Genomic DNA, 57,671 nt, shown 5'->3' on the forward strand with positions numbered 1-57,671 from the left:
AATGCTCACAGCCCCATATTCTATTATACCCTTCTGGATTTCAATAAAGTTCGATAATCAATTGTGAAGAAGGTGATAAATGAATTCTTACGCGTTTTGCAAATCATTTTACACAAACGGGATGTATTTTCAGAAAGACTGTGCTAACATACCCTTTGTTCGTTAAATAATTCTATGAAGTAAGGTGAATGAATGACAACCAGAGCACTAAAAAAAGGGTCGGTATTGTCCGAAGCCAAGGAACTGAATTTGTTCCATTTGACCTGGCCCATTTTCCTCGAATTGTTCCTGTTTATGCTAATGGGCAGCGTCGATACGTTCATGATCAGCTCTGTATCTGATAATGCGGTGTCGGGTGTAGGCGCGTCCAACCAAATTATTTCAATTGCTATCCTTGTACTGGAGGTTATCGGCAACGGCGCTGCTATCGTCGTAGCTCAATATATCGGTTCTAAAAAGCTTGTCGAAGCGGCCCAGGTTACGGGTACGGCCATTACCTTGAATTTGATGGTAGGTCTTTTGCTTAGCGTGATTTTTCTTGTGTTCGGTACTCATATGTTGCAATGGCTTAACGTCAAGGGAGATATTCTGGTTTATGCGGAATCCTATATGAGTATCGTCGGGGGTGCCATTTTCCTTCAGGCACTGATCAACGCGCTGGCGGCGACGATTCGTACACATGGTTTTACCAAGGAAACGATGTATGTATCCATGTTGATGAACGTGATTCACGTCATCGGTAACTATGTTTTGATTTTCGGACATTGGGGAATGCCTGCGCTCGGCGTAGAGGGGGCAGCTATTTCTACGGTAGGAAGCCGCTTTATTTGTCTCTTGATCTTCTTCTGGCTGATGTACCGCGTAACCGAGGTGCGGGTCGAGTGGAAATATTACGTCCAATTATCCAAAAAGTTTATCGCCAAAATTTTGCGTATTGGTGTACCATCCGCGCTGGAATCCATCATGTATCAGTCGTGTCAGCTCATTTTCACACTGTACGTGACCTATCTGGGCGCAGAAGCGATGGCAACCCGCCAATATGCCAATAACATTTCGAGCTATATTTACTTGTTCAGTATGGCGGTCGGCATGGGTACAGCCATCGTGGTCGGAAGGCTGGTCGGAGCCAGACAGAAGGATACCGCTTATAAACGTGTAATGAGTAGTGTAAAATGGGCGCTTCTAGTGACTGTGATTATTGATGTGATTATTATCTTTTTCCGCGTGCCCTTGCTCAGCCTGTTCACCGAAAACCCTGAGATTATTCGCTTGGGAGCGCAGGTGATTTTACTTAGCATTCTGTTGGAAACCGGTCGGACGACGAATATCGTTATTATTAACTCGTTGCGTGCTGCTGGAGATGCCAAGTTCCCGGTCTTTATAGGACTGATCTCCATGGTCTGCATGAGCTTGCCGCTCGGTTATCTGCTTGTGTTCAAGCTGGATATGGGACTCGCTGGTGTGTGGTTGGCGATTGCCGCAGATGAATGGACTCGTGCCTTCATTATGTATGCCCGCTGGAGAAGCCGTTTGTGGGAAAAGCATGCGTTGGTGGAGCACGATACACCAGATCAGCCAGCAGCCCCAGTTCCGGTACACTGATTCGAGGATCATTTATGATGATGTGGAGGCAGTTCAAGAGAGCATCTTGAACTGCCTCTTTTTGCTGCTCTGAGAGTAAATAGTAGTTGTATAAGCTGATCTAAAAAATGTACATGGAAAACGGAGTAGGCGGAATGGTGCTGTACAAGCGAAGCACCATCCGTCTGCGCAGTGGCACGATAGGTAACTTTTAAGTTCAGATTATATAATCATGGTATTCATAAATAGAAGTATGGTAAATTTACTAAAAAAAAGATATACTTTTGTTGCGCTAATGCAGTGCATGTTGTACATGAGGGACAAGGAGTGTATCCATGAAGAAACCGACGATTGAAGATGTTGCCCAGAAGGCGGGAGTGTCTAAAAGCACCGTCTCGCAATTTCTGAACAAACGATATAAATACATGAGCGACCAGACCAGAGACCGGATTGCCGAGGTCATTCGGGAATTAAATTATCAGCCCAACGGGCTGGCCCGCAGTTTAAAACAGAACCGGACGTTTATGGTGGGTGTCATTGTAGCCAACATAGATTATACGCTGTCGATCCAGTCGATTCGGGCTATTGAGGAGGAATTGCAGCGTTTTGGCATTCAGGTAATCATCTGTAACGCTGACGAAAACCCGGACAAGGAGAGCCAGTATATTGAGATGCTCAAGGCTCGTCAGGTGGACGGATTGATTATTTTTCCGACAGGCAAGCATGCGGATATTTACAACCAGCTCATTCGTGAAAAGTACCCGTTGGTGTTTTTGGATCGTCTGGTAGACGGTGTGAACACGCGCAGTCTGTTGCTGGATAACGAAATGGCGGTCAAGCTGGCGATTCAGGAGCTGGTGGCCCATAAGCATGAACGGATCGCGCTGATTACCCTGCCGCTGGGACTGAACCGGATTACTCCAAGGGTAGAGCGGTTGAGCGGGTACAAAAAGGCGCTGGAGGAGCGTGGCTTGCCCTTTCGGGAAGAGTACATGCGGAGTGTGTCGAAGGAGGATATCCAGCAGACGCTGGAGGAGCTATTTCAGTTGCCGGAGCCGCCGACTGCGCTGTTGGCCGGGAACGATATCGTGCTGGCAGAGGTACTGAAATATGTGAATGCCCGACGTAAACGCATTCCGGCCGAGCTGTCCATTATCGGAATTGACGATGCAGAGTTTGCCCATATTTACAATCCGCCGATTACGACCATTACGCAGCCGATTGCGGATATGGGAAAGCAGGCTGCAAAGACGCTGTTGTCCAGCATCGAGGAGGGCGGCGAATCGGTTCCGATCATTTACCGCTTTGTGCCTGATTTAAACCGGGGTGAATCTGTCAAAACGTTGTAGGTGAACTTCTAATATCACATCATACAAAATAACCCGTATTCCTGTCTGCGTTATAAGCCTGCATATACTTGCTCAGGCCGCGCATAAGTGAATACGGGTTATTTGAGTTATCTCTGAAGCTGCCTAACTCACCCTTGTTGAGCTTGTGGAACCAGCGATGAAGGAAAAGGCAGGGGTAAGAAACCTGCCTAATTCGTGCTGGCGCTGAGCAAAAAGGACTCCAGCTCGGATCGCGTAGGATAGCCGTCCATGTCTCCGGCTGACATGACAGCCAGTGCGCCGAGGGCGTTGCCGCGCTTGACCGCTTCAGCCAGGGGCAAGCCCTCCAGCAGTGCGCTGATGACGCCAGCGGCAAAGCCGTCGCCCGCCCCAACGGTATCGACGACATGCTCCACTCGGAAGCGTTTTACATATCCTTCTGCATCGGCGGATTTATAATACGCGCCTTCTGTCCCTAGCTTGATGATGACCAGCGAAGTACCACGGTCAAGGTAGAAGGAAGCGATATCCTCAGGTGAGGTGTAGCCTGTCAATATTTTACCTTCATGAATGCCTGGCAGAAGCCAGTCGCAGCCCTCAGATGCCTCGTTAATAGCCTCTACCATCGTTTGCGTATCAGGCCATAGCTTGGGTCTGAGGTTCGGATCGAAGGATACGGTTTTTCCTGCCTTTTTCATAAACTGCCGCGCATGTCGGGCGAAGTCACGACATTCGGGAGAAAGGGCGACAGAAATACCTGTAAAGTGCAGGTGGCGTGCCCCGGCAAAGTATGCCTCGTTAAAATCGGCGATGCTTAATGTGGAAGCGGCAGAGTGTCTGCGAAAATACTCGACCTCCGGATCTCCGCTGGTGACTTTGGATTTAATCAGCATCCCGGTAGAGTGGTCTTTGGTAAACATGACGTTCTGGGTGTCGATTCCCTCCTGACGCAGCGCCCCGGCAATGAATCTGCCGAATGCATCCTCGCCTAGTTTGGTCACGAGCCCCGCTCGTAGTCCCAAACGTGCCAAACCGGACGAAACATTCGTCTCCGCCCCGGCCAGCGCTTTGGTGAACGAACGCACCTCATCCAGAGAGCCTGCTTCATTGGCATAAAACATGGCCATCGGTTCTCCGAAGGTAACAGCATCCAATGTTGCGGTCATTCAAAATTCCTCCTTTGTTTAGTAAACTAAATCTGTAAGCGCATGCACTAACTGAATAAATTGAAATTATCACATAAATCGGTTTTTCACAATGAGGAAGTTAATATATTTGTTAAAAACTTTTTTGGATAAAGTAGATAAAAAAATATGGATTTGTTTATCAAACGGTAAAAAGAGTGTAAAAGTTCGTGCATATTAAGGGTTTTTCAAGGAATAGTGAAGAATTGGGTTGACACCCCCATAGATAATTATTACAATTCTAGCTAAGAAGTAGAGTTAGAAACCGCTTTTATAACAATCCCATTGATAAAAAAGTTTATCTAAACAGGAGGAATGTTTTTATGGAAATGCGTTATTCAACTCATCCCGAACATGCCAAGCATTTTACGACTGAAGAGCTGCGTCAGCACTATTTGATACAGGAGCTGTTTGTGCCTGAGGAAGTTAAGCTGGTTTATACGCATGAAGATCGTGTCATTATCGGGGGCATTTATCCCGTGAATAAATCCGTTGCGCTGGAAGGCAGCGATCAAATCAAGGCGGAAACCTTTTTGGAGCGCCGGGAACTGGGCATTTTTAATGTTGGCGGCAGCGGTACTGTAAAGGTAGACGGTGAAACGTACGAGTTGAACACGAAAGACTGTCTCTACGTAGGCAGAGGGGGCAAGGAGTTGATCTTTGAAAGCGATTCCAGCTCGAAACCTGCAAAATTTTACATTGTGTCGGCACTGGCTCATACCACGTATCCGACAGCGAAGCAGTCATTTGCCGATGTACCGTCTGAAAGTCTGGGCGCGCAGGAAACAGCCAACAACCGCACCTTGCGTCGCTTTATCCATGATGAAGGCATTCAGAGCTGTCAGCTGGTTATGGGGATGACGACACTGGAAAACGGCAGCGTATGGAACTCCATGCCGACACACGTTCATGACCGTCGTATGGAAGTGTATTTCTACTTTGAGCTGGATGAAAATTCCAGAATGTTCCACATGATGGGTGAGCCGAACGAGACGCGCCATCTGGTAATGAAGAATGATGAAGCGGTTATTTCGCCACCTTGGTCTATTCACTGTGGTGCGGCTACTGGCAGCTATACCTTCATTTGGGGCATGGCTGGCGAAAATAAAACGTACAAAGACATGGATCAGGTAGCCATGAGCGAGCTGCGTTAATCCGGCATATTGGAGCGGGGTACTTGCAAGCGGCTAATGGAACATAGCCATCCCATTCGTGGAAAGGATCATAAACATGACGAAAAAGAAAGTTTTGGAGCATATCACTTCGGTTGGGGTTGTCGCAGTCATTCGGGGAAACACAGCGGAGGAAGCGTACCAAATGTCCAAAGCCTGTATTGAAGGCGGTTTGGACAATATTGAGCTTACGTTTACCACGCCGGATGCGGATCAGGTGATTCGCAGATTGAGAGACGAATTTAAGGATCGGGCTGTTATTGGTGCGGGAACTGTACTGGAGCCGCTGACAGCGAGAATTGCTATTTTGGCTGGAGCAGAGTTCGTGGTGAGTCCTTCTTTTGAAGAAGAAACGGCGAAGCTGTGCAATTTATACGCGATTCCCTATATGCCCGGTTGCATGACGCTGAATGAAATTAAGGAAGCGATGAAGCTAGGCAGTGATATCGTGAAGTTGTTCCCTGGTAGTGCCATGGGTGCGGATTTTGTCAAGGCGATCAAAGGGCCAATGCCTCATGTGCAAATTATGCCAACGGGCGGCGTCGATCTGGATAACATGGAAACATGGCTGCGCAACGGAAGTGTCGCAGTGGGCATCGGGGGAAACCTGACAGCTCCGGCCAAGGATGGCCGCTACGATTTGATCACAGAGAACGCTGCGCGTTATGTAGCTAAATATAAGGAAGTTCGTGCAGCGTTGTAGGATTCATTAGAGGTATATATTTTAAATTAAATTATGATGGAGGCGTAAGTATGGGTCTGGATACTTTTTCATTGGATTTTTTCAGCCTAAAAGGTAAAACGGCAATTGTAACGGGTGGCAACAGCGGCTTGGGTCAGGGATATTCAGTAGCCTTGGCTAAAGCGGGCGCGGATCTGTTCATTGTAGCTAACAATGATGATTATGAAGAAACCAGACGTTTGCTGGAACCTACAGGTGTGAAGGTTGTCTTTCATCAGGCCGATCTGACGGAAAGAGAATCCATTACAAAGATTGTAGAAGAATGTGTCAAGGCATTCGGTAAAATTGATATTCTCGTAAACAACGCAGGTACGATTCGTCGTGCTCCTTTGCTGGAGTACAAAGATGAAGATTGGGACGCTGTCATGGAAATCAACCTGAATGCTGTCTATCATCTGAGTCAGGAAGTAGCAAAGGTGATGGTTGAGCAAAAAAGCGGGAAAATTATCAACGTCGCTTCCATGCTTGCTTTTCAGGGTGGAAAGTTCGTTCCGCCGTATACAGCAAGTAAGCACGCAGTGGCTGGCTTGACCAAGGCGTTTGCCAACGAGCTGGCGGTTCATAACGTTCAGATTAATGCGATTGCCCCTGGTTATATTGCTACGGCGAACACAGCTCCAATCCGTGCGGATGAGAGTCGCAATCAGGAAATCTTGTCGCGTATTCCTGCGGGACGCTGGGGAGATCCGTCCGATTTGATGGGGGTTGTTGTTTTCCTCGCAAGTCAGGGCTCCGACTATATGAACGGTCATATCTTGGCGGTGGATGGCGGCTGGCTGGTACGTTAAGCAGCACTGGATGCATCTAAGTCATGGACCGAAAGCTGCCTCAAAAGGAAAGCATCCTTTCGGGCAGCTTTTGTTTGTTTGGCTGTAGCTGTATCCGTCCTATGCATATGGCATAAATGCCACTATAATTTAATGAGATCAAAATTGCTCAGGCTCCAGCCGTACACTCGGTTGGAGCCTTTGAGCATAACACAGATAGATTGGAGAATGGAGAGATGAGTTCACAGCAACACCAACGAGCTTTGGTATACAAATCCTTGTGGCATGCCGGTCCTTGGGTGCTTGCCGCAGGGATCATTCTGGTAGGTGCCAATCTGCGCGCCTCGATTACCTCGGTAGGACCTCTTATCGGTTTGATTAAGGATTCTTTGCATATTTCGAATACACTGAGTGGCCTATTAACGACATTGCCGCTGCTGGCTTTTGCCCTGTTGTCGCCTTTTGTAGCCAAACTGTCGCGCCGCTTCGGGTCGCCTCTTATTATTTTTGCAGCCTTGCTGCTGTTGACCGCAGGTATTGTGGTGCGCTCAACGCTGGGGGTGACCGCATTATTTGCTGGGACAGCCATGCTGGGATTGGCTATTGCCGTGTGTAATGTTTTGCTGCCCAGTTTGATCAAAGAGGAGTTTCCTCGCAACAGCGGACTGATGACCGGCGTATATTCAGTATCCATGAATGTAGTCGCTGCAACAGCATCCGGTCTGAGTATACCGCTGGCTCTGAACGGAGGTCTGGGCTGGCGCGGTGCTTTGGGAATATGGGGGATTGTGGGTGTCGTAGGTATTTTACTCTGGGTGCCCCAGCTTCTTAAGGCGCGCAAAACGGCCAATAAAGCGGCAGTGTCTGCCCGAACCGTGAATGTGTATACATCGTCTTTGGCTTGGAAGGTGACACTGTTTATGGGGCTGCAATCTGCTCTGTTCTATGTTCCTGCCGCCTGGTTTCCCCAAATGATGGTTGGACAGGGAATGGATTCAGAGACTGCGGGATGGATGCTGTCCGTGCTGCAGTTTTCGCAAATGCCATTTACTTTTATTGTGCCTATTTGGGCAGCTCGGGTAAAGGATCAGCGGGTATTGGTTCTGATTATGGCTGCGCTGTATTTTATCGGTCTGGGTGGATTTCTGCTTGGGGCTACACAGTGGAGTGTGATTTGGGTGATTTGTATCGGTATAGCTGGTGGTTTTGCTTTCCCGTTGGTGATGATGTTCTTTAATTTGCGAACGCGGACACCGCAGCAGGCAGCAGAGCTGTCTGGTATGGCGCAATCCTTTGGTTATTTGCTAGCAGCGACAGGGCCGACGCTGTTCGGTTATTTACATGATGCAACACAAGGCTGGACCATTCCGCTGCTTCTACTCTTGTGTCTGAGCGTTTTGCTCATGTTTACAGGGCTGGGTGCAGCCAAGAAACGATATGTCGGAGGCGAGGTGGATGATCAGGCTGCAATTTGATACAGACGGTTATAGTGTAATCTGTAGTGCAGATCGTGTTATGTTGTTGGCTAAAGAGTTTGCGCTACTGCGCTTTCTATACGATAACCGGAATCAGGTGTTCACCCGGGAACAACTGCTGGATCGTGTGTGGCCGCTGGAATATCCGGTGGAGCGCACGGTGGATGATCATATCTACAGATTGCGTAAAAAGCTCAAGCCATGGAATGCTCTTCGTATTCATACGGTCCGGGGGTATGGCTACAGCTTGACCCTTACTGGCGTGCAACGACAGAATCATCCGTCCCTGCGCGATCAGGAGGTACAAGACGCTGTCCACGGACTGTTACGGAAATACCAATTGCTGGGACAGGGGAATTCCATCGTGGCGCTGGCTGCTCAGCAGGAGCAGATGGGGTTCGAACTGTCTCCTTTTTTATCAGATGTATACCCGGTTTGTGCAGGCCGATATATTGTGGTTTTTGGAACGGGAGGACTTTGCTCCTAAAGATCGACTGTACTGGATGTTACTGCTATATATAGGTACAGCAGGGGTAACGGATCAGAAGCTTGCTCTATGTGAGCGGGCGCTTTCCAGTGGATTACTATCCGCCGAGCAGGAGCGGGAATTGCGTATTCTCAACATCCTGGAGGCTTATGTGGAGAATGGACAACCTGAACGCGCACTGGAGAGACTTCCGCTGACTTTTGCAGTGATGGAGCGGGATGAGCTGGACAAATTCGTGATGCCTGTTGCGCTGATGGAGATGTACATGCATTTGACCGCCAACCGTATGGAGGAGGCTAGGGTACTATCCGTTCGATTGGAAGGGATGCTATCTGAGGCTCCGTATTTGCGGGAGCTGGGGCGTTATCGGATGATGCAGGGATTCATGCTATTGCTTACCGGGGGAGCGAACGAGGCCGAGCGGCTACTGGATGAGGGGCTGGATACGCTTGATATGGCTAAACAGGAGCTGCTTAAAATCAAGGCGGTCTGTCAAATCTGCGGTTTTTTGAAGCGTTATGGTGGCTTTCCTTCATTGGAAAAGAAATATACGGCTCAATATGAACGGCTTGATCGGGACAATGGCTTAACGTTACATGGTGCGACGCTGGGGCTTTGGTTGGAGCGAACCCTTTCTGCGATCTGATGTTTTTCGCTGTCTGACTTTCCTCTGATATAGGCCCGCTAGAATGTTCTTATTGCTACTAATGCAGAAAATGAGAGCAGGGTGAATAGAAATGAAGGAAAAGAAAGAATCAGAATCCACGCCTAGCATTTGGCGCAACGGCCGTTTTCGGCGGATGTTTGCGGCGCACATGGCTGCTTCCTTTGGCGATTGGTTTGATGCCATCGCTATTCAGGTGCTCGTCGCTTACCGCTGGGAAGCCGATCCCATGCTAATTGCGCTGATTCCGGTAGTGATGGCGCTACCGGGTCTGCTGCTAGGCTCTATCGCGGGCACGTTAGCCGACCGGGTGCATAAGGCCCGGCTGATGATGGGCTGCGATGCAGCTATTGCCTTGCTGACGCTGGCGATTCTCGCTGTTCCGGGCCCGGCGTGGCTGTTGCCTCTGCTGGGTTTGCGCGCGGCGGCTGGCGTATTCCAAATGCCCTCACAGCAAGGCTTGACCCGCACTGTAGTCGCCAGCGGCGACCTGTTCCAGGCGACCTCGCTGAATGGGCTGGTCAATCAGGCTTCCAAAGTGGCGGGGCCATTATTGGGCGCCATGACCTTGGCTGTGCTGTCGCCCCAAGCCTGCATTATCCTCAATGCGCTGCTGCGCCTATGCTCCGGCCTGGTGTTGTGGCCGCTACGCGGAATCGGCCCCGCCCTCGACAGCGTAGAGCAGCATGCGACTACTGCTGTGCTGCAAGGAAAGCCGGATTCGCCAAGCGAGGCTGAGGCTGATGAAGCCGAGCATCGGAAGGAACGCGTCGGCGCATCCCGTTTTTTCAGTCAATGGCGCGAGGGCTGGGCGTTCCTATGGCGCAGCCGAATGCTTTTGCATACGCTTGTGTTCGGACTTTTCGGCATGATCGCCATCCTTATGATTGACTATCAGTTCCCGACGCTGTTGCGTATGCTCGCTCCGGGTAACGAATCTCTACTCGGCTGGCTGGTTTCAGCCATAGGCGCTGGTGCCGTCGCTTGTATGCTTGTGCTTAATCGCTTGAATCGCATAAGCGCAGGCTGGGGGCTCGGTGGAGGTTATGTACTGGTTGGTGGAGCTATTGCTGCTTTAGGCTGGGCGCAACCGGGGACAGGATTACCCGTGCTGCTTATGATTGGGGCCATGCTGGGCGTGGGAAACGGCCTGTATATCATCACCCAGAATTACATATTGCAAGCCGGAACTCCAGCAGATATGGTGGGGCGCGTCTTCGGTATCCAAAGTACCGTGACCGGAGCGATCATGATCGTCTCACCGCTTATTGGGGGTGTCATGATTCGTATGGTCGGACCAGGCACTACCTTTGTCTGGATTGGAGTGACGATTGGGGCTTTGGGTTTAGTCGGACTCATGCTTCAATCCGTCATTTGGCGCGAGTCACCTGCTGATTTCAACAATTCTGCTGTGAAAAATGCCGACCCTGCACAGTAGGAGCTGGCTTCCGAATTTCGTGACGGAATATATCCGCATTGCCATTAATGAACAGGGGAATATGGGAAAAGGCTACGGAACCGAAGCGCTTGTGCTTATGCTTGATTATGGATTTGGTATCTGTAATCTGCATCGAATCGAGCGAAAAATAGGCTTTCAACGTGAAGGCGTGCAACGGGATGCTTTATTTTATAATCATCAATACCATGACTCGATTCCGATGAGTATGCTGTCCTCTGAGAACCGTGTGTCCTCTATGTAGAAAAAGCAAAAAACTGATTCAAAGCATTTACAGGGGTTTAATAAAAAGGTATAATAAAGACATATATGTGTGAACTAACGTAGGTTACTGAACAACAACATAAAATGAAAATGATTACTGGAGGAGCCTGTCACCAAGGCTCCTCTTTGTCTTTTTTAAGGGGATCTGTATTTACGGGTTCCTTTTTTGTTGTGTTCAGGGAACGTCAGACACATATTTTGCGCAAAGTTTTAGCATTTTATCAATATTAGATGTCTGAAATTTGATTAAGGGAGGTATATGAGCTATGCAATTTATATTGTATCTTTTGCTGATTCTGCTGTTTACTAAAGTGGCTGGTGATCTGTCGGTAAGGCTCGGTCAGCCTTCGGTGCTGGGGAAGCTGATTGCTGGTATTGTACTGGGTCCGGCGGTATTGGGATGGGTTCAGGACAATACACTTATTCATGATATGTCTGAAATCGGAGTGCTGCTGCTGATGTTCATTGCCGGGCTGGAGACGGACCTGGATCAGCTTCGCCGTAACTGGAAGCCTGCGGTAGCCGTAGCAGTCGGGGGAATTATTTTGCCGCTGCTTTGCGGTTTTGCAGTCGGAGAAGCCTTTGGATTTTCGGTGCATGAAGGATGGTTTCTTGGAGTTATCCTGAGCGCTACTTCCGTCAGCATTACGGTACAGGTGCTAAAGGATATGAACAAGCTTAACACCCGGGAAGGCTCGACGATTTTGGGCGCAGCGGTGCTGGATGATGTGCTTGTTGTGGTGCTGCTGGCAGTGCTGATGAGTATATTTGGGGTAGGAGGGGGAACCTCTCTGGGGCTTCTTGTCGGCAAAAAGCTTCTTTTCTTTGTCGTCGCTATATTCGGAGGTTGGTTTGTGGTTCCCTGGATTATGAAAATACTTTCTCCGCTCAAGGTGACAGAGGCCACCATTACCGCTGCTTTGATCGTTTGCTTCGGGTTTGCGTATTTTGCAGATATATTGGGTATGGCTGGCATTATCGGAGCCTTCGCTGCCGGGATTGCCATTTCGCAAACGAGCTTTAAGCATGTCGTGGAAGAAAAAGTGGAGCCTATTGCTTATTCCATCTTTGTCCCTGTGTTTTTTGTCAGCATTGGATTAAATGTTTCCTTCGAGGGAGTAGGGCAGCAGATCGGCTTTGTCGTTGCATTGACGCTGGTTGCAATGGTGACGAAGTTGATCGGTGGCGGGATCGGGGCGCGTCTGACCGGCTTTAATAACCGTTCTTCGCTCGCGATTGGCTCCGGTATGATATCTCGCGGCGAAGTCGCGCTCATTATCGCAGCTACTGGGCTGCAAACGGGTCTGCTGGCACAGCAATATTTTACATCCGTCATCATTGCTGTCATTTTGACAACTTTGGCTTCACCTCCGATTCTCAAGCTGTGCTTTAGCGATAAGAAATCTCCCGGCCATGAGCAGAAGAAGGAAGCCGAGGCCTGATAATATTGAGAGAATCATTAAGTCATACCTAAAAGACCCTTCGGGTTCATATCCCACAGTATGCATGGAAAGTCCGGTTTGTGGCAAAACCGAATGTTCCGTGACATATGGGAAATGACCGAAGGGTCTTTTTTATACAAATATGTTCGGATTAGGTGCAGGGATTAGGACTCCGATACCACGGTGAAGCGTTGGTTCAGATGCTGTGGTTTCTCGATTTCGTCAATTACAGCTACCGCATAATCTTCATAGCTGACATAGCTTGCGCCTTTGGAATTAACTTGCAGCACATCTTTGCCAATTTGATAAGAGCCTGTGCGTTTGCCAAGAGCAAATTCAGCCGAAGGACTAATGAAAGTCCAGTTCAGATCGCTGGTTTCATGCAAAATTTCCAGGTTCTTTCCTTGATTATTAGCCGTTGGGTATACAAAATCCGGGAAATCAGGTGTGTCTTTTACCAACAAGGTTTGGGACTCATCTGTGAACAGGCTGCCTGCGCCGCCCACAACAATCAGGCGAGTACTGGACACATTACGCAGTGCTTCAATCAGAACGTTCCCTGCATCTACATGCAGATGCTCTTGACCGAATGGAGCGGCAAAAGCGTTAACGACAACGTCAAAGTCTTTCAGGTCGTCTGTTTTCAGGTCAAAAATGTCTTTTTGTACCACGGTTGCACGGCTGTCTGTTACTTTGGCAGGATCTCGAACGATCGCTGTTACTTCATGCCCTCTGTCCAATGCCTCTTTAACAATGTTGCCTCCTGCTTTACCGCCTGCACCAATAACTGCAATTTTCATATTAAATAGCCTCCTATACATATGATCTAGATGATTCATTAGTTTGATCGTAAGTTCATCCTGTCCATTCACAAACTTGTATATGTAACTATTATAGTTACATGTAAGAATGAAAGTCAAGCCCTTGTATTGGGCATATGCCTAAAATGAAGCCGCTTCACGTTCGCTGAACAGATGATAATATAAAATTTGAAAGAGTTGATGGAGGGATAGAGGATGGGAGAACAGCGATTTGCTGCGCAGAAGAGAACGGCTGTTTTGGAGCGTATGGAGGGAGAGCATTTTGATATTTTAATTATTGGTGGCGGGATAACAGGTGCAGGGATTGCGCTGGATGCCGCTGACCGTGGCTTGAAGACAACGCTGGTCGAGATGCAGGATTTTGCGGCAGGTACGTCCAGCCGATCCACGAAGCTGGTGCATGGCGGCCTTCGATATTTGAAGCAGTTTGAGGTTAAAATGGTAGCTGAGGTCGGGAAGGAGCGGGCAATTGTATTCGAAAATGGCCCGCATGTGACCACGCCGGAGCGTATGCTTCTTCCGTTTCACAAGGGAGGTACGTTTAACGCATTTACCACTTCTGTCGGACTGCTGGTATATGATTTTCTCGCCGGGGTTAAGCATAGTGAACGCCGCCGAATGCTGGATATTCGGGCTACGTTGGAGCGGGAGCCTTTGTTGAAGCGGGAAGGACTCAAGGGGAGCGGCAGCTATGTGGAGTATCGTACGGACGATGCCCGCTTGACGATTGAGGTCATGAAGGAGGCTGTTGCGCGAGGGGCTATAGCTGTAAACTACGCCAAGGCTAACAAGCTGCTGTATGATGACAGACGAATCAGCGGCGCGAGCGTAATGGATCGGGTAACGGGGCAGTCTCATGAAATCCGTGCTTCGCTGGTTATTAACGCCGCCGGACCGTGGGTGGATACGCTGCGGGAGTTGGATCGGTCCAAAGAAGGCAAGGTACTTCGCTTGACCAAAGGTGTCCATCTGGTGTTCGATGCCAAGCGATTCCCGCTCAGACAGGCCGTTTATTTTGATACACAGGATGGACGGATGGTATTCGCCATTCCCCGTGATGGGAAAACGTATGCGGGTACAACCGACACGGTATATGAAGGGGATACAGCCCATCCCCGAATGACCGCCGAAGACCGGACCTATGTACTTCAAGCGATCAACGGCATGTTTCCTGAGGTGAAGCTGACCGTCAAGGATGTGGAATCGAGCTGGGCAGGTGTACGGCCGCTCATTTATGAGGATGGCAAAAGCCCTTCGGAAATTTCTCGCAAGGATGAAATTTGGGAATCCCGCTCCGGCCTGATCACGATTGCGGGTGGCAAGCTGACAGGCTACCGGAAAATGTCCGAGCTGGTTGTAGACCGTGCGGTACGGGAGCTGGGGCGCTTGCATGGGCAGACCTTCCGGGCATGCCGCACCAGGCACATCCCGGTCTCGGGCGGTAACGTAGGCGGCTCTGCCGGTTGGGATGCCTTCGTGAGCGGGCAAGCGGCAGCAGGTGCTGCGCTCGGATTGCCGCCAGAAATCGCCAGAGCATGGGCCACTCGATACGGCTCCAATGCGGAGCGGCTGTTTGCCATAGCGGCACGCAGCATGAAGGAGGCCAGCGAGACGGAAGCGGCGCTGCCTGTGGAAGTGTGTGTCCCGCTCCTGTATGCCATGGAGCAGGAAATGACGGTGACACCGTCTGATTTTTTCATACGCCGCACCGGAGCGTTGTTTTTTGAGATTGACGGAGTGAAGCGTTGGAAGCAGCCCGTCATTGCGCTGATGTCTGAGCATGCAGGCTGGAGCGCCGCGCAAGAGCGACAATATGCGGCAGAGCTGGATACTTATTTGCACGAAGCCGTGACGCCTGTTGAGGCTGAGAAGAAACCCGGGCTGTTAAAGCGATCTGATGGTACGGGAGATAAGTAACTCTTACTTCCGAATAGACGAAGAAGCTTCGTCCCGCTACAGCTAGTGGAGCGGAGCTTCTTCGTTTTGTATATCAGAGGCAGTGTCCATTCAATATCTTGCGCTTTACTGAGCTTACAGCATCAAGTGGAACAGGAACGGCGCAGCCGCCAAGGTAAAGAGGGCGGCGAGCACCATAGAGATGCTGGAAATTGTGCCCGTCAGCGAACTGAACTCGAACGCTTTGGAGGTACCTGTACCATGAGCCCCGGTACCGAGCAGTACACCGCGCGAAACTTCATTTTCGATATGGAACAGCTTCACGATCATCGGACCGATAATGAGACCGCTCAATCCGGTTAAAATAACGAACACAGCCGTGACTGTCGGATTACCGCCAATCGTTTGTGAAACATTCATGGCAATCGGTGTCGTAATGGAGCGAGGAATCAGGCTGCTCATCAGCGAGGAATCCAGATGCATCCATTTGGCGAGTACCATGGAGGATACTACGGCTACGACTGAACCGGACAGCACGCTAAGCACGATTTGGGTCGCATGTTTTTTCAGCACAGGGAAATATCGGTACAAAGGGACGGCGAATGCAATCGTGGCTGGTTGGAGCAGCATGGAGAGCAAATGGGCACCCGAATTATAGGAACGGTAATTTATACCCGAAAGCGTCAAAATTAAAATAATAATGATCGGTGTAATGAGTAGTGGAGACATATACACCTTGGGGAGCGTGCGGTACATGCGTTTGGCCATCCAGTAAATAGCAAGCGTCAATACAATACATAGAAGACCGATCATGATGATTTGTGCTCCTTTCGTTTGCCGAGCAGACTGGCGATCATGCCTGTGCAGGCCATCACAAGAAAGGTACCAAGCAGTACGACCAGCATAATGCTCATACCATCGTGCTCCAGCATCGGCCAATAATTCATAACGCCGACAGCGGAGGGAATAAAGAATAATAGCAGCTCGGCCAGCAGCCAGTTTGCGCCGATCTCAATCCAGCTTAGGCGGATCACGCCCGTTTGTAGCAGAATAAAGAGAATCAGCATGCCGATAATGCTACCGGGTACAGGCAGGTGGAGCCAGGAGACCACCGCGTTCAGGATGAGCGAAAAGGCCATCAGGACGGCGATCTGGAGGACACCGCGTATGAAGCTTTTCATATATATTGGCTCCTATCTATGAGTTCCGTTATTTTTCAAACTGTAATGAAATTTTACATCACAAGTTTTCATGAGTAAAATGCATAGAAAGAATACGATGTATTCCGTTTGTCTATGGAAGAGGGTGATGGGATGGATATCCGACATTTACAGTATTTTTTGGAGGTCGCGCGCTTGCGCAGCTTTACGAAGGCGGCCCAGAGCATGTTTATTACACAGCCGACGATCAGCAAGACGATTAAAAGCCTGGAGGATGAATTGGGTGTCGCTTTGTTTGACCGGATCGGCAAAAGAATCGAGCTGACGGACGCGGGCAAGGTGATTGAGCTTCAGGCGCAAGCGATTGTGAAGTCCTTCCAGAGCTTGTCCTCCGAGCTGAATGATTTGATGAACCTGAAAAAAGGGCACATCCGTATCGGTCTGCCCCCCATGGTCGGATCGAGTTTTTTTCCGCGTGTCATTGGGGAATTTCACAAGGCATATCCCGATGTGACCATTCAGCTATTTGAGGATGGGGCAAAAAAAGTAGAACAGGACGTAGGCGCGGGCGCACTGGATATCGGTGTCATTGTGCTGCCAGCGAGCGGGGATATATTCGAGACGTTTCTGTTCGTGGAGGAAAAACTGAACTTGCTGGTTCACCCTACGCATGTACTGGCAGAGCGTACAGAGGTACCGCTGGCAGCGCTGGCGGAGGAATCATTTGTGCTGTTCCGCGAGGATTTTACACTGCATGACCGTATTATTGCAGAGTGTGTCCGGGCTGGCTTCCAGCCGCATGTCGTCTATGAAAGCTCGCAGTGGGACCTGATCAGCGAAATGGTTGCTGCGAACTTGGGGATAGCGTTGCTGCCCGAAGCGATTTGCCGTGAACTTGATTCTGAACGATTGCGTGTTATTCCACTCGTTGATCCCGTCATTCCCTGGCATCTAGGGATGATATGGCGAAAGGATCGGTATCTGTCCTTTGCCGCGAGGGAATGGATTACGTTTACGCAGGAACTACTGCGGACGGAGTACCGAAGAAAGTAGTAAGCGAGGAAGTAAGGGAAGAAATAGTAAGATGGGGGTGTCCTACCGGAAAGTTAACACGTACAGGTAAGTCAGCGGAACACGAGGCTATGTACAAAAAAAGCTGCCCGTAAAGGGCAGCGGTGTAGCTTTCTTTTATGGATGTGCCTGATTGTCACCATTTATCGCTCGCTTGGTGTGGAGATACTTGTCCATAATTCGGTCAAGCCGAGAGGATTTGACCAATACACGTTCATCCTTTAATCCATGTAAGGTTGCCATACGATTTAGTTCGCAGCGTTCTTTTTCCATGAGTTTTTCCAATTGTTCGAGGTCCAAAAAGCCCACCCCCCATGTCGATTGTAAGGCATGTCTCCTCTAACGGCAGAAGATTTTCTAATACAAATCTTATTTCCATTTTACCACTTTTTATTAACAATAATCCAGCTTTCCAGACATTTAGCGACTTATAATTATCGTTTTGCTATTTCTACCCGATTGCGTCCTGAGCGTTTGGCTTCATATAGAGCGTTGTCCACCTTCTCCAATAATTTATCCGCTGCAATGGTAGGAAAGCTTCCTGCTCCGATAGATACCGTCAGAGGAACGATGGTTCCATCATTTAGTTGAAAGGGGCCGTTTTCCACAGCCTTTCGAATCTTTTCGGCAAAGCTCGCTGCCTTCTGGCTGTCGCAATCTTCAATCAGAATAGCAAATTCTTCTCCGCCTTTACGGGATGCATACGCTCTCAGACCTGACTCCCGGTTTAGTAAAATCCCTAATTGGTGCAGTACGGTGTCTCCATTCAAATGACCATGCGTATCATTAATACATTTAAAGTGGTCAATATCCAGCATCACGAACCCAAAAGGTTGCTTTGTAGCCTTGGAAGTATGAAAGACCTCTTCAAATAGCGCATCAAAAGCACGCGGACTGTATAATCCGGTTAAATGGTCCCGATTCGCAGCCTCTTCGAGTAGATGAATGGCCCGTTCTGTTTTTTTGATATGTGACACCATAAAATAAGTGAATAGACCTCCAAGCATCGTAATGGTTGCGAACAGTATTGTAATTTCAGGATTGGGATGCTCAATTAGATAGAAAGTAGCTAACAGCGACACGACAACAGCTCCGAGCACAGCCAACATCCATTTTCCGAATTTTAATTTTTTTTCTCGAATAAAGGCAAGGGAAACAGCCAGTGTCAGGATGCTATTGGCAGTAGCAGTCAGAGAAATATCGGTCCAACCACCATTGAGGTAAATACGGTACAGGCTTATGATCAGGGTGGCCAACAGACCGGATATCGGTCCTCCCATATAAACGGATATGATAATAGCCAATTGGCGCAGATCGACTACAAAATTTCCGCTGATTAAACCAGTCATCATTAATAGAATGCCAAACAGGCCTAGCATTAAACCGTTCATTACCCGGTAAAGGAATACATTTTTTTCTAGGTAACGTTCGTATTTTCGGGAAAGTAAATTACCAAAGAATAAGAAACTCGTTAATAACGCAAAATTATTGATTAGTTCTTTTAACATATCCCTATCCCTTATGATTGTAATTTGAGTTGTAGTGCGTTCAGATGTGAAAGCTAAAAGCCCTATTTCTATATTTCGGAAAAAAGAGGTCACGAGTGAATACCAGTTAGATAACAAACAATCCTTTTGCCTCTTACGTTTCGTCTATCTTCGTGATACAGTGAAAGGACTATAACCGGAACGGGTGATCGTATGAAGGAACCAATTAACATATCGGTGCGACCCCTTGTGGAATATATGCATCGGAGCGGCAGCATTCACGGGGGTTTCCACTCGAACAGCAGCATGCTGGAAGGAACACGCGTGCATCAGCTTATCCAAAAAAGCTATAAGGAGCATGACCGCAAAGAGGTACATTTGCGCACAGAAATTCCATATGAGGATGCCCTATTTATCGTGGAGGGCCGCTGTGATGGACTGATTGAGCTGGATGGCATATGGACGGTTGATGAAATCAAATCGGTCTCCATTCCTCTCGAAGATATTCCGGGGGATGGTCAACCTGTGCATTGGGCACAAGCGTTTCTGTACGCCTATATGATTGCCCGCGAAGAGCAGCGCAATTCCATGCAGGCCCAGCTTACTTATGTACAGGCACACAGCGGAGAAATTCGGCGGTTCAGACGAGTGTTATCCTTTGCCGAGCTGGAGACCTTTGCGCTGAGGATGGTCGAGGGTTATGCGCCGTATGCTTTCCTGTTAAGAGCGCATGCGGAGAAACGGGATGCCAGTATTGCAACACTGGCCTTTCCCTTTGCTACGTATCGTTCAGGCCAGCGCCCTCTGGCGGGTTCGGTGTACAAGACGATTGCAGAAGGGGTCAATCTGTTTGCCAAAGCGCCTACGGGCATCGGAAAAACGGTATCTACCCTATTTCCTGCAATCAAGGCCATCGGTGAAGGGCTGGTGAGCCGGGTATATTATGTGACGGCCCGTACCACGACCCGCGCAGCAGCAGAAGAAGCGTATGCCAAGATGCAGGCCCAAGGGCTGTATATGCATGTAGTAACCTTGACGGCGAAGGATAAAATCTGCTTCAAGGATGAAAATGATTGCGATGCCGGAGCATGCAGCATGTGCGAGGGATATTACGACCGGATCAACGGTGCGGTGTCCGATATTTTGGCGAACGAGACGTTGATGACCCGAGCGGTGATCGAGTATTATGCGAGCAAGCACAGGGTATGTCCCTTTGAATTTTCGCTTGATGTGGCGTATGCCTCGGATGGTATAATCAGTGACTATAATTATGTTTTTGATCCGCGTATTTCCTTGAAAAGACTGCTGGAGGAGCACAAGCGAAAAGGTGTTGTGCTGGTGGATGAAGCGCATAATCTGGTGGAACGCGGCCGAGATATGTTTTCGGCGGAAATGTTGAAATCGTCTTTTTTGGAATTGAAAAAAGAATTCAAGCTGCTAAGCCCGGAGATTGCCGGGGCGGCTAATGCAGTGAACGCGCATATGATTGCGTTGCGCAAGCTGTACGCGGATACGGGAAAAGCAGTGAATACGGAGACGCCGCATGAGGTGCTGGAGCTGCTGGCACCTTTTGTAGAGGCAGCCGAACGTGAGCTGTTAACTGGCGCCGGTAGTACGAGCAGCTCAGGAGCGGCCTATACATTGCTGTTGGATACGTATTTTGCCGCTCAAAATATGCTGCGGATTGCAGCTTTGTACGATGAACGCTACGTTACCTATATCGAGGCGGGACGCAGTGAAGTGCGGGTCAAGCTGTTCTGCCTGGACCCTTCGCATTTGCTGGGACAGGCTGTGAAGGGCTATCGCTCGGCGATTTATTTTTCTGCGACGTTGACGCCGCTTGCGTATTACCGGGACATGCTGGGAGCGAGGGAAGAAGATTACACGTTGCAGGTTCCTTCCCCGTTTCATCAGGAGCAATGGGATGTACGCCTGCTGCCGCTCTCTATCCGTTATCGGGATCGTGAGCGCTCGAAAGGGGCCATTGCAGATATGCTGGCAGGATTGGCTGAGGAGCGCAAAGGGAATATGCTCGTGTTTTTCCCTTCTTATCCGTATCTGCGAGAGGTATATGAGGAATTTATGGCCCGGGGTGTGTCTGCGGATACGCTGGTACAAAGTCCAGGCATGACCGAACCGGAGCGGGATCGCTTTCTGGAGGCTTTTCAGCCGGGACAAGAGCGTACTCTGCTCGGATTTGCTGTACTGGGTGGCGTGTTTGCCGAAGGCGTTGATTTGCCGGGTGATCGTTTGAACGGAGTCGTAGTGGTTGGTGTCGGGTTGCCGCAAATTGGCGCAGAGCGGGATGTGCTGCGAGATTATTTTTCGGAACAGGGGCGGAATGGATTCAACTATACGTATGTGTATCCGGGGATGAACAAGGTTCTTCAGGCAGGGGGCAGGCTTATCCGCACAGAGCATGACGAAGGCTTGCTGGTGCTGATAGATGATCGGTTTGCCAAGGAGCCGTATGCTTCTTTGCTGCCGGAGGAATGGAGAAGCTATCGTGTGACGGAACAAGCGGGATCAGGGGAGGAATGGACAGGCCATGAATTTTAATTTTCATAATGACTCTATACGCGGGGTACTGTGTAGTTTTGGGCAAGAGGAAGTAGAAGTGGACAATCTGGAGACTTTTGTGACTTTTGCGTGCTTGGCTAACGGTATTTTTAGAGAAATAGATACCGATCTTACCAAGCTGGGGGTCTCTCAGGGCCGAATCATCGTCCTTAGCCTGCTGCATTGCCATGCGTCCCACCGGATGACACCATCAGAGCTGTCAGAAAAGGCAGATGTGACGCGGGGAACCATGACGGGGCTAATCGACGGTCTGGAGCGGGATGGAATGATTGAACGGGTGGCTCACGAGAGCGATGGACGAATGGTCACGGTAGGACTAAAGGAGGCAGGACGGGAGCTGCTGGTAACGGTCGTGCCTTACTATATGAAGCTGATCCGGGCATGTATGGCCGAGTTTACGACAGAGGATCATGAGATGATGAAGGGCTTGCTCTGTAAAATGAAAAGGGGTTTTGAACGGTCCTTGCCGAAATGCTGAGTTCCTGATTGGAGGGATAAAGAATAGGGGGAGAACATGTTTTTTTATACAGATGAGGTCTATGAAGCGCGTGATTTTGGTTCGATGGATGCCCGGGAAGGCGAGTGGAGAAATTGTGAGTTTATCCGCTGTCGCTTTCGGGGAGTGGAGATGAATGAATCTCTTGTTGAAGACTGTACTTTTGTGGACTGTGATTTTACCGGAGCCATCCTGAATGCCTCTCATTTCAAGGAGTCTGCCTTTACGAATTGTCTATTTACCAGTGCCAATCTGTTTGTGGCCCAGTTTGACAACTGCAAGCTGGTAGGGTCAGATTTCGCGGGGGCGAATATGGATGGTATCACGATTACAGGCGGAGACTGGTCCTATACGAACTTGCGTCATGCAGATTTAAGAAAACAGGATTTGCGAAAAATACGATTCAAGGAAGCTGATTTAACCGAATGTAATCTGGAAAAGGTAGATTTGCGGGAAGCGGATCTTACCCGAGTTAGGCTGCATCGGGCTCAGCTTAAAGGAACGGATCTGCGCGGCGCGAAGATGGATGGCGTGAATTTTAAAGATTTGGATATCACCGGAGCCAAGCTCGATCTCGAGCAGGCGGTAGCTGTGGCCCGATCCTATGGAGCGAAGGTGGAAGGGTAAAAGCACGGAGTAAACAAAAAAATCCCTGCTCCAGCGGCAGAACCTGAGGATCAGGGCCGGGAATGGACAGGGAAATGGGTGCTTTATATGTTGAACTGACCCGAGAGGGAGAGGATTGTATGATGGGGACCAAAGAGGCATTAGCTTTTCTTTTTTCTTTGCTGGGCAATGACTACATACTGATCCAGACGTTGACTTAGCTCTACAATGGAAGGGTCGGTAAAGGCTTCATGCTGTGCCTTAGTAATAAGCTCGCTGCGCAATTCTTCAATGATGGCAAGCAAACCATCCCCGGCTGCATTCAGATTGGATACCATAGGCTGCACCTTCTTCCCTGCTGCTCAGTAGATTATAAAAGGTATTGCATAAAATTTGAATTATACATTAATGGTAAATATAGGTCGTTTTTTTGTTGATGTAAAGTAGTATAGCACATTTACTCTAGCGAAGCGATCAGGCATAATTAAAGATGATTGCCGATGAGAACATGCCTGTTACGCGGGGATATAAGGAAGGAAGAGACAGATGAGTCAGACAAACGTTTATTTTAATCATGATGGTGGAGTGGATGATCTGGTATCCCTGTTTATGCTGCTTCAGATGGAGCAAGTTCATTTGACTGGAGTATCGGTTATTCCAGCAGATGGTTACCTGGAGCCTGCGACGGATGCCAGCCGTAAAATTATTGATCGTTTTGGGCGAAATAAAGGGCCTGTGGAAGTCGCTAAATCTAATTCACGGGGTAAAAATCCATTTCCTGCCGCTTGGCGTTTACATTCCTTTTATGTAGATGCATTGCCTGTGCTGAATGAATCGGGACAAATGGAAGCGCCGCTTTCAGCTCTGCCGGCTCATCAGCATCTGATCGAAAAGGTACGTGGAGCCGAAGGCAAAACACTGCTCCTGTTCACTGGACCGCTGACCGATCTGGCACGCGCGCTGGATGAGGCACCGGATATTGAAGCGAAAATTGACAAGCTGGTATGGATGGGCGGTACCTTTGAAAAAGGTAATGTAGAGGAGCCTGAGCATGACGGCACAGCAGAATGGAATGTGTTCTGGGATCCGGAAGCAGCATATCGGGTATGGCAAAGCGGCATTACCATTGATCTGGTGGCACTGGAAAGCACAAGCAAAGTGCCATTAACGCCAGCCGTACGCAATCGTTGGGCTGCCGAGCGCCGCTATGAGGGCGTGGATTTCCTGGGCAACTGCTACGCAGGCTGTCCGCCGCTCGTCTATAGCGAGACGAACTCGACCTACTACCTGTGGGATGTGCTGACCACCGCTTCGGTGGGACGTCCGGATATTGTGAAGAAAAAGACGGTACATTGCAGCGTCATCGCAGACGGCCCAAGTCAGGGCAGAACCGTGGAACAGGCGGAAGGCCGCCCTGTTAATCTGGTATATGATACAGATCCAGAAGCCTTTTTTACGTACATGGCGGATTTGGCCAAGCTGGCTGCTCCCAAGCGTTATTAGGCTCAGCCCTGCACATACGTAAGTTTAGAGTGACATTACTTCCTGATAGCAAACATCCATGACATGAAAACCTGTGACGATATCCGTCACGGGTTTTTGTGCCCTTTTAGGCCATGCATGAGTAGAATCCAGCCTCTGCTTTAAGCAAATGCCTGAATGATCATACAATTGGGTGGCAGCAGAGAGAGTGATTTCCCCTGCGTTTGTAAACTTCACCGCATTGTCTATCAAATTGACCAGCATCCGTCGGAACTTAGCCTTGCTGGAGTCTAGCATGCATTATACATGATTATTTCATGGTAGATCGGGCTTTTCTACTTCCATTTACCTATTCGCTTGCGCAAACCTTCAATTCGTAGGTCTAGTGAGGAGGTTTTTTGAGAGGTATAGGGTATAGGAATACACATTTATGAAATTATTTAATGATTTTTTTGGTTTTTTATACATTTATTTTTAATCTCATCATATGAAAAAAGAGTAATTAAATAGGAGGATAGAACCAGTAATATCATGTAAATATTCTATATAATAGGTTCAGAGGTGGGATTATGAATAGACTGGAAGCACTAGAACACTTTCAAAAGACCTACGCAGAAGAAGTGCTGAATCAGAAATTACACCAAGTAATGTCTTTGTATGAACAAAGAAAAGAAGAGTTAATGCAATCCTTCATTCAATCCTTTCAGCGGATTTGCTTGCAAGCCAATCATCTAGATACGGAAAAAGCAAAGATCGGATACATTACCTATTCAATGAGGCGCACGTATCTGATGGATCGAAACTATAACTATGTCATCGAAGCCTATGATAAAAATTGGTTCTTTGATCCGGGGCCTTGTTATGGAACCTATGATGCAGGATGGGCATTTAGCTATCTGGGAGAGATGGAGGATGAATTGAATCAGCTCCGAAAACCCTATATGAATAAGGTTATGCAGCCTGATGTCGAGCGATTTGTACTCCAGGCTGCAGGGGGATTTCATCAATATATTTTGAAATTAGCTAAGGATGCTATTCCACAGGCTATACAACTACCGGAATTCAGGGCTTTGAGGTGTGAAGATGATTTGGAAGTAAGAGTAGGGGAGTATAAAGGAATCAGTGAGGCGGTGTATTCAGTAGCGTATGGAATATTACATGATTCAACAGGATAACCGTATTACAGAGTATATGCATTCCAAAGAGATAGATCGTAGACAGCTCTTGGAGTGGGCAGCCAGCGCGGAGGATTCCATTTTACAATTTTATGTTTCAGGTGATGCAGACTATATCGATTTTATTGAGCATCCGGTATCCATAGTTTCAGAGCAGTTAAAGGAAATATTTGATGTATACCAAGCCGGATTAAGCTGGAAGTTGGTTGTTTTTGCCGATATGCAGCGTATGCAGCAAACGAGGTATTGGCTGGCTAATCCACCTAGCCTGATGTGTTTATCACCGCTTAGTGAATATCATAGGGACGGTACACTGAGGAAAATTATTTTAGATGAATATGCAGTGGAGAATCATAAGATATTCAGGATTCAGAATGCCAATCATCATACCATTGTGGATCTTGATGTGGCTGAATGTATTTTGAAGTTCAACTTGGCAGGCTTGAAATTACAAAAGGTCGAAACACAGGGGCCATCTATACAAAGGAGAGTCCAAGAATGAGTGAGAGCTATGTAGTGGATGGAGCACAGATACAGTGTAACTATGGAAGTCATTCAGGAAGATTTAGCGTTTCAGCTAACAGAGGCGTTAGTATTGGGGATAGAGCACAGGGGAATATTCAAGATTTTCACCCACAGACTCATATCCCTTCATTCGGAATGTGCCGCAGTATGCATAATCCTGTAGTTTCTTCTGCTAACAAAGGTAATTCCGGAAAAATCATTCCGCAGCCCTGCAATCCTAGCGTTTCTATGCCTTGGTTGAATGGAAAGAAGGATGTATACGTAGATCAATCTCCGGCTCTTATGAGCTGCTCCACAAACTTATGCATGTGGTGTGGAAAAATTTCATTCACGACAGACGGACAGGAATAGCTACTGATTGTAAGAAGTGACATCACATGTTAAGACAAATGGGGGGAGTAAGATGGGACTGGCAGGAACTGTGCTGACGTATGGGAATATTAGGGTCAATGCACCGTATGATATTGTCCGGCTGCTGGACTTTGAATTGACGCAGAAGGTGAATGAGCATGGCAAAGTGTACATCACTGCTCTCATACCGGATGAGGATCATGCTAAGTATGACGGTTTAGCACATGATGAGGATGTGCTGGAGGTATATGAGACGGATGAAGATCGAGGGACGGTTAGTATTTTTAAAGGAATAGTCACCAATATTAGCATTGGATTCAAAAATGGCGTCTATCACATGTACATAGAGGCTGCCTCTTTTACATATTTGATGGATCAACAACGGAAAAACCGTTCGTTTCAAAACAGCAGCTTGACGTATTACCAATTGTTCCGCGAACTCATAGATGCTTATCCACACGGGGATTTTATTGACCTGACGGACAGCGATAAAAAGCTGGACGGCTTTTCGATTCAGTATGGGGAGAGTGATTGGGAGTTTCTAAAAAGAATGGCCTCTCATCTGCAAACTGGGCTGATTGCCGAGATTACATCACAGTTCCCGAGATTATGGTTGGGCACCTCAAAAGAACAGGTGAAAGGTGAACTGCGTGGCATTAACTTTTCCCTCCAAAAAACAAAGTCAGGTCCCCAGTATACATATGCTGAAGTGGAGGATACGAAACGTTTTGAACTTGGAGATGTCGTTGTGTTTCAACGAAAGCATTGGGTTATTGATCAGGTTCATGCAGAGATGAAGCAAGGTCTTATGACATATGACTACTTTCTCGTTCCGGAAGCAGGCATTCCAAGGGAGGTTATATATAATCAACTCATACAAGGTGCCTCCATTGAAGGGAAAGTCATTGATTTAGATGGTGAAGGAGAGTCGGTTAAACTTCACTTGTCCGTGGATTCTTTGCAGTCCAAAGCTGGGGGTTGCTGGTTTTCTTACCCCACCCTGTATACCGGTGGTGGAATCGGTTGGCACTGCATGCCCGAGCTTGGGGATCATGTCCATTTGTATTTTCCGTCCAACAAAGAGCAGGAAGCTCGCGTGGTTCAATCTCTCCGTAAGAGAGACTACAAGGGCGATGAAATCAGCAAGCCGGCAAGAAAGCTGTTCCATACCAAAACTCAAAAAGTGGCGAGATTCGATGATAAAGAAGTAGCGCTTTCCACCCAGAAAGACAAGATACTTATACGCTTAAATCCTGCTTCCGGTATTCATGTGTATAGTCATCACGATCTTACCTTTCACGCCGATACAGACTTGGTGCTGCATGGCAAAAAGGTACAGATGACCGCTACTCGCGAAATATCTCTGACGTGCAAGACCAGCTATATCCGAACTGATGGATCGCTTCATATCAAGGCCAGTAAGCTCATAAAAGATCAGGTGCCTGATGCAGAACTGAAAGCCTATAAATCGCTGATTCAAGAATTGAAGGGAAAGGGATATCCACAATGGGTGCAGGATTTGCTGCTTCAATTTAAAAAGGACTACTATAAAGCCATAGCAGCAGGGGACAAAAAGGGTGCTAAGGAAGCGGCAGCCAAGGCCAAACAATTACGTCAGCAGGTGGCAGAAATAGATCGTATGCCTGCCTGGGCCAGAGCGAAAATGCATGAATACACGTCCCAGTGGTGGGAAGCCCACGGCGCAAATGACAAGGCCAAGCAAAAGCAGATGCATCTTCTCGCGAACCAACTGCGTGACAATGTGCTAATCAACGAGCTGATTCGTGGGCATTCTGCCAGCTCCTATCTCGATGCGAACCGGTTAGAGGAGCTGTCCGGACAATACGCAGATGCGGCCCATAAGCTGACCGTTGCCGATCAAAAGGCCATTGCCAAGGAAGCCGCCGCCCTGCGGAGTAAGTATGGCGTGAACAGCCTGCTTGCCAGAGAGAATTTGAACAAGCTTGCCAAGAAGTATCCAGACAGCTTCTCGTACAAGCTGCCAACTACAGGCGATTGGGATAAGGAGCTTAACGCGGCACTGCAAGATTTTGCTAAAAAATACGGTCTGGACAATAAGGGATATGGTCGTGATGTGCTCGCAGTGTATCTGCATCAAGTAGCCAACGGCATTCTTCCATGGCCTAAGGTTAGTAAGGCTGCAACGCCGACTGTTCCAACAACGAAAACGGAACCGGGCAAGAAGACGCCGACTACTCCTGAAAAGCCAACGAAAGAAGAAACGAAGCCTGCACCATCCAACAGTTCTGCCGAGGAGAAAAGGAAAGCAATTGTAGAATTCGCTAAGAAGTTTTTAGGAAAGATTCCTTATTGTATGGATTCTAAAATTAGAACGATGAAGCTTGATCCCGACAACCCTCCTAAATATATGGACTGCTCTGATTTTAGTTCCTCGGTGTATTTAACCATATTAAATGAGCATATAGGGGGGACTACAAGAGATCAAATCCATCGGGGAACAGAGGTTGACTACAAAAGTTTACGATCCAGTGGAGATTATAAAAATTTGAAGTTAGGTGATTTAATCTTGTTTGATTGGGGGAGTGGGGGGAAAACTAAATTCACAGTAGATCATGTGGGAATATATGTTGGAGATGGAAAGTTCATTCACGAGCATGGTAATGCACGCACTCTTGCCGAAATGGAAAAGGACCGCAAGCCATCTCATAATGTAACAATAGATAAATTAAACACAAATTGGGGAAAAGGTTATGGTCTTATATATTCAAACGTTATTGCAATTAGACGTATTATACAAGATGATGGCTCAATAATTAATAAATAAGCAAATAAGCAAATAAGCAATAGCTTAAACACCATAATAATATTTGATTCCAAGGTATTCTCACAGGAGAAAATAGTACTGTCCCGTTTAGCTAGGTAGGCTTTATTGAGAACGGAAGAGGAAGTGGTAAGAAAGTGAATTTTATAAAAATCATACTGATTGTTAGCTTTGTAGCCATTATATCAGCATGTAGTGGGATTAATGGAGAGGATGTTTACCCGTCCTCTCAATCCCAAGAAATATCATCACACAGGGTAACACAAGATAGTAGAAATGTTACTGAAAAAAAAGCACGGTGGCTTTTAAATGGGAACGAAGATCCGTACCCGACTCAATTTTTGACCAATTTAGATGATTCTACAGGAAAGACATATATACGTATCGATGACTTGATAGATGCGATGCAAACTAAGGAAGAACGAGTAAAATATCGCGACTCCCAAGTAACTGTCAGTAGAGTGTCTAATGATGGAAGTCGAATGGCGATTGTAAGGACAATCTCTGATGTGGAAGAAGGGGACCAAAAACACATTCTTGAGGTATATGATCTGAACTCAGGAAAAAAGGAGTCCGAGTTTGAATTGCCTCCAACGTCTTACCCTGTAGTCTCCCCTGATTTAGGGAAATATATTTATGAGTTGAACGAGCAAATATATTTATATGATGCAGTAAAGAGGAAAACAACAAAAATAGACCTTGGGAAACGTAAAATAAATTTAAGTATTATTAGTTCAGGATTATTTTCTCCAGATGGCACTAGATTCTGTTTTGAGGAAAATGACCAACCAGGTATCATTATGCTGAATCTGTCCGGTATTAGTGGAGCAAAACGTTTACTTGTAGGTTCTAAGGCTTCGCTTTTGCAATGGGATCAAGAGGATAAATTAATTTTAACAATTTCTAAGGGTGGTAAGACGTTTTTAGAAGAAATCTATTCGCTAAACATACAGACTGGAAAAAAACGAAGAATTAGCGAAGGAGTGGGCGAATTTATTCTATCTCCAGATCAAAAAAAACTAGTACTGGCAGATGATGAGGTTGTAAAAATGTTCATGATTGATATATCCAGTGGAAAAAAAGGAGATATTTCGTCCATTGTAAATGGCGAAGGAACATGGGTAGTTCCAATACAGTGGATTGAAACAAGAACTAATTATATGAAATATAGCAACAAGGTCAAAGTGAAAAAAATTACGGCCTCTTCCACACTTCCTAATCAGAGTAACTATTCTTTTAATGTGAACAATTTAACGGACGATAATAATTTAACCCCTTGGTGTGAAGGAACGAAGGAAGGCGGAGTAGGAGAAACGGTAACTATGGATTTGGGTTCAATTCAAGAGGTCAGAGGTATGGAGATGGTTGACGGTATTATACGAGTTAACAATAAGTATTTAGACGTGAATACAATCCAAAAAATGAAACTAGATTTTTCGGATGGACAATCTGTGGTGCTTGAGAACAATGACACACGCTTCAGGTTTGACGAACCCATACGAACATCTTTCGTTAAAATTACCATACTGGAAATAAAAAAAGGAGCGGACTTCCCAAATACTTGTATAGGTGAGCTGAAGTTATTGTGATGAGCAGTAGGAAACAAAAGAAAACTGCGGTGTGGATAAGTAAAATTACTTTACTCGTTATAATCTTTTCTATGCTATGCGGCTGTATACAATCGAATGAGGGCCAAAAAGTACAGGAGCGGAATGAAACTCATGCTTCTGTCTCTCAGTCCAAGAAGCTTCCCCCAACAAAAAGGGCTGTAAATTGGTTGCTTTTTGAAGCGGAAAATGGAAACATGCCCATGGAATATCTCGCTGATATGGATGATCCTACAGGCAATACCTATATTGATTTAGACGGCATTATAGATGAATTATATGCAAGTGAAGGTGAAGCGTATCCTGAATCTGAGTTGTATCTGGTTAGGTTCTCGGATGATGGCAGGCGGATCGCTTTATGTAGAGAGTCAACCGAATTGAATTATTTAATTATTAAAATCTTTGATTTGTCTACCACAAAGAAATTATATGAATTTAAGGTGCCGAATAGGGACTACGCTGTTATGTCTCCTGACTTACGCAAGTGTGTTTACACAGGGGATGCAGCCTTTTTTTATTATATGAACCAAGGGCAGGAAACTAAAGCATTAGGGCAATTAAATGATGGTCACTATCTCAATCTTCCAGTGTTTTCGCCTGACGGTAACCAATTTGCCCTTGTAGATGGTAACCATACTGTATTGATCTATGACTTGTCCAAGAATAAGCAAATTCAACAAATCAAGCTAGGGATAGAAGGAATACAGATCGAACAGTGGCTTTATAACGATCAATTGCTTCTCTCTTCTTATGATAATGATAAGACGTATATGTTCAATATACAGACAGGGGAGAAGAAGCTACTAATGAAAGCCACAGAATCTCCTGTTATAACCTTGGATAACCATAGGGTTGCTTATTTGAAATCAAAGGGTGAACTGCAACAACGAGACATCCAAACAGGTTTGACTATAAAATACTCCAACCCATTGCATAGGGTAGGTTATAATGTATCTCCTGAGCAATGGATACAGACTGCAACGGATTTGATGAAATATCAAAAAAGCATCCCGGCACAGAAAATCGTTGCTTCTTCTACACTTCCAAATCAGGCTGGAAACTCCTATGCTGCTAGAAACATTATGGATGGAGATGCGAGTACAGCTTGGTGTGAAGGAGTCAAGGGAGACGGGATTGGGGAGTGGGTCAAGATTGATTTCGGCTCTATGCAAGAACTGAAGGGGTTTGAGCTCATCAATGGCTTGGCTAAGTCATCTGATGCTTTCCAAGCAAATAATAGAGTTAAACGAATGAAACTGGAGTTTTCAAACGGGCAGACCATGATGGTAGATAATGATTTTATAAGGAACGAATTTCTTGATGCCCCCATTCACACCTCATTTGTGAAAATAACGATTGAGGCAGTAGAGAAAGGAAGCAAATATCACGATACCTGTATATCGGAGATACGATTCTTCTAGCATTTCTAAAAAAGGAGAAGACATATGAAGTGGAAAGAGCCAACGTTTGGTGCAACACCTATGTTGAAAGCTTTAACAACCGCTAATGCGCACAGGAAAGCCAAGGCTTTTGACCTTGCGGCAGAACAAAAGAAACAAGAACTGAATTATCCTGATTGGGCCCAGACCTGGATGCGTAAATACAAAGAAGATTGGTATATCGCTCAAGCCAACGGCGACGAGGTCGGTATGCGTAAAGCGCAAAAGCTAGCAGAGGGACTTCGAAGCAAGCTCCGCGAAATGGCCACGTTCCCCAAGTGGGCTCAAGAGCAGATGCAAAAAGAAACAATCCGCTGGATGGCTGCTGAGACAAGCGGAAATATCAAGCAGAAGTTGGCTGCTGAGAAGGCAGGACGTGCTATACGAGAGAAGTTGGGTCTGATCGATACCACTGATAAGACACCACCAGAAGTACCGGTTACCAACGAATCGAAGGATGAACCTGCAAAAACGAACGTAAAGACTCCGACTGGAAAATGGATACCTGCTGAATTCCAGTATAACGGTAGTTCTGAAGCTGAGAAAACTTTCAAAAAGCGCTCATTAAATTTCACTAAACAAAAATGGAACCAAGAAAAGTTGCACAGTTTGTGGGAAGCTACAAAAAGCATACAAGAAACATATAATATTCAAATTGATCCACGCCTTTTGTTAGCTATTATTATTCAGGAAGGGACGGGAAGTTTTAATACGAGCAGTACAAATAGAGCAGCTGATGGTCAGCATGGTGTTGAGACTAATTATGCAAAGGATTTGGTGAAGGCGAATAATTTAATTTTCGGAAAAATATTGGGGTATATTTACTATGGGAAAGAGTTTAGGCAAGTTGTAGTTAAAAACAACAACTTGGAGGGAATTAAAGGTAAGGGTGATATATATCAATACTGCAATTGGATAACTCCGATTGTAAGAATGAATTCGAAAAGAGTAGATTATGGGCCATATGCTGGTCATGGTACATGGGGTGAAGATGTAAAATCCATTTATGACAAATTAAGCAATAAAGAGTCAGATAATTATGACTTATATCTATCAAATATTAGTAAAAGCACAGCTCAAAATATTGCTAGCTCAGAAGGCATAAAACTTCCTGCTGTTACCTTCAAGGCACTCCAAAATGCCCAAGATAGTCATGGTAATGCGAATAAAAAGTGGACGGTAACGGGCAAACGATAAGCTGAAATTCGAAAAGAGGAAAAGAAATGTACAAGCTAAGTTACTGTTATTTCATTATGTTGCTTTTTTTGGTTTTAGGAGTAACCGCATGTAGTCTTTCAGACATCAATACTTATAACAATGAGAAAACAGCTACTGCTAAAGTTAAGCAAGAAAGCACGGGCTACTATCCAGATAAAAGAACAGACAAAGCCAAAAACGTTGTATCTTCCGATCCTAAGCCCCTGCAGGAAGAGGACTTTGAAATTTCATATCGATTACACAAAATTAATAAAAAAACAGATATTAAAGAACTTATTCATAAGTGGGGTTATGGTGAGGGGTACGATAGTTCCAATAGAGGATATATTAGTGGGAACGGGACTTACAGAAGGTGGAACTTATCTTATCCTAACTATGAGGATCCAGAAATAAGATTTGTAGTCTTATCTAAGATTGAGCTTGAAGGTGAGGAACTGGTGGATGGTGAAAGCTATCTTGTAGGTGTGAGCTTGGAAAATTCCAAGCTTAAAACGAAAAGAGGATTGAAGACTGGTGATACACTTGGCAAAGTACTGCAGCTCTACGGCCAACCGAGTATCATAACAAATGGGAGTCTGCTCTACTCCAAAAACGGCTTGCATTTGAGGATTCAGTGGGATACTAAAACGGAAAAAGTAAATAATATTTTCATTGAATATAACATGGAGAAATCCATAAAACAGCAACGCAGCGCTGATTATGTAGATGAAGATGCTCAACCCGACCCTGATCTGGAACCATATACTATACAAAAAGAACAATCTTTTATTACTACTCTTAATGGATGGGGAAAAGTAAAGTTTATATCCACTTTAAAAGATGAGGATGCAAATGATCTGATACAAGCAAAGTTTTTTTTGGAAGTTAACAGCCAAAAGTATGCGGATAACAAGATTTTATACGAGTTCCCCGAATTTTATGGTAACAACGGTAGGATGATTGACAGGATTAAAGCAGTAAGCTTTAAGGATTTAAATCAGGATGGGCGTACGGATATTGTCATAATTGCAGATTATATCACAGGGATTAATGCACACGGAGTAGAAACGCTTCCTGTCGCGGGGATTTACTTTCAGAAAAAGGACAATACGTACACTACCCTACCTGAATTGGATAAGAATATCAATCAAACAGGCCACAATCGAACGCTTCAAAATATCATTCAATACGTAAGCAAACAACGTATAAACGTGGAATGAATAATGTAAGAGGGGAGTTTTTTGAAATCAACTTTATAAAACAAAATAGAATACTATTTTTAATATTGTTATTTAGCCTGCTATTGAATGGATGTTCGGAAAAACACACGAACGAGAAGCAACAGGTAGCTGAGCCCATCAAACCTAGCACTCAAGTGATAGAGCAAAAAGCTGTGACTGAACCAGACCCTGCTGCTCAAGAACAAGATCGAAATAGCAATATTGTTACTCCAATAAATAAAAGAAGTAGTGCTCGCGCTACAGATTCTGACACATTGGATCAGTTTATAAAGAAAATTCAACCCAAGGATGAGCATCTTCAAAAAATATTAAAAGAAGATTTGGACCGTGATGGAAAGCCGGAATACGTGCTTGCTTTTGGGCTGGAAAAAGAGGAAATTGACAGCATATTTGTAATCCGGGAGGATGCTGGTTATCACATCATTGATAAATTAGAGGACCCAGTTATGGTTGTGCATCTTAATAAAGATGTGAAGATCATGAAGTTGGATCAAACAGAACAAAAATTTATCGTGGTATATTCCACTAGCGAAGTGGATGATGCAAAAGGACTCTCTATATTTGCTTTGGACGATAACCAAATTAACAACGTGAATTACAATTATCCAGAAGCAACAGGGCAAGGAAGCAGGAAGCTAGAGGACATTAATAAAGATGGTGTTTTTGAGGATGTGAGTTACTACCGTTTTCAGGATACTCAACAACATACAATAATGACTTATCAGAAATTTGATAGGACTGGACCAGAAAAATCAAAAGTACTATATGAGAACAAAAATAAAAAGTTTGTATACCCCACGATTCCTAAAGATATTATTCAAAATTATTTGGAGGATCATTATCTTATGAATCGCTTCTTGATACACTTGCCTGAAATGGCGGAATTCACAGCTTTGTCAGCAAGCCCGAAAAATAATTTTGAAGATATCATAGATTTTTCCGCTATGGACTATACCGGATTAGAGCTAGATATAAAAGAGATTGCTAATGAGGGTAACCAGAAGACGTTTTTAGTAAGAAGTAATTCAGAAGAAACAAACGAAGGAATTGTGTTTACGTTAGAAAAGCAGTCAGGCAAGTGGAGGATTATGAGTATAGAGATAAACGATAAATTGTAGAGAGCGTGATATCCAGCATGAGTTACTTGAAGTACGGGCGAATTTGTTACGTGCTGTTACTACTAATTTCCTGTGTAGTACTGAACGGATGTACGAAGGGAAATGATTCTTCAAAAGCAGCAACAAATCATACGCTTTCTCTCCAAAATGAAGCCAAAATGATTTCCTATTCGAAAAGGCTGAATACGTTGCTAGAGACACTTCATATAATCAGCAATGAGAATATGGATTCTGATGTCAGAGAAAGTAAGCTTCAGGACTTCACACAGGATCTTAATTTGTTGCTAAACGAACCAGAAAGTGTAGAGATGAAGGACGGAGAATTTGCAGAACAGTTTGATAACAAACTTACTGTGATAACGAAAACGTTCCAGTTAAAAAATCAACGGCTAAACGTTAGAGTTGTGAATTATAGAGCACCCAATATGCTAACAAGTACGATCGGAGGTAAATATACATTTGTTCAGTGGTGGAGTTCGAGGCAACTTGTACACGCCCAGATGATTGAGGATGGCGGGCCAGAATTGACTACAGACTTTGTGGTTCGAGATTCAGACCAAGGAATACAGTTGTGGTTAGGGGGCATGTCTCCATATATCATCCAGACCCCGTATTTGTTGATTTGTGGGAGTTGTCTGGGCAAAAGTGGACGCAGAAAAGTATAGATGTAGGTAAGATGAAGCTCCCGGATGCGTGGGAACTGAACAAGGATATGAATGAGCCTATTATTTTAGAGAGTCGACAACATGATAGCATGAGTATCGGAGTTTTAGACCACGGCGATGGCTTCTTCATAAACAGTGATGATTCTGAACAAAGCCTTATCATTGAGTTCTCCAAAAGTGGAGAAGTCCGTATTGATTCCGAATATAGCACCGCCTCGAATACTCATAGTGAACAGCAAAATTATGAACTCATTCAAGCGAAATATTCGGAAAATGGGATCGTGATTAAATATCCTCAAATTACAAAACTCAAGGATACTGTAAAGCAAAAATCTTTAAACCAAATTCTTAAGACCGAAGCTTTAAAAGGATTACGTGAATATGCCGATTCCGATACTGAGTTTCATGTCGAAATTGATTTTGAAATTAAACGGCAAAGTGAGCGGTTCTTGAGTGTTCAATATACGGGTATTCGTTATGTGAAAGATGCAGCCTATCCTAATCATATTTTTTATACGAGCAACTTGGATATGAAGCAGGCTTCAAGATTAAGATTAAGTGATCTGGTAAAGATCGAAAAACCTTTTTTAGAGCTTTTAAAAAGCGGGAAATTCTCAGCTATAGAGCCAGAACAAAAAGATTTACTTGGTAATTTTACTCAAGATGAGTTAAATCAATGGTTAACAGGTGCAGACCTACTAAAAGGTTCAACTGACGATTCAGAATTAGGTGCGTTTAGTTATCTTACAAGTGATTCATTGGGAGTGAGTATACCCGTGGCTCATGTAGTAGGGGACCATGCAGAATATGAGATTCGTCTTGCGCAAATTCCAGATAATATCAAGCAAAATAAAGAACTATGGAGTGAGCTAAGTCCTGTTGTTGATCAGCCCTCTCTTGTTGTTAGCGGTGAGAAATTGGATACCAATCAATATGAAATTGAAGAGTCACAATCTTTTCAAACCAGTATCGAAGGTTTTGGAACGGTGAAGTTTGTATCCACATATGGATATCCGGAAGGTCTTCGTAAATTCTTTTTCTTTCTATTAGATGATCAAGGACATATTTTATATCGATTCCCTGAGTTCTACGGTAATGGTGAGTGGGTCGCACGTTACGGAGGCGTAGAAGCGGTGGCTTTTAAGGATGTTAATAAGGATGGATTAAAAGACGTTATTATTATTGCTTATTATGAAACGGGATCTGGACCAGATGGTGCAAAGCCATTTCCAATAGCAGGCATTTATTTCCAGAAGAAAAATAAAACCTTTACCACGCTCCCTGCACTGGATCAGGCCATCAACGATCAGGGACATAATCAAACCCTTAAAGATGTCATTCAATACGTAGGCAAACAACGTATAGACGTAAACTAACCGACAAAAGGAGCAGAATCATGGGATATCCAATCATAAAGTATAACGGAACGGTTCTATCTCTTCAAAATCCGAAGGTTAAAGTTATGCAGAAAATGAATGAGCATGTGAAAGTCTTTTTAACGGGTGTGTTAACTGGCACTCAAATGGAAGAGTATACGGATCATATGGAGGCAGGAGCTAAGTTAGTTGTTTCTTACCTGAATGATGATCAGAAACAGATTGTGTTGTTCCGGGGATTAGTCACGCAGTTCAGAATCAAGTTGGTGTCCAATGTAGCTTATTTGGTCGCCGAGGCCCTATCCTGTACTAGCCAGCTGAATGAAGTGCCTCATAGACAATCCTTTCAAAATGTAAAAATGAAGCTGCAGGCTTTGCTTGAACATGTACTCAAATCATATCCTAAGGCTAATTGTACCAGCCGCTTAAAGGATCAGCTTTTACAGGGATTTACGATGCAATTCGACGAGACGGACTGGTCGTTTCTGAAACGTATAGCGTCTCGGCTTGGTTGGGGACTGATACCCGATCCGATAGGAGAGAACCCTCAGTTTTATTTTGGATTACCCGATGGTGTCCATAAAGGTGAGCTGAAACAGTATAACTACTCCATGACCAGAAAAACCAAACCAGGGGCAAGCAAAGACGACAATCTTTTGTATTATAAAGTGCAAACGACCGGGCCGAAAGATGTCCTGCTACAAATTGGGGCTGAGGTTAAATTCAAAGGGAAAGCTTTATACGTCTTGCAGTCGGTTGCGTTTATACGACACAATTCCTTATGGCATGAATATGTGCTAACCACCTCTGATGGAATGAAGCAGGAATTGATTGTAAACGAGAACATTCGTGGCATATCATTGAAGTCGAAAGTGATTGGAATTGAACAGGATCATGTGAAGGTATTCTTTTATGAAATGGATAAGGTTAAGCCGAACGTTAAGGAAACCTTTGCTTTTCCAACTGCTACATTTTATACATCGGAAGGGAATACGGGATGGTACTGTATGCCGGAGCTTTTTGACTTTGTAGACATCTACTTTCCGACCCATAACGAAAAAGACGCCATTGTAACCCACTCGATCCGAAAGAGATCCAAAGGCGGTGACTTTATTAAGGACCCTTCGACGAAGATATTTATGACTAAGTACCGCAAAGCTATTATATTTGAGAAAAATGAAATTTTAATCACGGGGAATGACGATGAAGTGGTGATTCGGCTGCTGGATGACCATGGAATCGAACTGCGGAGTAAAAAGGACATCCGTGTTAAGGCTGACGGCAACTTAGTATTCAATGCGGGTAACACAATACAAGTCACAGCGAAGGATGCCATCGGCTTAAAATGTAAAACAAGTCTGGTAGAAATGGATGGTAACATCAAAATGACCGGAGAAAAGATAAAGACGCAATAACTAAAACCATCATGAGAGGATAAAAAAGCATGGCTAAAGTAACTACTGGAGCAATCGTGAATGAGAAACCGCCTACCCAAGAAGATATGATCCAAGAATGGAAACGTAAAATAAGCAAAGGCGAATATCCTTTTATTTATGTAACTCAGCATCGTACCAAAAGTGAAGAACGGTAAAATTTATGGCTTAACGTTACTTGCCTATCCCAGGGGTTATGATATCTTAGCCGAAAAAAAGTACAAAAATATTCTAAAGCTCTACAATGCTCTACAAAGTTCGACATATTGTTCGCTTTTTCGCATCATATGTTATTACATTAGGGATTTTGTTTGCTATTTATCATATATTTATGTATAATCTATCGTGTTGAAAGGTTGATTGTACGTAATATGCTGATGAGGGTGGGTTCATGACGCTGCTCGACAGTAATGAAAGCAAGAAGCGGATGTGCCAGATTTACAACGAAATTTCAAAGGAACTGTTCGGCTTCGGGACCACGCTACTGCGGGCCACCGTTGAGAACAACATTGTTACCTTTGTGGCGAAGCACCGGCGTTCTCCACGCTCTGCGGCATTGGAAGTGGAAGCCCCCGGCTTGAAGCTGGAAGTGGATTTCCGAATGTCCATGCTGTATAAGAAGAGACTTCGCGAGAAGCTGATTGAGGATATGGGGCTCGATATTGAAGCTCTACTGCGCGACTATGATTCAGCAACGCAGTGGGCAATCACGAACATCATACTGAAGGAATCCTAATACAATTGGATATTCGGCTTTTCGCTTCGGATCTATCTGAGGGGAGAACCTGTTATAACGCGCAGCGGGATCAACTTATTCTTTGTTTACGAAGAAAAGTATTCTTGTTTTACAAGAGTACTTTTCTTTTTTGTGTTATCAGGTTCGCAGAATGAATAAACAGGGGGAGTTTCAAATGAAAAAATGGTTTAAAGGGTTCATGGCTTTGACCTTGGCATCTGTTGTGCTTGCAGGTTGCGGCAGCAATACTACCGGAGGTCAGGAAGATGGAAAAGGCAGCTCGGCTGATGGGAAAAAGAAGCTAATCATTTCCACATGGGGCTTCTCCGAAGACTTCTTTAACAAAGAAGTGTACGAGCCTTTTGAGAAGGAACACAACGTTGATATTGTAGTGGAGATTGGAAATAACGCAGAACGGTTGAACAAAATTAGTCAAGGAAGCACAGACGTTGATCTGATTTATCTGTCTGATTATTATGCCCAACAGGGGATCCAACAAGGTTTGTTTGAAAAGCTGGATCGCAGCAAAGTGCCAAACCTGAATCAAATTTATGACATTGCCAAAGCACCGCTGGGTGAGGAGTATGGCCCTGCTTATACGGTTGGCCGCCTCGGTATTGCTTACAACCCGGAGCTGGTTAAAAAGAATGTGACCTCTTGGGCTGATCTGTGGGGCAGTGAATTCAAAGGAAACGTGACCCTGCCGAACATTACGGCTACGGCTGGACCGATGGTTGTTGACGCGGCCTCCAAGGTAGCGGGTAGTAAAGAGTTTAATGAAGACCAGGCATTCGGGAAACTGAAAGAGCTGAGTCCGAATATTGTTAAGTTTTATAGCAAGACGTCCGAATTCGTCAACATGTTCAGTCAGCAGGAAATCGCGGGCGGACCGATTATGGAGATGTACTTCAAAGATTTGAAAGCAGCAGTGCCTGGAGCCAAATTTGTAGCGCCGAGTGAAGGGGCTTATGCAGTAATGAACACGATCAACGTGGTGAAAGGCTCTGACCAAAAAGAATTGGCTGAGGAATTTATCAACTGGCAGCTGAGTAAGGAAGTTCAAGAGAAGTCCGCCAAGGCGAAGGTTGATTCTCCGGTGAATACGCAGGTGGTGCTGTCCGGTGCGGATACAGAAGGAATTACGTATGGTGCAGATGTGGTCAACAAGCTGACCAAGCTGGATATGAAATTCGTCAATGACCATATCAAGGAATGGACGGATCGCTGGAACCGGGAAGTTGCCCAATAATGAAAAAAGTCATATTAGATGTAGATACAGGTATTGACGATGCGCTGGGTATTTTATTAGCCACCAAAAGCGGCCAGCTGGATGTTATAGCGATTACGACCGTGTGCGGTAATGTATCGCTTAAACAGGCAACATTGAACACATGCAAAATCCTCGATCTTTTGGATAGACCGGATATTCCGGTCTATCGGGGGGCCGATGCTCCCTTGATCCGTAAAGGATTGCATGAGCACCGTATTCATGGGGAAGATGGTATTGGGGGCGCATTGAGTGGAGTTGTCCCTGCCATTTCGGCGTCCGAAGGCTTTGCGCCGGACATCATCATTGATACAGTCATGGCTCATCCGGGAGAACTGACGCTGGTTTGCACCGGGCCGCTCACGAATCTGGCGTTGGCGCTTCTGAAATGTCCGGAGTTGACGCAATACGTCAATGAGGTCATTTTTATGGGTGGTGTTATTTACGGGTGCGGCAATATTACGCCTGTAGCAGAATATAACATGTATGCTGACCCGGAAGCGGCGCGGATCGTATTTCATGCCGGATTTGGGCGGTTGGTACAGGTGGGACTGGATGTAACACGGAAGGCACTGCTAACGACGGACCATATTGCCCGTCTCACTGATCCAGCGATTCGCAGCTATGTGGCTGAAAGCACGGCCATCTATACCAAGCGTTATGAAGAACGTAACGGAGTAAAAGCGTGTGCGCTTCATGATCCGCTTGCTGTAGGGGTTGCGCTGAATTCGAGGCTGGTGGAAACTTCGCCAATGTATGTCGATGTGGAAACCTCCAGTCGTATATGTGACGGACAAACGGTGGGCGATGTACAGAACCGTCTCAATCATAGCCCGAACATGAATGTGTGCGAACAGGTGGAAAGCGAGGCATTTCTGGAACTGTTTATTCAGGTGCTGAACAAGGAATAACATATTGATAACCGCAAGGAGCTACCCATGAAGAAAACATACTTGTATTGGCTGCTGCTGCCAGGTTTGCTCTTTCTGGCGGTGTTCATGGTCATTCCGATTGTGTTAACGATCGGCTCGACCTTCGTACAGAACAGCTCATTCACCCTAGAAGGTTATCTCCATTTCTTCAAGGACCCTTATTTTCTGAAAATATTGCTGACTACGCTGGAAGTCAGTATCGTTACGACGCTCGTATGCGTGCTACTCGGCTTCCCGACGGCTTATTATATTTCGCAAAAGGCCCCGCGCCGTAAAGGAATTTTGCTGGCGCTGGCTATCTTCCCCTTGCTGACCAGTCCGGTGGTGCGGTCATTTAGCTGGATGGTCATCTTGGGTCGCAAAGGGCTGTTGAATAACGTGCTCATCGATTTAGGATTCGTTGATGAGCCGCTCAATATTTTGTATACCCCGGCGGCGATGATTATTGGTCTGGTGCATTTGTTTTTACCGCTGATGATTATTTCACTGATTGGTGTACTCGAAAATATCGACGGTGATCTCGTCCATGCAGCTCAGAGCCTCGGTGCCTCCAAATTCAGCGCATTCCGTAAAATCGTATTTCCTCTGTCTGTGCCGGGCCTGATTATCGGAAGCATTCTCGTTTTCGTGGGCAGTCTGACGGCTTATACGACACCAGCACTACTTGGAGGAAAACAGCGCGTCATTGCTACATTTTTGTATCAGAACGCCATGACGCTGAATGACTGGTTTCTCGCCTCCGTTATTGCAACGATTATGATTGTCATTACATTTATCGTGGTCGGTCTCTTAAATAAGGCGGCCCATAAACTCAATCCGAAGGGGTAGGTGGATATGCGGGAGAAACATTACGGACTAGGCTTCTTTAGCCTGCTGGTCTTCGTCTTTCTGCTCGGTCCGCTGTTGATCATATCGGTCACTTCTTTCGAGCCGGGCACGGTATTAAAATTCCCTCCGCAGGGCTTTTCCTTGCGCTGGTATCAAAATATTTTTGAGGTGGACCTGTTTATGTCCACGTTCAAAACGTCGATTGTCGTCTCTCTGCTGGGTAACATTTTGGCGCTGCTGATCGGCATGCCTGCTGCTTATGCGCTTAGTCGTTTTTCGTTTCACGGGAAGGATGCGCTGAATGCCTTGTTCCTCTCCCCGCTGCTCATACCGGGTATTGTGCTGGGCTTTACACTGCTGCGTTATCTGATCATTGTTTATCATTTGCCGGTATACGCAGGACTGTTGATCGGACATACGGTGATTATGCTGCCGTTCATTATACGGGTCATTGCGTCCAGCTTGTCCAACTTTGATTTTGCGATTGAGGAAGCAGCGCTCAGCTTGGGAGCCGGACGGCTTGAAACCTTTTTCAAGGTGGTTCTGCCCAACATCCGTTCGGGTATTATTGCGGCTATCCTGATTGCCTTTCTGGAATCATTCAACAATGTCGACATTTCCGTCTTCATGACAGGACCGGGATTCAGCACCCTGCCTATTCAAATGCTGACCTACGTCGAAAATTATTTTGACCCGACGATTGCAGCGATTTCGGTAATGCTGATGATTTTGACCGGTATTCTGATGTTCTTGATTGAACGACTGATGGGATTGTCTTACTTCACTAAAAGGTAATGGAGGCTTCAACCATATGGCACTGCTTACTCTGGATCGTGTATCGGTCGCTTATGATAACCAATTGATCTTGCAGGATTTCGATTTGCAGCTCGAACGGGGGCAATTGCTCTCGTTGCTCGGACCGAGTGGATGTGGCAAAACGACCACGCTTCGTCTGATTGCAGGATTTCTCGAAGCTAAACAAGGGACGTTTTTGTTTGGCGATAAAGATTACACCCGGGTTCCGGTGAACAAGCGGAATTTCGGTTTTGTATTCCAAAGCTATGCGCTTTTCCCGCATTTGTCCGTTTTTGATAATGTTGCCTTTGGACTGCGGCTGCGCAAGGTGAAGGAAGATGATATAAAACGCCGTGTTATGGCTATGCTGGATACAGTCAGTCTGGGGGGCTTTGAAAAGCGGTTTCCCGGTGAGCTGTCCGGTGGACAGCGTCAGCGTGTTGCGATTGCGCGGGCGCTTGTGATTGAACCCGACCTGCTGCTGTTCGATGAACCCCTGAGTAATCTGGATGCGAACCTGCGTGTGAATATGCGTGTCGAAATTCGCCGTATTCAACAAGAATTGGGGATTACCACGGTATACGTATCGCATGATCAAGAGGAATGTTTTTCGATTTCTGATCGGGTTGCGATTATGAACAAGGGGAATATCGAGCAGTTGGATGCGCCATCAACGATTTTTAAATATCCAACCACCGAATTTGTCGCCCGTTTTATCGGATTCAATAATTTCTTGTCCTTTGACGAACGCGTTGAGGAGGGGGAACGAATTCTCCTGAGTACAAGCGATCTTTCGTTTAGTGTGGCCCGTAATCAGGGTACAGTCCAGCCGGGTGCCCGTCAGGGGGCTATTCGTCCGGATGATTTGGTTATCCGCACAGCAGGCAATGAGACGGGAGAAAATGAGCTTCCCGGCATCATTAAAGTGAGCACTTACCTGGGGCGCAGCTATCAGTATGTGGTAGAAACGGCGAAGGGAAGCTTCACCGCCAATCAGGAGATGGACACGCCGTACCTGAGCGGTCAACGGGTTACCTTGCATTTTCCGGCAGATAAAATGGTACTGGTCCAATAATCAGCGGGTTCGATGAAGGAGATACATCATGCGTGCAGACAAAATGATTTTACAAGTTAAAGTATATAACAGCTATTACAAGACGTTCGAGGAAGGCAATGTTGCTATACTTGACGGCAAGTTTATGTATATCGGTCAGCGCGGCCTGGAGTCGTTTGAAGTGAATGAAATTGTAGAAGGGCACGGGAAATATATGATTCCCGGCCTGATCGACATTCATCTCCATATTGAAAGCACAATGGTGACACCAGCGACCTTTTCCTATGGACTCATTCGCAACGGCGTGACGACGATTGTACCGGAACCGCACGAAATGGCGAATGTTTTTGGATTGGAGGGCATTCAGGAAATGATGGCGGTCAGCAAGGATTGCGTGGCTGATATGTTTTACGGTATTCCAAGCTCTGTCCCGGCAACGCCGCTCGAAACCTCAGGGGGCGAGATTGATATTCCTGAGATTGACGCACTGCTGCAAACCGGTGAGATGATCTGTCTGGGTGAAATTATGAACTATGTGGATGTGATTCGTAATCCAGAGGGCAAGACCAACCGTATTTTACGCCATGTTCGTGAGCATTACCCGGAGCTGATCATTGAAGGGCATACGCCGCAGTTGCTTGATCTGGACCTGCATCAGTTGATCTACGCGGGAATTGGCTCGGACCATACCCACCAAAGCATTGAAGGCATGAAGGCGCGTATGGCTGCGGGGATGTTCATCGAGATTCAGGAAAAATCCATGACCCCTGAAGTGATGGAGTATTTGATTCAGGAAGACGTGGCGCAGCATTTTTGCTTTGTAACGGATGATGTGATGCCGGATTCCTTCGTAGAGCGTGGGCATCTGAACCATATTGTAAGCAAAGCAATCGGGATGGGCATGAAGCCTGAGAATGCGATCTATGCTGCTACGTTCACACCTGCAACACGGATGCGTATGCACGACCGGGGCACGATTGCACCGGGGAAAATAGCTGATTTTGTCTTGTTGTCTGACCTGAGCCATTTTGAAGTAGAGAGGGTGTACAAGGACGGACAAAAGGTATTCGATAAATTTGAAGAGTATCATCAAGCTTCGTTAAGCTGCTATTTTCCACCTCATTTTTACCAAAGTGTAAAGCTGAAGCCTCTCACAGAGCGGGATTTTACCGTAGAGCTGGATGTAGAGGATGGTACACATCATTGCCGTATTATGATGGTGAAGGACGGATCGACCTTTACGAGCGAACGTATTGCACCTGAGCAGGTGGCGAATGGTGAGTTGATGTGGGAGCAGAGCGAACACGGGCTTATCGCTACTTTTGAGCGGTATGGCAAGAATGGTAACCGTGCCTATGGTTTGATCGGGGGAGACACGATTAAGCGCGGGGCGGTGGCAACCACGTATTCGCACGATAACCATAACTTGCTGGTCGTGGGGCATAACAAGCAGGATATGATATTGGCGGCGAATACGGTGCTTTCCAGTCAAGGCGGCTTTTGCGTAGTTGAAAATGGCAAGGTGCTGTCCCATTTGCCGTTAACCGTAGGCGGGATTCTAACAGAAGGACCGTTAGAAATGGTGGCGGCCCACGTGAAGGAGTTGCGTTCTGCCTTGCTGTCGCTTGGTTACCGCCATTACAATCCAATCATGTCGCTGAGCACTCATTCTTTGCCAGTCAGCCCGGCATTGAAAATTACCGATCACGGCCTGATTGATGTAAACGCGGGCAAGGTTGTACCCTTGATTGTGGACCCTTTGGAGATAAGAGAATAATAGTAGAGCAGACCCTCTTGCGGGTCTGCTCTTTTTGTCGTGGTCCGCTTTACCTTCTGCCTTGCCTTCTTCTTTTGCTCCTTCAATCATGGATGCCTCATCATGTAGATACCGTTGTTTTGCTTCATATTGAAGTCGGGCTTCCCGATCCTGACTTAGGAATTCCAAGGTATCCATCGCTTTTTTCAGTACAGGCTCGTTCATGGTCAGCACCTCCCATTGTGATGGATTCGCTCCTTTTAGAAACAAAAGCCAGTTTACCAATCCGCCGCCCTCCATCGGTACAGTATCATGGTCAAGCTTGGGGAGTTCTAGAAAATGCAGTTCGATATCATCACTGAGTGAGATACCTGTTCGATTTTCCCGAAGATGATATACATTATGATACTGATCATTAGGCAAAAAGGAGTAGTTCAAAATATTAATGGTAACGCATTTTCGGAGTAACTTATATGATTGTCCTTCCTGTAGTTGACCAGCATACTGCTTGCTCCAGTAAAATAGAGTCCTTTTATCGGTATCATATTTATTAAATAACTGCATTTCCACGTTAATCAATTCGCCTTCGGATGTTCTGGCTCGGATATCCAGAATGGATTGTTTGTCACGAGGTGATTCAAGAAAGTCAGCAACACATCCCGATTTTCATCGCTTCCAAAGATACGTTTAAACAGAAAATCATTTCGAGGATCAAGTAGCTCTGTCATGTACATCCACCCCATTTTATATTCTATTATACCACGTAAGCTGTAACTCACATACATCACGACTGTGAACAAGGTAATGATAATGGCGAAGCTTTAACAGACAAAATTAACATCTTCTATACTCGTATTAATGTAAGCTATGTATAACGCGTTGACGGCTTGCGGGATAAAGACTACATTTAGGCTGGATATATACTACAAAAGTCTTTGGAGTGGAAAGTACGGAAGTGCTGGATGCTCCCTTTTTAGCCGGGGAGGATTTTGCGCTCTATACACAGCAGGTTTAATAAGCTCTTGCAAATAACTGACCTAATGTTATAATTAAAACAGGATTTAGATTAAGTCTAATTTAATATTGAATATTTATTGGAATCACGCATGGGATTTGCAGGTTAATCAAACACTAAAGTCACGGGAATTCAGGCTTCACTCCAACTATACTATGGATGATGAGAGGGGAATTACACATGAGTACATTAAATCATACGAACGCTCAACCTACACAAGAGGTTATTCAAGAATTGCATAAGGCTTTGAACCGTCAGGTAGCTACCTGGTCGGTGTTGTACACGAAGCTGCATTATTTCCACTGGTACGTAAAAGGACCTCATTTCTTCACACTGCATGCAAAATTTGAGGAGCTTTATAATGAAGCGACAGCTAACCTGGATATGATTGCTGAACGTTTGCTGGCCATTGGAGGCCGTCCTGCGGCTACCTTGAAGGAGCATTTGCAATTGTCAGCCATTCAGGAGTCAGCAGGTGAGCAGACAGCCGAGGATATGGTAAAATCCGTGGTTACGGATTTCAACACGATTACTACTGAGCTGGCTAACGGCATGGAAGCAGCGGATGCGGCACATGACAAAGCGACTGAAGATCTTCTTAATGGCTTGAGAGAAGCGGTGGATAAACATATCTGGATGCTCAACGCATATTTGGGATAATCTTTTGGAATATATTCCTATGGATATGAAGATCAGGTGAACAAGACACACATCCCGTTGGTTCCAGACCACCACTGGAGTATAATGACGGATAGGCGTGAAAGACACGGGCTCATCAGTATTGAGAGCTGCCGGGATGGGGTGTACGTATGGAAGTGAAGCAACAGCTTTTGCGTGAAGCAGAGCAGTTTATATATACATGTTATGAGGAGCTGGGCCGAAGCCGTGATGAAGCGGAGGCCCGGCTCCTTGAGATTCGTCATGATATAGATACTACGGGGACGTATGATCATACCTATGATGAGCTGGAGCATGGGGCACAGATGGCTTGGCGTAACAGCAATCGTTGTATCGGTCGTTTGTTTTGGGATAAGCTTCTGGTAAGGGATGCCCGCAACGCCTCAAGTACAGCGGAAGTGGTTCATGAGCTGTTAGAGCATATACGCATAGGGACAAATGACGGTAAAATCAAGCCGACGCTTACCGTGTTTCGCTCGTCCAAGCCGGGGCAACCGGATATTCGCATTTGGAATCATCAATTGATTCGGTATGCTGGCTATGAGAGCGCTGAAGGAGTGATTGGGGACCCGATCTCGGTAGAATTCACAAATGCGTGCCGCCGCATGGGCTGGCAAGGAGCCATGACTCCCTTTGATGTATTGCCGCTGATTGTGGAAGCAGGTGGACAGCCTCCTGAGCTGTTTGATATTCCCGAACATTTGGTGCAGGAGGTACCTATTGAACACCCGGAACTTCCGGGGGTGGCTTCGTTAGGTTTGCGTTGGTACGCCGTGCCTATAATTTCGGACATGACGCTGGAAATTGGCGGTATCATCTACACCGCAGCTCCTTTTAACGGCTGGTACATGGGGACAGAGATTGGTGCGCGTAATTTTGTCGATCCCTTCCGTTATAACATGCTGCCGCAGGTAGCCGAGCTGATGGGGCTGAATACCTCAAGCGAAACGACGTTATGGCGCGATCGGGCGCTGGTGGAGTTGAACAGTGCTGTGCTGTATTCTTTTAAAAAAGCGGGAGTCAGCATTGTCGATCACCATACGGCAGCTACACAATTCCAGCTGTTTGAGGAACGGGAAGCCCAGGCGGGGCGTGCACTCACAGGCGATTGGACATGGCTGATCCCGCCGTTATCTCCGGCGACCACGCATATTTTTCACAGTTCCTACGATAATCGGCTTGTAAAGCCCAGTTTCGGAGTTCAAGAGAAGCCGTATATGCCGAAGAAGCCCCAAGGCTGTCCTTTTCATTCTTAATCATGTTCATGGAAAGCTTTAAGTATCGGATTCGTGTTCCTATTCTATATGATTAGAATAAATTCAGCTTTTCATGTCATAAGGTCGAGGAGCGAGGCGGAGTTGGAAAGAAATCAGGCAGAGCGCATCGTCGCTAAGCTTTTGCAACGGGCTGATATAGGTGTGACGGTCCAACTGGAGAAACGGTTTCCCGGCGGGCGGCTGATTGGGGGCAAATATGCCATGAATGCTCACACCATTACAATGTATATGGACACGATTGAAACACAATGTATGCAGATGTTTGGCAGCGTCGAACAAGTCGAGGAGTACTTTACGGTTGTGCTTGCGCATGAGTTTGGACACGCCGCTGATTCTGAGCTGCCTGACCTCTCCGATGCTATGGAACAGGAGAGTGAGTTAGGTACCCGACAACGGTTTGCGCTGCAAATTGAAGAAAACGCATGGAACTATGCGCTCAGATTGGTGCCGGAGATTGAGATAACGTTCATTTCCACCGTTATTGAAGAGTCCTTGTTGGCCTATCGGGTCCCGGTTGTGGAGCAGTCTGACATTGCATAAGGATGATGATCCGAGAGCCGACAGGCTCTTTTCTTTTTGTGGCGAGCTCAAACGCGGGTCATTGGAACGATTCAAAGTAGAAGTTTTTTTAGCTGTGACACGCGTCCCTGAGACAATTCGAGCATCTCGGCCAATTCTTTTTGTGAAACATTAGGGTGTTTTTTCATGAGCTGTTTTAGTTTATGCAGGAGCTCAGTCTGATTTCTGTAATTCCTTCTTTTCTTGGGCTGAGCAGGACGTGCTTCGCCTGAATGACTGGAGGGATTATCGCTCTTTAGCTTCTCAATGCAATCGTTGCATATCAAATGATCTCTGAAGTAGCTCAGGTTATCTACGGCACTGCAAAAATAACAAGATACCCCTGTATATTTACGGATCATCAGGCCCTCTGATGTAATAAAAAAATCAAGGGCATCTCCAATATTGATATTCATAGAATTGCGCAGCTCCTTGGGCAGCACGATGCGGCCCAGATGGTCTAATGGTCGTGTCATTCCTGTATTTTTCATTATCATTTCCCCTTTTATAAATGCGCTTATCGGTGCAAAAATCGTAGGTTATGTATGTTGAAAAGTACAAAGCGCGTATATTGCAGTTTGAATTGTATTAGCTATGAACAAAAAAGAAGCTCCAGCATGACGAACAATGACGTCTGCCGGAGCGTGGTACAGCCCAATGAATCTAAGATGTCGAGTTAAATTATTGTGGGTTGGTTGTCCAAATACCGGCTACTTTTAATTGAACCCGCGAAGGCAGCTTCAGTGCCGCCAATGTCAGGTCGGCCATATCCTGTGGCTGAAGCATACGGTCCTCGTCGCCAATCGGCAAACCTGCATTTGCTGCCAGTTCCGTATTGACTGTGCTTGGAGTCAGCGCGGTGACGCGAATGTTGGATTTGCGAACCTCCTGCATCAGTGACTCCGTGAAGCCCATCAAAGCAAACTTGGAGGCGCAATACGCCGAGCCTGTGGCGAAGCCTCGTTCGCCTGCTGTGGAGGATACATTAATAATGTTGCCGCTCTGCTGAGCAAGCATGCTCGGAAGAACCGCGTGTGTGACATAATAGGTTCCCAGCAGATTCACGCGGATTATGCGTTCCCACTCTTCGGGGTCCATGTCTGCAACTGTGCCGAATGTAGCAATTCCTGCATTGTTAATCAAAATGTCGACAGCGCCCAGATCATGCTCCAGCGAGGCTACAGCTGCAGCGGCCTGTGCGCGATCAGATATATCCGCGATAGCGCTAACCACCTTCACGCCGTATGTACTCCCCAGTGAATCTTGCAGCTTTTGCAGGTCAGGTAGTGTGCGTGAGATTAATCCCAGGTTGACGCCTTCCTTGGCCAAGGCCTCGGCAATGGCTTTACCAATGCCTTTAGTGGCGCCTGTAATAATGGCTGTTTTATTTTTAAGTTCCATCCAGTCTCCTCCTTATGGCTACATACATAGTTGTGCATTTAAGCACATGGTTATATTATACTGATTTCATTTCCCTGAACCAAACTTCTCTCCAACCAGGCCACTCATTTCGCTTGGTTGCGACCTGGAGTGTAAGTCCTCTGACGATGGTCATGATGGCTTATTTAGAAATAGCAATATTGCCTGAAGTCGTTTCGACCTTCATAACGTTCACACTACCGGGAACGGATTCGGGAGTGCCTGAGGTGGCTGTGATGGTTGTGTTTTGAATGGAGGCATCCTGTAGCTGTCCACGTGTGAACGTCCATTTTTATCAATAGCTGTTATTTCCCGCATCGCTTGTTGATTCCATTTCCAGTATCGAACCGTACCTCTGACCAGAAGGTTCAGAAGGTAGCGTACTCCAGGCAACAGGAATAGGCCAATCCCGGTCAACGTGATGGCAAAAAAGAATTTAGCGGGATAAAAGTTGCCGTTCAGCGCATAATCTGCGACAGCGAGAAGGGGGGCCACTATCAAGCTGACCGCTGCTGCTGCCAACGAAACCCATACTGCCCACAAAGAGGCTAGGACAGGAATGGAGATTAACAAATTGAGAAACAACAGTCCTAAGAAAGTAAATAGAATGCGTGTGAAGTTTCTCTAGCAACTCATTACGTTCCTACGGCCTGAGCCAGTTCGTAGCCGTAACGGTCCCTGCGCCCAATTAAAACAAGAACGCACAGTTCCAGCACCCCTTTTTTGAATTGGATGTTCACATTCATGAGCGGTGCGCCCTTCCTGGATGTTATCATTGCTTCATAGGTGTCGTTTGGAGTATGGGGGGGAGAAATGTGTGTTTGAACATAAAGGATTTCAGGTACTAATCATAAATCAGTAGTCAGGTATAATTTAACATCATGTACTGTTTAATGCAAGGTTATAAAATTTTAAAAGATAAATATGCAGGCTCATTTTAGGAGTTTTCTTTCACTTCTAGAGTCAATGAGATAGCGAATGCTGCTGAAAAAAGTAGTTCTAATTAGAAAAATGCCGAATTTTCGGGGGATTTGCAGCAACCGGACTGCTTTAATTTTATTCTTAACGCTCTTGGGATGGTTGCAAAATGCTCAATAAAAGGAACTATGGAGATAAAGATCATTTCTTATAGAAAGTTATATTGATTCCTGACTCAGCGGAAGAGGATGAGCTGTATTTGAATTTTGGCTGTTCCTGGGATAGGGAGCATGGCTTGGGTGTATATATGAAGCAGGGAACACCCGAGCATATTCAAGGGGCATACACATGATATGATTTGGAATAGAATCCCCTTCCGGCGTTTAGGGAAAAGAGGGCCGGGAAGGGGAGGGGTTTAGAAATTAGCTGGATACAGCCAACGAATCTCTGGCTGCTTGAGCAGCCAGCACCATTTGCCGCAATGCATCGACGGATTCATCCTTGGTGCGGGTTTTCAGGCCACAGTCTGGATTGACCCAAAATAAATCAGAAGGCAGTACGCGCAGGGCACGCTGTATCATACTCAGCATTTCAGACACATCGGGAATGCGCGGGCTATGGATATCATATACGCCCAGACCGATGCCCTTGTCATACACCTGATCCTCAAAGCTGACAATCAGTTCTCCGTGGCTACGCGAGGTTTCAATAGAAATGACGTCGGCATCCATATCGGAGATGGATTGGATCATATCCTGAAATTCGGAATAGCACATATGCGTATGGATTTGGGTGGCGGGATCAACGGTTGCTGTTGTAACAAGGAAGGCTTGAACCGCCCACGCCAGATAGGCTTGCTGCTGCTCTTTTTTCAGTGGAAGCCCTTCACGGATCGCAGGTTCATCGACCTGAATCATGCCAATCCCCGCTTGTTCCAGTGCTTCTACCTCTGCACGAAGGGCCAGTGCTAACTGTAAAGCAACCTGACTGCGAGGAATATCATTACGCTCGAAGGACCAGTTCAAAATCGTTACCGGACCTGTCAGCATTCCTTTGACTGGCTTGGAGGTCAACGATTGGGCAAAGGCCGTTTCTTCCACAGTCATGGGTTGATCGAACGACACGTCTCCGTATATAATCGGCGGTTTAACACACCGGGAGCCGTAGGACTGCACCCACCCGTTTTGTGTAAAGGCAAAGCCTTTCAGCTTTTCGCCAAAAAATTCAACCATGTCTGTCCGCTCAAATTCCCCGTGTACGAGCACATCAATGCCAATGTTCTCCTGAATATCAATCCATTCCTTGATTTGCTGCTGAATGAACGTCCGATACTGCTCGGCAGACCATTCCCCTTTGCGATAGTGCAGACGGGCTTTGCGAACCTCTGCGGTTTGCGGGAAGCTGCCAATCGTCGTCGTAGGCAGTGGAGGCAGCTTCAGCTTGTCCTGCTGGATCACACGACGCTCAGCGAAGGGAACGCTGCGTGACTGTGGCTCTTTCGCCAGCAGAGTCTCCATATCGGCAGTCGTCTGTACTCGTGCCGCCGAGCTGTTGAAGCGGGCTACCGCGTCTGCACTCTGCTCAAGCTTGGCAATTGCCGAGGGTTCGCGTTTGCCAAGCGCAGCGGTCAAAGCTGCGATTTCTTCCAGCTTTTCATCGGCAAAGGCCAGCGCTTGCACCAGCTCTCGGTCCAGCTTGTGCTCTGCTTCCAGGCGGACTGGCACGTGCAGCAGACTGCATGATGGCTGCACGATGAGCTGACCAGCGGTGGTTTGCTCTGCCAGTTGTCCAAGCAGCGCAGCTACGGTGTTCAGATCGGAGCGCCATATATTGCGCCCGTCAATAACACCAGCGGCCAGCGTTTTCCCTGCGGGGAAGCCATGGCGTAGTACATGTTGCAGGTTTTCGCCATCATCATGCACAAAATCAAGACCTATTCCCTGTACCGGGAGCGTGGACAGGCGCTCATAATGATCCAGACTGCCAAAGTAGGTTTGCAGCACGATATTTAAGGATGGAGCAGCTTGGGCCAGAGCCTCATAGGCCTCCTGAATAATGTCCAAATCCTCTGTCGGGAATGAGGTGGTCAAGACAGGCTCATCTACCTGCACCCACTGAACGCCTTCCGCAGCCAGCTCAGACAGGACGCGGGCGTACAGTGGCATGAAGCTTCGTATGATCGCGGCCAAATCCTTACGGTCATAGCCTTTGGACAGAGCAACGAACGAATAAGGACCGATCATGACGGGTTTACCTTCAATACCTAGTTCCTGTTTCGCTTCACGATAAGCCTGCAACGGCTTATTCTCGGTGAACACCGGAGTTGCATTTGCCAATTCCGGTACGATGTAGTGGTAATTGGTATTCAGCCATTTGGTCATTTCACTGGCGGTGGCACCTTTTTGTCCACGGGCTATCCCGAAATAGACGGATAGGGGAACAGGTCCCTCGGGACGGTAGTTGAACCGTTCCGGCACCAGACCGAACATCACGGATGTATCCAGCATGTGATCGTAATAGGAAAAGTCTCCGACAGGAATTCGATCAATTCCCTTGTCGCGTTGCTTGCTCAGATGCTCCAACCGCAATCGTTTCATCTCGGTATGCAATTCGCTTTCATCCATGCTGCCGTTCCAGAAGCGTTCCAGTGCTTTCTTCCATTCCCGGTTTCCTCCGATACGCGGATATCCCAGGTTACTGCTGATCAAGCCGGACAACTCAGGCAATTCGGTAAATGACATATACTTTTCCTCCCAGGCTGGTAGCCAGTTTATTTTTGCGTACAAAAAAAGACATTCCTCCCCGGAGTTAAAAATGAGTAGGGGAAAGAATGCCTCCGTTATTTAAAAAATGAAAATTCGGCGACTGCTCTTAACACCTCCCTATCTCCCGTAGGTACTTGCGATGTTGTTGAAATAGGCAGGTCTCCTGACTTACGGATCATGACTTTCAGCGCTCCTTCCCGGTCTGTGGACCAGTGGGTGTATCAACAGCTGAAAATTCCCCGTTTACAGTGGCGGGACCGCGCCGGACTTGCACCAGCTTCCCTTTTAAGCCTGAACTGAATAGAACAGACACCTATCTCCAAGCTATGTGATTATGGTATGACGAATAATTATGCACTCGTATACTTGTTCACCATCATAAGTGAAACTTGCAGGATACGCAATATAAACTCTGTTTAAACCTAAAATGAACTACATGCAAAAAAAGACAAACCTTCCCCCGTAGGGAAAGGACTTGTCTTAGGGCATAACAGCTCATGCGAGTATAACATCGCCTTAGGCTAATGTAACTATAGATCCTGCCTGAATGCTGGCCTTCACATCCACCAGTCGTTGATTGCGACTGCCCCGGAAGGGAAGGGTAAGATCCTTTTGCTGTTCTACAAAAGGGCCGTCCACAATCACATCGCATAGCAGCGCCAGCTCCCGGCGGGCCTGATCCGTAAGCAGCTCCTCATAGTCAAAGCCGGTATAGGCCCACACGGTTCGGTCAGGACAGGCTGCGCGGAAGTCGTGCACAAACTGCGAGCATTCCGATGCCGAGAAAAAAGGGTCTCCGCCGCAAAGGGTTAACCCGTCCAGCAGTGGATTATCTGCGATGTCACGGATGACTTCCTGCTGTCGCTCCAGTGTGAACGGTTCACCTGCGCGGAAGCTCCATGACGAGGGATTGAAGCAGCCGGGGCAGGCATGGCGGCAACCGCTAATGAATACGACGGTACGCAGGCCATGCCCTTCGTTCAGAGATTCAGGAATGTAGCCGCATAAATTCACCGATGCTTCACCCGGTCGCGCACCTCAGCCTGTTTCGCGGCGTTGAAGCGAACGGTATAATCACCTGTCAGATATCCGGTTACCCGGCGCAAACGCTGAAAATGCGTATGTTCTTCATCAGCACCGCATTGGGGACAGCTTGTCCCGATAATGCCCTCGTAGCCGCATTCCGTGCAACGGTCTACCGGATGATTGATGGAGAAGTACCCAATGTTCTGATGGAGCGCGTATTGTACAATTTTAAGAAACGCCTCCGGGTTATTCCGCGCATTACCATCCAGCTCGATGTACGAAATCGCACCAGCGTTGCACAGATTATGAAATGGGGCTTCGAGGCTGATTTTACGGGCAGCCGGAAGCGTATAGTACACGGGAATATGAAAAGAATTCGTGTAGTATTCACGGTCATTCACACCGGGAATGACTCCGAAATCACGCTGATCCAGCAACGTGAATTTGCCGGATAGACCCTCGGCAGGCGTAGCGAACAGCGTAATATTAAGGTTATGCAATTCACTCATCTGGTCGCAGTAGACACGCATGGAAGCTATGATTCGCTGCGCCTCGCGGTATACAGCGTCATCCTCCCCGTGGTGTTTGCCGTACAGTGCCTTCATGCACTCAGCTAACCCGATGAATCCCATAGAAAGCGTACCGTGCTTTAGTACGCTTCCCACCTGTTCATCCGGCTCCAGCTCTTCTCCGCCTTCCCATACCCCTTCGCGCATCATAAAGTCTGAGGCTTTTGCCGGCTGGCTGGTCTGTATATGGTAGCGATGGATCAGTCCGTCCACAGCAATGCGCATAACCTCTTCCAGTCTGGTATCAAAGCCATCCCGGTCAGGTATTTTGCGCTTGCCTGTGCAAATGCCGTACTCAATGCCAAGACGCACCAAATTAATCGTATTGAATGAGAGATTACCCTTGCCGCTTTGACGGTTTCTGCCGAAACGGTCAGCAATGGTACGGGTACGGCAGCCCATCGTCGCAATAATGGTATCCGGATCATCTGCGCGGTAATAGGGCAGGTTGAAGGTAGCATCCACATTGACAAAATTAGGATACATACGTTTGCTGGAGCATTCTACTGCCCGCAGGAACAAGTCATAGTTGATATCGTCTTCAGCCTGATTGATTCCTTTTTTGCATTGGAAAATATGCTGTGGGAAAATAGGGGTTTCCCCGCTGCCCAAGCCACGGATAGTGGCCTCCAGCAAGGATAGTGTAACTAGTCGCCCCTCAGCAGAAGTACACATCCCGTAATTCAGTGAGGTGAACGGAATTTGTCCACCTGCCCGACTGCTCATGGTATTCAGGTTATGAATAAGGGATTCGGCGGCCTGCCGGGTTTCCGTCTCCGTTTCTTCGCGTGCGAATGCGTATGAACGAGGGCAGACCTCATGTAATAGGCTGTTGGCTATATGTAATTCGTCATCAGGCAGGGCGGATTCTATTTTTTCTCCGAACAGACGGAGTCCCTTGCGCAGATGCTTGCGGAAGGAGCGGGCCACGAAAGGAGCAAGGTCCCAGTCTATTTTATTGGCAGAGACACCTCCAAATTGGCTGTT

Annotated in this window: 51 protein-coding genes, 4 pseudogenes and 1 riboswitch (1 of these 56 cut by a window edge); of the genes and pseudogenes, 40 read left to right on the forward strand and 15 right to left on the reverse strand. The window is 46.5% G+C overall.

The features are described 5' to 3' along the window. Positions 1-192 precede the first annotated feature (192 nt). Both ACIFQM_RS18035 and ACIFQM_RS18040 read left to right on the forward strand, forming a co-directional pair. Entirely contained in the window at positions 193-1,602 is a 1,410-nt protein-coding gene (locus ACIFQM_RS18035) for an MATE family efflux transporter (protein ID WP_430038909.1), read from the forward strand. Between the two features lie 314 nt (positions 1,603-1,916). Continuing rightward, complete coding sequence (locus tag ACIFQM_RS18040; protein ID WP_044644316.1) at positions 1,917-2,930, forward strand: LacI family DNA-binding transcriptional regulator; 1,014 nt, start codon at positions 1,917-1,919, stop codon at positions 2,928-2,930. A 188-nt stretch (positions 2,931-3,118) separates the two neighbouring features. Here ACIFQM_RS18040 and ACIFQM_RS18045 read toward each other — a convergent pair whose 3' ends face one another. Next, positions 3,119-4,075, reverse strand: coding sequence for a sugar kinase (locus ACIFQM_RS18045; RefSeq protein WP_283653739.1), 957 nt, complete (start codon positions 4,073-4,075; stop codon positions 3,119-3,121). A gap of 341 nt (positions 4,076-4,416) precedes the next feature. Here ACIFQM_RS18045 and kduI point away from each other — a divergent pair, with 341 nt between their 5' ends. The 8 genes and pseudogenes from kduI (at position 4,417) to ACIFQM_RS18085 (ending at position 12,562) form a co-directional block, all read left to right on the forward strand. After that, entirely contained in the window at positions 4,417-5,247 is an 831-nt protein-coding gene (gene kduI / locus ACIFQM_RS18050; protein ID WP_430038906.1) for a 5-dehydro-4-deoxy-D-glucuronate isomerase, read from the forward strand. A 76-nt stretch (positions 5,248-5,323) separates the two neighbouring features. Beyond that, positions 5,324-5,968 (forward strand): bifunctional 2-keto-4-hydroxyglutarate aldolase/2-keto-3-deoxy-6-phosphogluconate aldolase, encoded by a 645-nt coding sequence (locus tag ACIFQM_RS18055; protein ID WP_430038904.1) that lies wholly within the window; start codon positions 5,324-5,326, stop codon positions 5,966-5,968. A gap of 50 nt (positions 5,969-6,018) precedes the next feature. After that, complete coding sequence (kduD, locus tag ACIFQM_RS18060; protein WP_430038902.1) at positions 6,019-6,795, forward strand: 2-dehydro-3-deoxy-D-gluconate 5-dehydrogenase KduD; 777 nt, start codon at positions 6,019-6,021, stop codon at positions 6,793-6,795. Between the two features lie 215 nt (positions 6,796-7,010). Then, on the forward strand, positions 7,011-8,249 hold the full coding sequence (locus ACIFQM_RS18065; RefSeq protein WP_430038900.1) for a CynX/NimT family MFS transporter: 1,239 nt from the start codon (positions 7,011-7,013) through the stop codon (positions 8,247-8,249). Next, positions 8,230-9,382, forward strand: a pseudogene (locus tag ACIFQM_RS18070) (winged helix-turn-helix domain-containing protein). Before ACIFQM_RS18065 ends, ACIFQM_RS18070 begins: the two are co-directional and overlap by 20 nt. A 91-nt stretch (positions 9,383-9,473) precedes the next feature. Next, on the forward strand, positions 9,474-10,838 hold the full coding sequence (locus tag ACIFQM_RS18075) for an MFS transporter (RefSeq protein WP_430046895.1): 1,365 nt from the start codon (positions 9,474-9,476) through the stop codon (positions 10,836-10,838). Positions 10,839-10,869: 31 nt separating this feature from the next. Next, positions 10,870-11,117: pseudogene (locus ACIFQM_RS18080) on the forward strand (GNAT family N-acetyltransferase); the annotation flags it as partial. Between the two features lie 269 nt (positions 11,118-11,386). Continuing rightward, positions 11,387-12,562, forward strand: coding sequence for a cation:proton antiporter (locus tag ACIFQM_RS18085; protein WP_430038896.1), 1,176 nt, complete (start codon positions 11,387-11,389; stop codon positions 12,560-12,562). A 164-nt stretch (positions 12,563-12,726) separates the two neighbouring features. Here the strand turns inward: ACIFQM_RS18085 and ACIFQM_RS18090 are convergent, their stop codons facing one another. Further along, on the reverse strand, positions 12,727-13,362 hold the full coding sequence (locus ACIFQM_RS18090; RefSeq protein WP_430038894.1) for an NAD(P)-dependent oxidoreductase: 636 nt from the start codon (positions 13,360-13,362) through the stop codon (positions 12,727-12,729). Positions 13,363-13,578: 216 nt separating this feature from the next. Here ACIFQM_RS18090 and ACIFQM_RS18095 point away from each other — a divergent pair, with 216 nt between their 5' ends. Next, complete coding sequence (locus ACIFQM_RS18095; RefSeq protein ID WP_430038892.1) at positions 13,579-15,300, forward strand: glycerol-3-phosphate dehydrogenase/oxidase; 1,722 nt, start codon at positions 13,579-13,581, stop codon at positions 15,298-15,300. Between the two features lie 114 nt (positions 15,301-15,414). On the opposite strand, the gene ACIFQM_RS18100 is transcribed toward ACIFQM_RS18095, so the two are convergent. Both ACIFQM_RS18100 and ACIFQM_RS18105 read right to left on the reverse strand, forming a co-directional pair. Next, entirely contained in the window at positions 15,415-16,092 is a 678-nt protein-coding gene (locus ACIFQM_RS18100; protein ID WP_283653726.1) for a CidB/LrgB family autolysis modulator, read from the reverse strand. Continuing rightward, on the reverse strand, positions 16,089-16,460 hold the full coding sequence (locus tag ACIFQM_RS18105) for a CidA/LrgA family protein (RefSeq protein ID WP_014278636.1): 372 nt from the start codon (positions 16,458-16,460) through the stop codon (positions 16,089-16,091). Before ACIFQM_RS18105 ends, ACIFQM_RS18100 begins: the two co-directional genes overlap by 4 nt. A 132-nt stretch (positions 16,461-16,592) precedes the next feature. On the opposite strand from ACIFQM_RS18105, the gene cidR reads away from it, so the two are divergent. Continuing rightward, positions 16,593-17,492: a cidABC operon transcriptional activator CidR gene (gene cidR / locus ACIFQM_RS18110; protein WP_430046892.1), complete on the forward strand. Its 900-nt coding sequence runs from the start codon at positions 16,593-16,595 to the stop codon at positions 17,490-17,492. A 135-nt stretch (positions 17,493-17,627) separates the two neighbouring features. Here the strand turns inward: cidR and ACIFQM_RS18115 are convergent, their stop codons facing one another. Further along, a complete protein-coding gene (locus tag ACIFQM_RS18115; RefSeq protein WP_137060713.1) occupies positions 17,628-17,810 on the reverse strand; it encodes an aspartyl-phosphate phosphatase Spo0E family protein in 183 nt (60 codons plus the stop codon). Between the two features lie 134 nt (positions 17,811-17,944). Continuing rightward, entirely contained in the window at positions 17,945-19,018 is a 1,074-nt protein-coding gene (locus ACIFQM_RS18120) for a diguanylate cyclase (protein WP_430038889.1), read from the reverse strand. Positions 19,019-19,210: 192 nt separating this feature from the next. On the opposite strand from ACIFQM_RS18120, the gene ACIFQM_RS18125 reads away from it, so the two are divergent. Genes ACIFQM_RS18125 through ACIFQM_RS18135 form a run of 3 tightly spaced genes read left to right on the forward strand, consistent with a single transcriptional unit; the run spans position 19,211 to position 22,700 of the window. Further along, a complete protein-coding gene (locus ACIFQM_RS18125) occupies positions 19,211-21,556 on the forward strand; it encodes an ATP-dependent DNA helicase (RefSeq protein WP_430065928.1) in 2,346 nt (781 codons plus the stop codon). Next, entirely contained in the window at positions 21,546-22,055 is a 510-nt protein-coding gene (locus ACIFQM_RS18130; RefSeq protein WP_430038885.1) for a MarR family winged helix-turn-helix transcriptional regulator, read from the forward strand. Before ACIFQM_RS18125 ends, ACIFQM_RS18130 begins: the two co-directional genes overlap by 11 nt. A 36-nt stretch (positions 22,056-22,091) precedes the next feature. After that, positions 22,092-22,700, forward strand: coding sequence for a pentapeptide repeat-containing protein (locus ACIFQM_RS18135; RefSeq protein ID WP_430038883.1), 609 nt, complete (start codon positions 22,092-22,094; stop codon positions 22,698-22,700). 140 nt (positions 22,701-22,840) lie between these two features. Here ACIFQM_RS18135 and ACIFQM_RS18140 read toward each other — a convergent pair whose 3' ends face one another. Next, a complete protein-coding gene (locus tag ACIFQM_RS18140) occupies positions 22,841-23,017 on the reverse strand; it encodes a Spo0E family sporulation regulatory protein-aspartic acid phosphatase (RefSeq protein WP_430038881.1) in 177 nt (58 codons plus the stop codon). A gap of 208 nt (positions 23,018-23,225) precedes the next feature. Here ACIFQM_RS18140 and ACIFQM_RS18145 point away from each other — a divergent pair, with 208 nt between their 5' ends. From ACIFQM_RS18145 to ACIFQM_RS18245, 21 genes are all read left to right on the forward strand, one after another. Continuing rightward, the gene (locus ACIFQM_RS18145) at positions 23,226-24,182 is read left to right on the forward strand and encodes a nucleoside hydrolase (protein WP_283653720.1); all 957 of its coding nucleotides are present in this window, start codon (positions 23,226-23,228) and stop codon (positions 24,180-24,182) included. 548 nt (positions 24,183-24,730) lie between these two features. Next, positions 24,731-25,336 (forward strand): hypothetical protein, encoded by a 606-nt coding sequence (locus ACIFQM_RS18150; protein ID WP_430038877.1) that lies wholly within the window; start codon positions 24,731-24,733, stop codon positions 25,334-25,336. Further along, a complete protein-coding gene (locus ACIFQM_RS18155) occupies positions 25,320-25,838 on the forward strand; it encodes a hypothetical protein (RefSeq protein WP_430038875.1) in 519 nt (172 codons plus the stop codon). The genes ACIFQM_RS18150 and ACIFQM_RS18155 overlap by 17 nt, the downstream gene beginning before the upstream one ends. Beyond that, positions 25,835-26,212 (forward strand): DUF4280 domain-containing protein, encoded by a 378-nt coding sequence (locus ACIFQM_RS18160; RefSeq protein ID WP_430038873.1) that lies wholly within the window; start codon positions 25,835-25,837, stop codon positions 26,210-26,212. Before ACIFQM_RS18155 ends, ACIFQM_RS18160 begins: the two co-directional genes overlap by 4 nt. Before the next feature lie 52 nt (positions 26,213-26,264). After that, positions 26,265-29,018, forward strand: a complete 2,754-nt coding sequence (locus tag ACIFQM_RS18165) for an NlpC/P60 family protein (RefSeq protein WP_430046883.1) — start codon at positions 26,265-26,267, stop codon at positions 29,016-29,018. A 134-nt stretch (positions 29,019-29,152) separates the two neighbouring features. Beyond that, complete coding sequence (locus ACIFQM_RS18170) at positions 29,153-30,604, forward strand: NADase-type glycan-binding domain-containing protein (RefSeq protein WP_430065930.1); 1,452 nt, start codon at positions 29,153-29,155, stop codon at positions 30,602-30,604. Next, on the forward strand, positions 30,604-32,043 hold the full coding sequence (locus tag ACIFQM_RS18175; RefSeq protein ID WP_430065932.1) for an NADase-type glycan-binding domain-containing protein: 1,440 nt from the start codon (positions 30,604-30,606) through the stop codon (positions 32,041-32,043). Before ACIFQM_RS18170 ends, ACIFQM_RS18175 begins: the two co-directional genes overlap by 1 nt. Before the next feature lie 24 nt (positions 32,044-32,067). Beyond that, a complete protein-coding gene (locus ACIFQM_RS18180) occupies positions 32,068-33,258 on the forward strand; it encodes a hypothetical protein (RefSeq protein ID WP_430065934.1) in 1,191 nt (396 codons plus the stop codon). 26 nt (positions 33,259-33,284) lie between these two features. Then, positions 33,285-34,478, forward strand: a complete 1,194-nt coding sequence (locus ACIFQM_RS18185) for a hypothetical protein (protein WP_430038863.1) — start codon at positions 33,285-33,287, stop codon at positions 34,476-34,478. Then, entirely contained in the window at positions 34,475-35,617 is a 1,143-nt protein-coding gene (locus ACIFQM_RS18190; RefSeq protein ID WP_430038861.1) for a hypothetical protein, read from the forward strand. The genes ACIFQM_RS18185 and ACIFQM_RS18190 overlap by 4 nt, the downstream gene beginning before the upstream one ends. A 50-nt stretch (positions 35,618-35,667) precedes the next feature. After that, positions 35,668-36,282 carry a hypothetical protein gene (locus ACIFQM_RS18195; RefSeq protein ID WP_430065936.1) on the forward strand — a complete coding sequence of 205 codons (615 nt, stop codon included), beginning with the start codon at positions 35,668-35,670 and terminating at the stop codon, positions 36,280-36,282. 47 nt (positions 36,283-36,329) lie between these two features. After that, positions 36,330-37,658: a DUF4163 domain-containing protein gene (locus ACIFQM_RS18200; protein WP_430065938.1), complete on the forward strand. Its 1,329-nt coding sequence runs from the start codon at positions 36,330-36,332 to the stop codon at positions 37,656-37,658. A gap of 20 nt (positions 37,659-37,678) precedes the next feature. After that, entirely contained in the window at positions 37,679-39,073 is a 1,395-nt protein-coding gene (locus ACIFQM_RS18205) for a hypothetical protein (RefSeq protein WP_430038857.1), read from the forward strand. 29 nt (positions 39,074-39,102) lie between these two features. Then, positions 39,103-39,249: a hypothetical protein gene (locus ACIFQM_RS18210; RefSeq protein ID WP_430065940.1), complete on the forward strand. Its 147-nt coding sequence runs from the start codon at positions 39,103-39,105 to the stop codon at positions 39,247-39,249. A 233-nt stretch (positions 39,250-39,482) separates the two neighbouring features. After that, complete coding sequence (locus tag ACIFQM_RS18215; RefSeq protein ID WP_014278613.1) at positions 39,483-39,827, forward strand: hypothetical protein; 345 nt, start codon at positions 39,483-39,485, stop codon at positions 39,825-39,827. A 175-nt stretch (positions 39,828-40,002) separates the two neighbouring features. Beyond that, positions 40,003-41,076 carry an extracellular solute-binding protein gene (locus tag ACIFQM_RS18220; RefSeq protein ID WP_430038854.1) on the forward strand — a complete coding sequence of 358 codons (1,074 nt, stop codon included), beginning with the start codon at positions 40,003-40,005 and terminating at the stop codon, positions 41,074-41,076. Then, positions 41,076-42,005 (forward strand): nucleoside hydrolase, encoded by a 930-nt coding sequence (locus tag ACIFQM_RS18225; protein ID WP_430038852.1) that lies wholly within the window; start codon positions 41,076-41,078, stop codon positions 42,003-42,005. The genes ACIFQM_RS18220 and ACIFQM_RS18225 overlap by 1 nt, the downstream gene beginning before the upstream one ends. Positions 42,006-42,032: 27 nt before the next feature. Next, positions 42,033-42,854, forward strand: coding sequence for an ABC transporter permease (locus ACIFQM_RS18230; protein ID WP_430038850.1), 822 nt, complete (start codon positions 42,033-42,035; stop codon positions 42,852-42,854). Between the two features lie 6 nt (positions 42,855-42,860). Next, complete coding sequence (locus tag ACIFQM_RS18235; protein ID WP_044644351.1) at positions 42,861-43,649, forward strand: ABC transporter permease; 789 nt, start codon at positions 42,861-42,863, stop codon at positions 43,647-43,649. Positions 43,650-43,665: 16 nt separating this feature from the next. Next, the gene (locus ACIFQM_RS18240) at positions 43,666-44,724 is read left to right on the forward strand and encodes an ABC transporter ATP-binding protein (protein ID WP_283653703.1); all 1,059 of its coding nucleotides are present in this window, start codon (positions 43,666-43,668) and stop codon (positions 44,722-44,724) included. Between the two features lie 28 nt (positions 44,725-44,752). Further along, positions 44,753-46,480 carry an adenine deaminase C-terminal domain-containing protein gene (locus tag ACIFQM_RS18245; protein WP_430038846.1) on the forward strand — a complete coding sequence of 576 codons (1,728 nt, stop codon included), beginning with the start codon at positions 44,753-44,755 and terminating at the stop codon, positions 46,478-46,480. Positions 46,481-46,561: 81 nt separating this feature from the next. Here the strand turns inward: ACIFQM_RS18245 and ACIFQM_RS18250 are convergent. After that, positions 46,562-47,244 (reverse strand): annotated as a pseudogene (locus tag ACIFQM_RS18250) (Rpn family recombination-promoting nuclease/putative transposase); the annotation flags it as partial. Between the two features lie 410 nt (positions 47,245-47,654). Here ACIFQM_RS18250 and ACIFQM_RS18255 point away from each other — a divergent pair. From ACIFQM_RS18255 to ACIFQM_RS18265, 3 genes are all read left to right on the forward strand, one after another. After that, positions 47,655-48,134, forward strand: a complete 480-nt coding sequence (locus tag ACIFQM_RS18255) for a Dps family protein (RefSeq protein ID WP_430038844.1) — start codon at positions 47,655-47,657, stop codon at positions 48,132-48,134. A gap of 149 nt (positions 48,135-48,283) precedes the next feature. Continuing rightward, on the forward strand, positions 48,284-49,408 hold the full coding sequence (locus ACIFQM_RS18260) for a nitric oxide synthase oxygenase (protein ID WP_430038842.1): 1,125 nt from the start codon (positions 48,284-48,286) through the stop codon (positions 49,406-49,408). Between the two features lie 102 nt (positions 49,409-49,510). After that, the gene (locus tag ACIFQM_RS18265; protein ID WP_430038840.1) at positions 49,511-49,969 is read left to right on the forward strand and encodes a hypothetical protein; all 459 of its coding nucleotides are present in this window, start codon (positions 49,511-49,513) and stop codon (positions 49,967-49,969) included. 71 nt (positions 49,970-50,040) lie between these two features. Here the strand turns inward: ACIFQM_RS18265 and ACIFQM_RS18270 are convergent, their stop codons facing one another. The 4 genes and pseudogenes from ACIFQM_RS18270 to ACIFQM_RS18285 form a co-directional block, all read right to left on the reverse strand. After that, entirely contained in the window at positions 50,041-50,478 is a 438-nt protein-coding gene (locus ACIFQM_RS18270; RefSeq protein WP_430046871.1) for an AbrB/MazE/SpoVT family DNA-binding domain-containing protein, read from the reverse strand. 190 nt (positions 50,479-50,668) lie between these two features. Beyond that, on the reverse strand, positions 50,669-51,388 hold the full coding sequence (locus ACIFQM_RS18275; protein WP_430038836.1) for a 3-ketoacyl-ACP reductase: 720 nt from the start codon (positions 51,386-51,388) through the stop codon (positions 50,669-50,671). 210 nt (positions 51,389-51,598) lie between these two features. After that, positions 51,599-51,928, reverse strand: a complete 330-nt coding sequence (locus ACIFQM_RS18280; RefSeq protein ID WP_430046869.1) for a hypothetical protein — start codon at positions 51,926-51,928, stop codon at positions 51,599-51,601. A gap of 122 nt (positions 51,929-52,050) precedes the next feature. Further along, positions 52,051-52,152: pseudogene (locus ACIFQM_RS18285) on the reverse strand (PadR family transcriptional regulator); the annotation flags it as partial. Between the two features lie 395 nt (positions 52,153-52,547). Between ACIFQM_RS18285 and ACIFQM_RS18290 the strand changes: the two are divergent. Beyond that, positions 52,548-52,676 (forward strand): DUF6985 domain-containing protein, encoded by a 129-nt coding sequence (locus ACIFQM_RS18290; RefSeq protein WP_430038833.1) that lies wholly within the window; start codon positions 52,548-52,550, stop codon positions 52,674-52,676. Between the two features lie 70 nt (positions 52,677-52,746). On the opposite strand, the gene metE is transcribed toward ACIFQM_RS18290, so the two are convergent. From metE to ACIFQM_RS18305, 3 genes are all read right to left on the reverse strand, one after another. Continuing rightward, positions 52,747-55,065, reverse strand: a complete 2,319-nt coding sequence (metE, locus tag ACIFQM_RS18295; RefSeq protein ID WP_430065942.1) for a 5-methyltetrahydropteroyltriglutamate--homocysteine S-methyltransferase — start codon at positions 55,063-55,065, stop codon at positions 52,747-52,749. Between the two features lie 160 nt (positions 55,066-55,225). Continuing rightward, positions 55,226-55,421, reverse strand: a riboswitch (cobalamin riboswitch). Positions 55,422-55,605: 184 nt separating this feature from the next. Beyond that, positions 55,606-56,103: an anaerobic ribonucleoside-triphosphate reductase activating protein gene (gene nrdG, locus ACIFQM_RS18300; protein ID WP_430038829.1), complete on the reverse strand. Its 498-nt coding sequence runs from the start codon at positions 56,101-56,103 to the stop codon at positions 55,606-55,608. Beyond that, a protein-coding gene (locus ACIFQM_RS18305) for an anaerobic ribonucleoside triphosphate reductase (protein ID WP_430065944.1) crosses the window boundary here: on the reverse strand, positions 56,100-57,671 show its 3' portion. The gene runs 378 nt beyond the window's last position; only the last 1,572 of its 1,950 coding nucleotides appear in the window; its start codon lies off the right edge, out of view — the gene reads right to left on this strand; the stop codon is at positions 56,100-56,102. Before ACIFQM_RS18305 ends, nrdG begins: the two co-directional genes overlap by 4 nt.

This window comes from Paenibacillus sp. NRS-1782, from assembly GCF_050467685.1.
In the GTDB taxonomy this organism is placed as follows: domain Bacteria; phylum Bacillota; class Bacilli; order Paenibacillales; family Paenibacillaceae; genus Paenibacillus; species Paenibacillus terrae_A.

What these genes read in the sequence shown, in the direction of transcription:
- ACIFQM_RS18035 (WP_430038909.1), top strand. Translation starts at nt 193, where the DNA reads ATGACAACCAGAGCACTAAAAAAAGGGTCGGTATTGTCCGAAGCCAAG.
- ACIFQM_RS18040 (WP_044644316.1), top strand. Translation starts at nt 1,917, where the DNA reads ATGAAGAAACCGACGATTGAAGATGTTGCCCAGAAGGCGGGAGTGTCT.
- ACIFQM_RS18045 (WP_283653739.1), bottom strand. Translation starts at nt 4,075, where the DNA reads ATGACCGCAACATTGGATGCTGTTACCTTCGGAGAACCGATGGCCATG.
- kduI (WP_430038906.1), top strand. Translation starts at nt 4,417, where the DNA reads ATGGAAATGCGTTATTCAACTCATCCCGAACATGCCAAGCATTTTACG.
- ACIFQM_RS18055 (WP_430038904.1), top strand. Translation starts at nt 5,324, where the DNA reads ATGACGAAAAAGAAAGTTTTGGAGCATATCACTTCGGTTGGGGTTGTC.
- kduD (WP_430038902.1), top strand. Translation starts at nt 6,019, where the DNA reads ATGGGTCTGGATACTTTTTCATTGGATTTTTTCAGCCTAAAAGGTAAA.
- ACIFQM_RS18065 (WP_430038900.1), top strand. Translation starts at nt 7,011, where the DNA reads ATGAGTTCACAGCAACACCAACGAGCTTTGGTATACAAATCCTTGTGG.
- ACIFQM_RS18075 (WP_430046895.1), top strand. Translation starts at nt 9,474, where the DNA reads ATGAAGGAAAAGAAAGAATCAGAATCCACGCCTAGCATTTGGCGCAAC.
- ACIFQM_RS18085 (WP_430038896.1), top strand. Translation starts at nt 11,387, where the DNA reads ATGCAATTTATATTGTATCTTTTGCTGATTCTGCTGTTTACTAAAGTG.
- ACIFQM_RS18090 (WP_430038894.1), bottom strand. Translation starts at nt 13,362, where the DNA reads ATGAAAATTGCAGTTATTGGTGCAGGCGGTAAAGCAGGAGGCAACATT.
- ACIFQM_RS18095 (WP_430038892.1), top strand. Translation starts at nt 13,579, where the DNA reads ATGGGAGAACAGCGATTTGCTGCGCAGAAGAGAACGGCTGTTTTGGAG.
- ACIFQM_RS18100 (WP_283653726.1), bottom strand. Translation starts at nt 16,092, where the DNA reads ATGATCGGTCTTCTATGTATTGTATTGACGCTTGCTATTTACTGGATG.
- ACIFQM_RS18105 (WP_014278636.1), bottom strand. Translation starts at nt 16,460, where the DNA reads ATGAAAAGCTTCATACGCGGTGTCCTCCAGATCGCCGTCCTGATGGCC.
- cidR (WP_430046892.1), top strand. Translation starts at nt 16,593, where the DNA reads ATGGATATCCGACATTTACAGTATTTTTTGGAGGTCGCGCGCTTGCGC.
- ACIFQM_RS18120 (WP_430038889.1), bottom strand. Translation starts at nt 19,018, where the DNA reads ATGTTAAAAGAACTAATCAATAATTTTGCGTTATTAACGAGTTTCTTA.
- ACIFQM_RS18125 (WP_430065928.1), top strand. Translation starts at nt 19,211, where the DNA reads ATGAAGGAACCAATTAACATATCGGTGCGACCCCTTGTGGAATATATG.
- ACIFQM_RS18130 (WP_430038885.1), top strand. Translation starts at nt 21,546, where the DNA reads ATGAATTTTAATTTTCATAATGACTCTATACGCGGGGTACTGTGTAGT.
- ACIFQM_RS18135 (WP_430038883.1), top strand. Translation starts at nt 22,092, where the DNA reads ATGTTTTTTTATACAGATGAGGTCTATGAAGCGCGTGATTTTGGTTCG.
- ACIFQM_RS18140 (WP_430038881.1), bottom strand. Translation starts at nt 23,017, where the DNA reads ATGGTATCCAATCTGAATGCAGCCGGGGATGGTTTGCTTGCCATCATT.
- ACIFQM_RS18145 (WP_283653720.1), top strand. Translation starts at nt 23,226, where the DNA reads ATGAGTCAGACAAACGTTTATTTTAATCATGATGGTGGAGTGGATGAT.
- ACIFQM_RS18150 (WP_430038877.1), top strand. Translation starts at nt 24,731, where the DNA reads ATGAATAGACTGGAAGCACTAGAACACTTTCAAAAGACCTACGCAGAA.
- ACIFQM_RS18155 (WP_430038875.1), top strand. Translation starts at nt 25,320, where the DNA reads ATGATTCAACAGGATAACCGTATTACAGAGTATATGCATTCCAAAGAG.
- ACIFQM_RS18160 (WP_430038873.1), top strand. Translation starts at nt 25,835, where the DNA reads ATGAGTGAGAGCTATGTAGTGGATGGAGCACAGATACAGTGTAACTAT.
- ACIFQM_RS18165 (WP_430046883.1), top strand. Translation starts at nt 26,265, where the DNA reads ATGGGACTGGCAGGAACTGTGCTGACGTATGGGAATATTAGGGTCAAT.
- ACIFQM_RS18175 (WP_430065932.1), top strand. Translation starts at nt 30,604, where the DNA reads ATGAGCAGTAGGAAACAAAAGAAAACTGCGGTGTGGATAAGTAAAATT.
- ACIFQM_RS18180 (WP_430065934.1), top strand. Translation starts at nt 32,068, where the DNA reads ATGAAGTGGAAAGAGCCAACGTTTGGTGCAACACCTATGTTGAAAGCT.
- ACIFQM_RS18185 (WP_430038863.1), top strand. Translation starts at nt 33,285, where the DNA reads ATGTACAAGCTAAGTTACTGTTATTTCATTATGTTGCTTTTTTTGGTT.
- ACIFQM_RS18190 (WP_430038861.1), top strand. Translation starts at nt 34,475, where the DNA reads ATGAATAATGTAAGAGGGGAGTTTTTTGAAATCAACTTTATAAAACAA.
- ACIFQM_RS18200 (WP_430065938.1), top strand. Translation starts at nt 36,330, where the DNA reads ATGAATGAGCCTATTATTTTAGAGAGTCGACAACATGATAGCATGAGT.
- ACIFQM_RS18205 (WP_430038857.1), top strand. Translation starts at nt 37,679, where the DNA reads ATGGGATATCCAATCATAAAGTATAACGGAACGGTTCTATCTCTTCAA.
- ACIFQM_RS18210 (WP_430065940.1), top strand. Translation starts at nt 39,103, where the DNA reads ATGGCTAAAGTAACTACTGGAGCAATCGTGAATGAGAAACCGCCTACC.
- ACIFQM_RS18215 (WP_014278613.1), top strand. Translation starts at nt 39,483, where the DNA reads ATGACGCTGCTCGACAGTAATGAAAGCAAGAAGCGGATGTGCCAGATT.
- ACIFQM_RS18220 (WP_430038854.1), top strand. Translation starts at nt 40,003, where the DNA reads ATGAAAAAATGGTTTAAAGGGTTCATGGCTTTGACCTTGGCATCTGTT.
- ACIFQM_RS18225 (WP_430038852.1), top strand. Translation starts at nt 41,076, where the DNA reads ATGAAAAAAGTCATATTAGATGTAGATACAGGTATTGACGATGCGCTG.
- ACIFQM_RS18230 (WP_430038850.1), top strand. Translation starts at nt 42,033, where the DNA reads ATGAAGAAAACATACTTGTATTGGCTGCTGCTGCCAGGTTTGCTCTTT.
- ACIFQM_RS18235 (WP_044644351.1), top strand. Translation starts at nt 42,861, where the DNA reads ATGCGGGAGAAACATTACGGACTAGGCTTCTTTAGCCTGCTGGTCTTC.
- ACIFQM_RS18240 (WP_283653703.1), top strand. Translation starts at nt 43,666, where the DNA reads ATGGCACTGCTTACTCTGGATCGTGTATCGGTCGCTTATGATAACCAA.
- ACIFQM_RS18245 (WP_430038846.1), top strand. Translation starts at nt 44,753, where the DNA reads ATGCGTGCAGACAAAATGATTTTACAAGTTAAAGTATATAACAGCTAT.
- ACIFQM_RS18255 (WP_430038844.1), top strand. Translation starts at nt 47,655, where the DNA reads ATGAGTACATTAAATCATACGAACGCTCAACCTACACAAGAGGTTATT.
- ACIFQM_RS18260 (WP_430038842.1), top strand. Translation starts at nt 48,284, where the DNA reads ATGGAAGTGAAGCAACAGCTTTTGCGTGAAGCAGAGCAGTTTATATAT.
- ACIFQM_RS18270 (WP_430046871.1), bottom strand. Translation starts at nt 50,478, where the DNA reads ATGAAAAATACAGGAATGACACGACCATTAGACCATCTGGGCCGCATC.
- ACIFQM_RS18275 (WP_430038836.1), bottom strand. Translation starts at nt 51,388, where the DNA reads ATGGAACTTAAAAATAAAACAGCCATTATTACAGGCGCCACTAAAGGC.
- metE (WP_430065942.1), bottom strand. Translation starts at nt 55,065, where the DNA reads ATGTCATTTACCGAATTGCCTGAGTTGTCCGGCTTGATCAGCAGTAAC.